Here is a 57671-nt window from a genome sequence, read left to right on the forward strand (position 1 = left end):
CTGCGCGCGTGAAGCGATACAGCCCAACCAGGTGATTCTGCATTCGGATAACGGCGGCCCGATGAAAGGCGCAACGATGCTCGCCACCCTCCAGGCGCTGGGTGTCATGCCGTCGTCGAGTCGCCCGGGCGTGAGCAACGACAACCCTTATTCCGAGTCGCTGTTCAAAACCCTGAAGTACCGGCCCGCTTACCCACTGAAGGCGTTCGATACCCTGTTCGCCGCGCGCACCTGGGTGAGCGCACTGGTGCGCTGGTACAACCATGAACATCGTCACAGCGCGATCCGTTGCGTGACGCCGGCGCAGCGTCATGAGAACCTCGACCAGGACATCCTGGACCGACGTGTGGCGCTCTACGAGACTGCACGGCAGCGTAATCCGCTGCGCTGGAAAGGCCGCACGCGCAACTGGCAGCGAGTACGTGCTGTGCACCTGAACCCGGATCGAAAATTTCCGTCACTGTGTCCTGCCTAACCGCGTGCGTTGCGGAAGCGATCGAGGTACAGACGATTCAGCCGGATAGCTTTGGGTTGTCCGCACTAAAGGAACTTCCGGATCGACGCCAGATTGCGCTTCAGACGACCCGCTACAACAGCCTCATGGATCTTCGCGACCATTAAGTCGTCTTCCGACATGGCAGAACCAGGGCTCACGTCGTTAGCGACCGACTCACCCTCGGCAATGGTCGCGGCGTGAATGGCAGTCTGCTCAATACAACCAACCGGTGTCGCCTTCGGTATCGGCGCGACCGCTTCCGGTTGCGACGAAGTCGCATTTCGGTCGGACGCAACTGCCTTCCGACCGAGAGCGGCCGCGCCGAGTCCTGCGAAATACCAGGCGAAGCAGGCTGTGCCTTCGAGCACGACCACATACGCGAAATCCAGCAGCAGACTCAGTCGCGCTTCGGTCGTACCGAGCCAGTTTGCGACCAGCGAGGTCACAGGATTGGCCCGGCGCGACTCCCGCAGCTCTTCCGCGCGACTGGCCTGGGCGCGCAACCAGTCTTGCTTGGTCTCGCGACGCTTCGCCTCATTCGCCTCGGCATTCAACGCTCCAAGCTGGGCCGAAAGATCCGGGCACGCAAGCCTCGGCGATCGCCCATGCAGCGACGCGCGTCAACATGCGCCAGATCTATACTGACCGTCGCGATGTCCTGCGCGATAGTCGTGTGAGGCTACGACCCGGTAGCGCGTCCACGACCGAAGGCGCCGCGACTACCGGAACGGTTTGCGTCCGCTGATCTGCGGCGTGCTGATGCGCAAACGCGAGAACGTCCACCTGACCCCACAGTACCACGGAGAGTGCGACGAGCCACAGAGCGACCAAAACGATTCGTGCGGACAACGGCACGTACCGCCAGAGCATCGGCGCCAGATGCGCGCAGAGCACCGTCCCCAGGGATGGCGCAACTCTCCAGGCCTGCTCCGGTACTGTACCGGCACGCTTGAGGCCATTCGAACACGGTGATCGGCATAGATAGCAGAGGTAAACAACGCCACCGCCAACGCGATCTTTTGCATTGTGCCCGGCGTAACGACTGCTGAAGTTTCGGTAGTGGTGGTCGGATTACCAACCGGCGAGTTGAGACTGATGTCGCTCATCGTTCAGATCCTTCTCGTGCCAGAATCGCGCGACGAACACGTTTTGTTGAGTCAAATTGCATCCGCAGTGTATCTGCAGCAACCCGTTGAAGATTCCACGCTGACGCCGTTTCGCCCCTACTTCCAACAGCGTGTCGAACGTAGGCACGCACGCGGAACCTGCGCCGCATTCGAATGGCCGCCACGAGCCGATTACAGCCCCCCTGGCGACCTTTGCTCAGCCGTCGCCCACACCAATTGCATCAAAGCCATCACGGCCCTGTTTAACCGTGCTGATCCGCATCAGAGCCGTCACATCTGTACCCGTGTTCTCAAGCGGATCCGCCTGCGTGCGGACCGTCGGATCACCATCGAGCTTCGGCTTCAAACTACGCGGACGCCCTAGCTTTCTTTTCTCCCTAACCTGACTGGTGCCGAACAGATGGCTGCCACCAAGCCGCACTTTCAGGAACTGGTCAGCCTTGGCCATGTAGCAGATGTTGATGCGCAGTGCTTTACGTTTGGCGTCATCATCCCAGCCGATCTCGCCCGTACCGATGCCATGGCCGTACTTCTCATGAAACGCTTTTTCCGCATTGCTGTTCCAGTACTTCCCCTTACCGCCCGTCACCTTCACCCAGTATTTGCCGATCTGTTTTGCGATATACACGTCCCGACACGAATCTGTCGAATAGAAGATCAGCACATGCAAGTGCAGACCAGAATCGTCACCTTGCTCGATCTTCCAAATGTAGTCGACGATGCCCCGCAGCAAGTTGTTCGTACGGCAGTTATTAAAGAACTTCTTGCGATGCTGCTGGATCTCCTCCAGCGCGATGCTGGATCGATATTGCAGTTCATAGCCAAAATGCAGCATCAAAACAAGCTGACGCGCCCTGTTCGCGAATACCTTCTGCTCAATCGCCAGCCCCTTTGCTTCATTACGCTCAGCGTTGCGTCTACGTATCCGGAGCCGCTCACGGAACTGCGGCGACCCGACGATCTCGGCAGCCTTGGCGAGCACGTCATCGAACAGTTGCTGGGGCAGCCTGCCTGTGACGGGATGAGGCACATTGCCATGGAACGGAGCATGGTCAGGATGCAGAGCTTTCACTATTAGCGCCTCACGCAACGCCTCCACATGCGGGCTATAGACGTACCGCTCATCAAAGGCGTAGTGTTGAAAGAAAAAATATACGTCGAAAAAGTACCGCTTGCCTAAGGGCGTCGCAACCGGTACCAGTCTATTCTTGCTGTCACGTTCCCATGTGAAGCCCACCCCGCCCTTGCAGAACTCAACTTCACGCATAAGCGCGTCCATATCAGCCAGCACTGGACCCATCAGATCAAAATCAGGATGCTTCACGACGCCTTCCTTTCCTTCCATTTCCTCCCCCTCGGTATTCCTCACCGAATCGCTGTATTCGCATATCTTGCTGAAATCATCTTCTTCGTACGACATGATTGATCACCTGTTCAAGCTAGTGCAGAGAGCGCAACCGAGTGCTGCTCACTGCTGGTTTGTTCGATTAGTTCATGGTGAGCGCATCACCTTCTCATTGTTTTTCGGTACAACATCACTACTGATGTTCGTTCCTTATTTAAGGGACTTGGAACAACGCATCTGTTGCTCCATGGGAGAATTAAATAGTCGACCAACAAGAAAGCGATCTCTTGCATGCAAATCAACATTCATCAATGACACAAAGCATCTATACCAAAACACCGACCGCACTACTCATTAACAAAAAACGTCTATCGATCTGAACATCTGTCATTGCATTGTTTATTGGTTGTATACCCCCCTACCATCACATCCTCTTTAGTCTATTATTATTTTTAACCCTCCATTTCATAAGACCCATAAATCTTACCCCTCAATATCTCAGCGATTAACGCAATTTCTTCGAATTAAAGTACTGGTCACATCGTAAATTCAACCTCTTTCTTCATATACATACTTGTGACCGGATAAAATAGTCGATATAAACCCTGCCGACCACCAAGCGAACTTGGCGCGGTCAGCATCCGAAAGGTGTTCCCACAACCGGCCTAGACGTGAGATGAAAGCCCGTTATGGTCGTAGATTGTGTTTATCGATCTAACTTGTGTACATTCGATGCAGCTTCTGTCGCCCCCTCTTTCCAATCCTGCTTTGACGCTCTCCGGGTGCACCTTACGCCATGGCGACATGTTTATTCTGGCAGTTGCACTGCTTCGTCAAACCTCCTCTTTTCATTTAATCGCTTCGTTTTCCAATTGCCATACTACCGATGAGCTACGCATCCACCACCGCAATTCAGGCATCTCCCATAACAGATTCACCGTGTCCTGCTTAATTATTCCCGTCAATCCTGCTTTGTTGATTTATAAAAATCCTCCATATCACCGACATTTATTTGACCAGAATTTCGCAATCTTTCGCTTAAATTACCCATTCGGCAATTTCCCGAGATTGACATCCACCGCCTTTTTCGCGCAATAATCGATCATAAAAACGACATTTAAAACTCTGGGGCCAGAAACGAACTATAGAGAAAGAACGAGAATGATCAAGGGCATGAACAAGGCGTTTCTCGACGATCTCCATCTAAACGAATCTCAATCCATCTCGATCCAGTGAATATATTTTTCCTGACTCACGAAAATACAACGGTGTGCGACGACGGATACTTGATCCATTTCCAGAAATCAAAAAACCAAGACGCAATGCCTTGGCTTTTTAGTTAGGTGAGCGAGTACCGTGAATTAAGACGGGGAAAGGAGCTGCGTTATGCTCCACTACTGATCAACTGTTCGAGCGCGTCCGCCTGCCACAGTAACCGGCGGTTCAGTAACTTGATGGGGCGTAACCCAAAGTAGCTACCCGTTTGTGAGTAGCGCTTTCGGATGGACTGCGCGCTCATCGCGAGCGCCATGGCAAGTTCCTCTGTTGTGAGAAACCCACGATCGTCTGCGGCGTCCGCACGTGGATCATTATTCATGTCGACTCCGGTATGTATGGAAATTTAGGTCCGCGCCGCACAAATCCACGCCTCTTACTGAGGATCAATCTTGCGGCACGACACAGAGTCTTAATCAACGTGCGAACGTCCCGCCCTCCCGCCGTATCTGATTTCCAGTCTTTAAGCGGGTTCCCGGGAGACGACACCGGAAGTGGACCGGACGTTGCCGCGGCAACTACCCGTTGGACACAAGCCATGAAAACGAAAATGGAAGAAGGAATCTCGGCTGTCGGTAGCGCTAACCTCGTCATGGGTAGCTACGGCAATCACCAAAAGACCGAGCGTATGATCTGAGTTCAACTGCGGCAGGAGAAATATGCTTGATGCAAAGTCAGCGTCCTCCGCTAGCAGCAACAGGCCCTCCGGGGAAGGAAAGCATGAAGGCTGCGCCATTACCAATAGCTACACGGAAAAAAGTACGTTAGCCGGTAAAATCCGGTCGATTGCGCAACCTTTCAGCCTCCCGCTCCCAGATCGTTCGCCAAGCCTTGAGGGACGCCTGTCTCTCAAATACAGCGTCGAGTAGCACGAGCGAAATGTTCCCTTTGACATGCAGCCAACTCGCAACCACCACGGGGTCCCACATAGCCCCCATCCCCTGAGAACTTTTTCCGACCCGGGCCGATTTGAGACCCGCCGGTGGATCGGACAAAGTTTTTTTCCACCTTTCCTCTCCGCCCTCGGATGCTCCGCGGTGGCGGAATTTATAAAACAAAAGAGCAATTAATTTTGTACCAACGGGCGGCGGATCTGCGGCCTCAACCTTTATTCGAACGTCTTCAGTCGAGACAGGCACGGACGGTTCGACGACGCTTTCGGATGGCGGAGCTGACAATGGCCCACGAGGAATGCCTACGCGATCGAGGAACGCAACCATATCCGTTAGATCGAATCCAACGTCCACAACAAGATGCAAATATCGCGGCGTGTTAACCGGCTGCTGCGGGCATTCTCTTGCGTAATCAGCTGCTGTGAGACCTTGAGTACGCCATCGGTTCCCAAGGCTAATCATTCGAAGGCCCCCACCATTCAAACTAGGAATTTCGGGCTCTGCAGCCATCCTTCGGACATGAAAACTCTTGTCGAATTCTTCCCACTGCCAATACCACTTGGCCTGTTCCCTCAAAAACTCCATGCCATCCTCACGCGCGGCACCAGTAGGAAGCGGATATCCTGTGCCGCCCCGATAATCTAGCCATTGTGGACGTAACGGAGCGCTCGTCATCTGTAGATCGCGATTTAGCAGTGATGCAGCTTTGCTATATCGGGCAGCTTTTTCGCACGGATCTCGCAGCGCGCCAAGATCATCTGGCGTCACCTGCCTCATTCCATCCGGCGTCACTAGCCTTACCCGATCTGGGAGGTTCGTATGATCAGCAATCTCGCACAAGACACGATCTAACGAAACAAACTGCGTGTGCCGATGCACCATTCTTACTCCGGGAAAGCATTAGGTTCGACCACTTCGAGCACAGGAAGTCTTTTACGGACACGGCAGGCAGTCACGTTCGGTCCTCGCTCAAACTAACGCCTGCTTGCTCCAGCATCCATGCTTCGATTTTATCGTGCCACATCCGAAGGAGGTCAAGCGGACGACGTCGATAGTGTTTCACTGCGATCGCAGACGGTTTGTGACCCTGTATCTGGGCCACTACACCGACCGGCACCTCGCACCACTCCGACAATGTGCCGAACGAGCGGCGTAACCCGTGCAGAGTGACATGAGCTAGGTCCTGCGGAAAGTGCCTGGTTATGCGCGATCCGAGGCGCTGCGATCTTGCCCTCCGCGGCGGTCTTGCTTGGGCGAAGGCGACCACTGCTCGCCCTTTTCTGCGAGCCTCGCCGCCTGCCGCTTGTTCGTTGGAGTCTCGTTGAGTCGCTTCAGATTTAACAACAAGCTTGCCAGATAAGGTGTCAGCGAGATAGTCCGGCCACCGGTTCCCTCTACCTTGTCATCGAGGACAAGACTACGCCATCGAAAATCAACATCATCCCATCGGAGCGCCGCCAATTCTTCGCGCTGCGCGCCGGTAATCAGCAGGCCCTGCAAATAAGCGCCAATAACCTGATTGGCGATCGCACGTACACCCGCAAACCATACTTTCAATCGTCCGCATGGCTCGCAGTTCAGCCGCCTCGCGGAGGTCGCAGCAGAATCTGGATGCCGCGGTCCAATGCGTTTCGCCGCTGCGGACCCTGACCCGCGGTGATGTGATCGTTCGGGATGATCTGAACGGTGGCGGGAACCCGAACACTCGACGCACGGATTATGAGTCGGATTCATCTTGCCGTGGCGGTCGCGACCATTGCGCGTATGGCCTATGTAAACGTCCCGGTGCGCTAGGGAAACGCTAATCAATGAGCCTGTCGTCCGCATAACGGACGAGGCAGGTTGCGATTTTCAGATTGGCGAAGGAATTTGACGACACTCGACGTGAGTTTCGCGCGTATTCGGGCCTCACGTCCCGTGTTTTTCACACACATGACGGACTGCTCCCATGAGTCGAGCGCAGCTGATTTTTCGCGATCACCAGGTTCGCCAGCGCGAACAGGCTGAATAGCTGCGCCGTGTTCTTGGCTAGACCCTTGTAGCGGACCTTGCGATGACGAAACAGGTTCTTCACGACATGAAACGGATGCTCAACCCGCGCGCGGATCTGCGCCTTGGTTCGCTCAACCGCGATCACCAGGTCCTTCAGCGGGCCTTCCTGCATCGCCTTGATCTTTCCGCGCTTGGCCGCCACACGCCACTTCACCGGCTTGCCCTTCATCTCGTCGCGTTTGTCCACGCCGAGGTAACCCGCGTCGCCAAAAGCTTCCTCTTTATGCCCGTGAAGCAGGACATGGGCCTGCGACACATCAGACACGTTGGCCGCGGTGCCCACCACGCTATGCACCAGGCCCGAATCGGCGTCGACTCCGATGTGGGCCTTCATCCCGAAGTGCCACTCGTTACCCTTCTTCGTCTGATGCATCTCCGGGTCTCGGCTCTTCTCAGCGTTCTTGGTCGACGGCGGCGCTTCGATGATCGTCGCGTCGACCAGCGTGCCTTCCTTCATCATCAGTCCGCGCTCACACAGCGAGATGCCGATCTCGTCGAACACCTTCCGCGTAAGCTCACGCTCGACCGGCAGACGCCGGAACTTCAACAGCGTGGTCGCATCCGGCGCGTTCTCGACGGCCAGATTGATGCCGGCGAAGGCGCGCATCGCCATGCTGTCGTACAGCGCGTCTTCCAGCCCTTCGTCCGACAAGCCGTACCACTGCTGCAGAAAGTAGATTCGCAGCATCCGTTCCAGGCCAATCGGCGGCCGGCCTCGCTCGCCCTTCGGGTAGTACGGCGCGATGACCGACAGCAGCCGCGACCACGGCACGACCTTCTCCATCTCGGCGAGAAAGCGTTGCCGCTTGGTCACGCGCTTCTTGCCCGCACTTTCCGCTTCCGCGAAACCCATCCGCCGCACAGGTAGCAAATTACATGAGGCAACAACCCCGGCTTGGTAACAAATAACCTGAGTCAATGCGCCGGCCAAGATAGTTGTCGCTGACCGGCCGTGCTTCTTGACGCTGTCTAACCGACACCTGGGATTTCAATCGTGGAAATGAAACAACACCCCAAGCGATGGCATCCAGCACTCGCCGAACTGCGCGCGAAGATCAATGAAGACGTAGTTGCTGTGAACCAGCTGAAGAAACAATACGGATGGGACCGGGCTCACCCCGATAAGATTTATCCACATCGCGTGAATCACGTCTCAGCGACATGGGAGCGTTTCTGCGACGCTGGACAGATTCTGATTGCGACCCACCGCAGGTCGGTTGCACGTTTGTCCTTGGGAAGCTACGAGCGAGGGCTCGCCCTGCTCAATGCCATCTGCCACGCGACAGAAAAACGCGGCTACGTCGTAAGCATGGTAGATAGCGAGGAAAGGTTGAGGTTGTCGCGGGATGGTGCTCATGTTGAGTTACGGATCGCCGAAAAAGTGACCCGAGGGCATCGCGCTCGTCCGAATAATCTTGGTCAGGCTTGGGACCCAGTGCGAACACTCACCCCGACTGGGCGGCTCGTATTGACCGTCGAACAGCAAGGTGCCGGGCAAGCGGAATTAGTGGATCAGCCGGGTAAGTGGCTGGAGGACCAACCCACGGAGATTCTGGCGGCTGTCGCCCGCCAGCACCAAAGGTCGCTAGCGCATGTTGCCGAGCGAGCGCAATGGAAGCGCGAAAGCGAGGAGACGGCAATCAGGAGGCGAGAACACGAGTTGAAGGCCCGAGAAGCCCAACGAAAAGGCGAAGTGGAAGCGCAACGCCGTCTTGCACTTATTTCTGAAGTCGAGGACTGGCATCGAGCTGTGCTGATCCGCGCCTACCTGTCCATGCTGGACAACCGGTTAGCTGATGGAAGCTATGCGATAGCCGGCTATGAGCAGTGGCGGGAGTGGGCTCGCAGGGTTGCCGATGACCTCGATCGAAGCAACCAACGGGTTAGCATGGGACAGGCAGCCCCGCCTTCGCCGGAAAACCCCACCCGCTAAGATTTGGATCGAGATGGTTTTAGACGGACCAAATCCGGTTACATGCCGGTTACATGGCACCCGAAAATGAAAAAGGTTGCACGAAAATTACCTGTAACCCTTTGATTTGATTGGTGGAGAGGAGGAGGATCGAACTCCCGACCTTCGCATTGCGAACGCGACGCTCTCCCAGCTGAGCTACCCCCCCAACGAGTCAAGATTCTAGCACAGCCAAATCCCCCTCCCGCAAGAGGCTGGCGTCACTTCGCCGGTGCACCCGCGAGGATCCAGGTGACCACCGTCCGGATGTCGGCATCGCTCATGCCAGGATGTGAAGGCATCGGAATCGGCCCCCAAACGCCCGAACCGCCATTCTTGACGACCTTCTCGAGCCGTGCGCCCGCGCCCGGGTCGTTCTTGTACTTGGCAGCGATGTCCGCATAAGCCGGCCCGATCAGCTTCTGAGTGGCCGAATGGCAACTCGCGCACGCATTGGCTTTGTAAATCGCCTGCGCAGCGGCCGCATTAACGGCCGCCTGCGCACTTTGCATCGGTACTACCGCGCCGCCCACGGCAAACATCGCCGCAATCATCAAAGCGCGAACCCCGTATTTCTTTTCCTTCGTCATCTAATCTCTCACAGACTCTCTATTGATCTCTTACACAAACAAGCTATTGCACTGCCTTATTTGGATTACCCGGCTGGACCGGCGATGCGTTCTTCACAGGCGCCGGTGCCTGACTGTCGATCGACTGCGACGTCACGCCGCTGTCCGGCACGGCCCCGGTCGTCACGCCATCGTCAGCCGCCGGCACTGTAGCAGGTGCGCCGTCCGTCGGTGCAGCAGTGGCGGGCGCGCCGCTCGCCGCGGCGTTCTGATCTCCGCCCAGCGACAGACGCTGCGCATCGGCCGGCGAGATGTACTGGAATACCTTGACCACCTGCACGACACCAGTCACGCGGCTCGCGGCATCGGCACCCTTGTCGCCCTCGGACTGGGTCACGAGCCCCATCAAATAGACCTTGCCCCCCTCAGTCACGACCTTGAAATAGTTCGAACCCAGATCCTTCTCGGTAAACAACGCAGCCTTCACCTTGCTCGTGATGTAAGCATCCGACGAACGCCCGCTGAAAGAACTCGGCGGTCCGATGGTCAGTTCGTTGATGATGCCGTGCACGTTATCGATGTTGCGCACGATCGCTTCGGCCTTGCGTTTGTCCCCTTCGGTCGGCACTTCACCGGTCAACAGCACGCGACGGTTGAATACGGTCACGTCCATATGGGCGTCGTCGGGCATGTCGCCGATAAACGTGGACTGGGTCTTGGCCTGGATCTCGCGATCCTCGGTCTGCGAGCCGACTGAACGCCGGTCGGTCGCGACCAACGCGCCACCGCCCGCCGCGCCGACGACGAGTAACGGGCATCCCTGCAGGCAGGCGCACAAACTGGCGGTGAGCGCGGCGGTGCAGAGCGCTTTGGTCAAGCGGGTAGCGGTCATCGGGTCGCTCTCCTCGAAAGGATCATGTAAAAGGTCATTCTTCGCCAAGCAGCATCGCATCGATGCCGTCGCACAGACAATGAAGGATCAACAGATGGACTTCCTGGATGCGCGCGGTCCGCTCGGACGGCACGCAGATATGAATGTCCGTGTCGTACAGTTCGTCGTTCATCTTGCCGCCACCCTTGCCAGTCATCGCGACAACGGTCATCTCGCGCTCATGAGCCTCGCGGATCGCAGCGAGCACGTTCGCGGAATTGCCCGATGTCGTGATCGCGAGCAGCGCGTCGCCGGGCTGGCCCAGGCCACGCACTTGGCGCGCGAAGATTTCGTCGAAGTGATAGTCGTTGCCGACAGCGGTCAGGATGGAGGTATCGGTGGTCAACGCAATCGCACCAAGACTCGGGCGCTCGCGTTCGAAACGGCCGATCAGTTCGGCCGCAAAATGCTGGGCATCGGCCGCGGAGCCGCCATTGCCGCAGGCAAGCACTTTGCCATTGTTGGCAAGCGAGCCAAACAGCACGTCGATCGCTGCGGCAATCGGCACGGCGAGGGTCTCGACGGCTTCGAGCTTGACTGCGATGCTATCCCTGAAATGCTGCTGAATTCGTTCAATCGACATCGGTTTCACCCACTTCCGACGCGGCTCGCACCGCGCCGAACGGCCCGCTTTCTCGCCGCAAGACGAAGGTCGACAAAGGGACGCAGAGCTCTATAAGAAGAAGTTGCGAGTGTACCGCACTCGTTGCTGCATTCGATGCGCGAGACGCACAAGGGTTCCATCGGCAAACGCCGCGGAGCAATAGGCTCGCCTGGTCTCCGACCGGGCTCATCACCCGACTACAACGTCGCATCGAACGCGTTGGGCACCCACTCGATGCGTCCGTCCTCGAATGCAACAACATCGAAGCGGCATCGCGGCGGACGATTCTGATAACGCAACAGAAAGCTTCGCGCGGCAAGCTGGACGCGTGCCCGCTTGTGGGCGTCGATCGATCCAAGCGCGCCACCAAATCGCGAACTGCGTCGCGCACGAACCTCGACGAAGATCAGCATCCCAGCCTCGTCACGCATCACGAGGTCAATCTCGCCAAAGCGGTAGCGGACATTGCGCGCAATACAATGCAGTCCGCGTGCTTCGAGATACTCGCAAGCGGTGTCTTCATAACGGCGGCCTGCATCGATCGACATCTTCGTTCTCCATGGCCTGCGATGCGCGTGGCACAATTCCATGGGCCGCGACGCGGCCCCAGCCTCCAGGACCCCGCCGTGCCCGACCTGTTCGACCTCGCCCGCCAGCAGCATTACCCCGAAGCCGCGCTCTTCGTCGTTGCGACGCCGATCGGCAATCTTGCCGACATCACGCTGCGCGCCCTGCACGTGCTGACGATCGTCGACCGTATCGCCGCGGAAGACACACGCAACACCCAGCAGATGCTCACGCGTTACGGCATCGAAAAGCCCACGCTCGCGGTCCATGAACACAACGAACGCGAGGCCGCCGAGCGGGTGATCGAATACCTGCGCGCAGGCGAACGCCTTGCCTATGTGTCGGATGCCGGGACGCCCGGCGTCTCCGATCCAGGCTCGCGGCTCGTCGAAGCCGTGCGCGCGGCCGGACTTGTAGTGGTACCGATCCCGGGCGCAAGTGCGCTCGTCACGGCGCTCTCGGTCGCGGGTGCGTGGGCCAGCAGCTTTACGTTTATTGGCTTTCTGCCTGCGAAAGCCCGACAACGAAGCGATGCACTGCAGGCACTTGCGGCTTCGCCCCATGCGCTCGTGTTCTATGAGGCACCACACCGGGTCGTCGATACCGTCGCTGCGCTCGCCGAAACGCTCGGCGGCGATCGCAAGCTCCTGATTGCACGGGAGCTTACGAAGTTACATGAGGCGCTTCACGTATGCACCCTGGCCGAAGGGCCAATCTTTCTGAGAGCCGATCCGAACCGTCAGCGCGGTGAATTTGTATTGGTCGTTGAAGGACACACGGTCTCGGATGACGGCGCAACAAACGCGCACGATGCAACGCTCAAGGCGCTGCTCGATGCCCTGCCGGTCAGCGCCGCCGTCAAGCTTGCGGTCACGCTGACCGGCGCGCCGCGCAACGAGTTGTATGCGCGCGCCCTGGTGCTCAAAGGCGAGTCAAACGAAGACGGCGAACAAGCCGACGGTTGATTGGCCTTTACCGATACGGATGGCAAGTCGGTATTCCAACGCAAAAAGGCCGCTGCCCGGGAGGGCAGCGGCCTTTGGAATTCATCGCCAGAAGTCCGAAAGGCGCTCGCAACGAGCGCCCGATCACCCTATCGCGAAGCCAGCGACTCGGTCTGCGCAGCGAGCGCTTCGGTGCCTTCGGTGTTTGACAAGCCTTGCAGCTTCACCGCGCCAGTACCGGCGCGCTGCATGCCGAGAGCCAGTGCCGCGGCACGCGACAAGTCGATGATCCGGCCACGAAAGTACGGGCCGCGGTCGTTGATCTTGACCACGACCGATTTGCCATTCTTGACGTTGGTAACGCGAACGTAAGACGACATCGGCAAGGTCCGGTGAGCGGCCGTCATGGCGTCCATGTCATAGCGCTCGCCGCTCGCGGTCTTGCGGCCGTTGAAGCGTGGACCGTACCAGGAAGCGCGGCCATTCTGGGCAAAGGTCGAAACATCCGGGGAGGCACTCAGCGGCTTGCCATCAAGCGTGCTCGGCGGATCGTTCGCAGGGGGCAACGCCTCGGCAACAGAAGTGAAGGTCGATCCGATGTCCGCACTGGGCACATTGCTTGCCCGCGCGTTCGACGTGGCGAACATGACGGGGTGGTCGTGGGTCGCGCTGGCCTGGTCGATGCCGTTGGGCGGGGTTACGCAAGCCACCAGGGCGAAGGAACCCGTGAGGGCCAGCAGACGCCAGCGCAGACGTGCCCGGAGGCGCGACGTGGCGGCGCGCAACTGCTCCAGACGGCGATGCTTGAAGTGAAGCTTCATAGACGTGTCAATCAACGATAGGCGAGCCTCTGCAACAGCAACGTCGTTCGCAGGGACTCAAAGGCGCACGAAAACGGTGACCCCGGCCCGGCTCACGCCGTGCTTCAAGGTGCCTGTAGAGCACTCACCGACAATCGTCGACGGCCTTCCGGCCGAGCTTTGCCTAATTAATTTCACGTCTGGCAGCCACTCTCCTAGCGGCACAACCAGACACCCATACGTTGTCGCCTGACATCGCCGTACCGCAATGGGGCACGCACGACCGAGCAGTCCTGGTCACCACACGGCGACCGAAGATGCGACAACTTTTAGGCTCCGACCGGTTGTTCTTTGGCGAACGCGGCAATTGGGCCGCCCGGAAGGAACGTGTTACATCGAAAATCGATGCTTGGTATTGCCTTGCCCGAGGATTCTGAGTCCCGCGTGACACGACAAAATTTTGAAAAGCCATAAGGCTTTTGAAGGGCCGCCCCGAACATGCGACCTATGGTCGACTGTTGGGCCCAGCAGACTTGCTCAATTAGTGTGCAAGTGAGACGCCATTATACCCAATAACAAAAAACGTGCTGCGTACGCAAAATTGCCGCAGCCGGTAACAGTTTCGAGCATGTCCTGCTCAACGGTCGATGAATCGCTTCCACCTCAGCACGCTTCGAGTACACCGGCCCCCGCTCGAAACGCTCGGGAAATTGCTGCCCGAGGATCGAACCGCCGGTTGACGGCACGCAAATGCGCGGGCATTCCCGTCAGGTAGCAGCGGCCGATCCAGTCGCCACGCGCCTCGACATAGAGGATCGCGACGATCTCGCACTCGTGGATGAGGGCAATGCCACAACGGCCGTTGAATGCCATCAATTCGGCCCCTAAGTTGCGGTCGCTCGCTGCGGCGAGGCGGTCGGCAAGCATCGCACATGAGGTGCGGATGCCGAACTCGTCCGCCGTATGCTCATCCGGCAAGGCCATCACCGCTTGCGCATCCTTGGCCATGAGCCTGATGCAGGCCCCGGCCGCCACATGCTCATCCGGCAAGGCCATCACCACCTGCGCGTCCTCGGCCATGAGCCCGATGAAAGCCTCCTTGTCCTGGCTTTCGATCGCATCACGCAGGCGTTCGAGGAGATGTTGCGGGACATCCGCCCGACCCGACCGAGGCTGTCGTCCCGCATCGATGCCGCGCAGGCGCGCTTTCGCGCGATGGACAATCTGCCGACATCCCGGGGCGGTCTTCGCAAGCACGAGGCCGATTTCGGAATACCCGCAGTCAAACGCCTCATGCAAGACAAGTGCTGCGCGCTCCTCGGGCGATAACCGTTCAAGCAACAACAGCAGGCCGTATGAAAGCTCGGACGTCCGCGATACAACTGCCTCGGCCGAGGGCGCAAATTCCTCCAGCCAGGGCTCCGGCCAAAATGTTGCAGCCTGACCTACACTTTCGAGCTGGAGGCGTCGCAAGCGATCGATCGACAAACGCGTGGCCACGGTCGTCAGCCACGCAGCCGGTATTCGAACCTCGGACAGATCGGCCGCGTGCCACTTCAGATACGTTTCCTGCACGACATCTTCAGCTTCGGCCCGGCTGCCCAGCATTCGGTATGCGATCGACAGCAGGCGCCGTCTCGAATCTTCAAACGCTGCCTGCTTCGTGTCATCAAGGTTGGCTTCAACGCCACCGTCCTCGCCACCGTCAGTTGCACCTTCCTTGTTGCTATGAGCCTCGCCACCTTTGGCGACCGTCTTGTTGTTAAGTCCTTCCGACATAGGTGCTCTCCGGGACCATTGATTTCACAGTAGACGAACCAAAACGGCCAGGTGTGACAGTTTGTGCCAGATTCTTTCAGGCCTTGACATTCATGCGGATACGGCGTCCGGCTGGCATAGCCCAATGCTGGAACGTCGACTCGCCGTTCCAAATGTCACGCCAGAGCGTCTTCGTTCGTCAAGCTCGCAGGTTCACGAAAGACAACGTGATCCCAAGCAACGCTCGACACGAAACGCCCATACGAGACACCCATGCGACCCACCCTGCACTCACCCGCCTATCCCTTCCCATACGGGTCGGACACCGCACCCCGTTTATCATCGCCAGACAACCTCGGCCTCATTCCCACCGTCATCGAGCAATCGGGTCGCGGCGAGCGAGCCTATGACATCTACTCTCGCCTGCTACGCGAACGCATCATCTTCCTGGTCGGGCCGGTCACCGAGCAGACGGCGAATGTGATCGTCGCCCAGTTGCTATTCCTCGAATCGGAGAATCCCGAGAAGGATATCTCGCTCTACATCAACTCGCCGGGCGGCTCGGTCTACGACGGGCTCGCAATCTACGACACGATGCAGTTCATCAAGCCGAACGTCTCGACGCTCTGCACGGGTTTCGCCGCAAGCATGGGCAGCTTCCTGCTAGCGGCCGGGCATAAGGGCAAGCGCTTCGCGCTGCCGAATGCGCGGATCATGATTCATCAGCCATCAGGCGGCTCGCAGGGGCCCGCCGCGGATGTCGAGATCCAGGCGCGCGAAGTCCTGTTTCTGCGCGAACGCCTCAACACGATGCTGGCCGAACGCACGAGCAAAACGGTCGCGCAGATCGAACTGGACACCGATCGCGACAACTTCATGTCGGCGGCAGGGGCCAAGGAATATGGATTGATCGACGACGTGCTGACAGTGCGCGCGTGAAGCTTTTCGGTCCGCGCCGCTACAATGCCGCTTTGCATACCGAGCTGTCAGGCCCGTCGCGATCCTCGCGTGCGCGGCTTGCCGGCTCCTGTCATGGCGGTGGATATCCGGATGAGTGTCGAGATCTATGTCAGCACCGATGTCGAAGCGGATGGCCCGATTCCGGGTCCGCACTCGATGCTGAGCTTCGCGTCGGCCGCGTACACGGCCGACAAACAGTTGATCGCCACCTTCAGCGCGAATCTCGAAACGCTGCCCGGGGCGAGCGCCCATCCGATCCAGGAAGCCTGGTGGAAGACGCAGCCCGACGCGTGGGCGGCCTGCCGGCTCAATCTCCAGGCGCCCGAGACGGCGTTGCCGGCCTATGTCGCCTGGGTCGAAAAGCTGCCGGGCAAGCCGGTGTTCGTCGCCTATCCGGCCGGATTCGATTTCACGTATATGTTCTGGTACATGATGCGCTTTGCGCAGCGCTGCCCGTTCTCGTGGTCGGCGCTCGACATCAAGACGCTCGCGTTCGCGATGACGGGGCTGCCCTATCGCAAGAGCATCAAGCCGCGCCTGCCCGCAAGCTGGTTCGATCCGCATCCGCACACGCATGTCGCCCTCGACGATGCGATCGAACAGGGGGCGTTGTTCTGCAATATGCTGGCCGAACTCCGCAAACGCGAAGCCCGTCTTGCCGCGTTCGACGCTCAATCGCCGCCGGCAGCCGACGAGCAATCCGCCTAGGTTCAACTCAAACCTGTTCAGGCACGGCCGACGCTTTCCCGGATGCGCTCTCGAGCGCACGGCCGATCGCGGTATCCACCACATCGAGATAAGCCGTCTCGCTAAAGCGCGATCTCGCGACTTCTCGGCCCTGCAGCGCGAGCTCGCGTGCCATCTCCGGATCGCGGCGCAGGTTCTCGAGCGCCCGGCTCAACGCGGGTGCATCGCCGGGTGGTGTCAGCAAACCCGTCATATGGTCGTCGATGATCTCCGTCACGCCACCCGCCCGCGCGGCGATCACGGGTTTGCCGGCGAGCATGCCCTCGACCACGACTCGTCCGAACGGCTCGGGCGCGACGGAGGCATGCACGATCACGTCCATCGCCGCCATCCAGCCGGGGATGTCGTGCTGGAATCCCACAAAATGCACACGAGACTGCAATCCATGCCGCGCGACCCACTCGCGCAGCTCGGCCTCATAGGCATCCTCGCCGAACAGCGCCGCGCCGACCAGCACGACATGCACCTCGGGCAGCCGGGTCGGCCGTTCCGTCGATCGGTTGCCGCGGTCGCCCACGCCGCCGAACGCGCGCCGCTGGAGTGCACCGTGTTCGCCAAGCAGCAATTGCGCGACCGCCTCGAGCAGCACGTGCTGGCCTTTCCAGTGTGCGAGCCGACTGAACTGTCCGACACACCACGCATCCGTCGGTACACCGATCGCCGCGCGCAGGGCCCGGCGTTGCGTATTGACGGTCAAGTCGAAAGGTACTGGGTCGATGCCGTTATAAGCGAGTTCGAGCGGCAGGTTGTGTCTCGCGGTCAGCGTCCGCAGCGCATCGGCGACGGCCTCCGAGTTGACGATCGTCACGTTTGCGAGCGGCGTCAGCATGCGTACGACGTGCAACTGAAAGGGTCCGAAATGATCGCGGCTCAGGATGTCGTGGAGAAACCAGACCACGGGTCTGCGCACGAAAAGCTTCGCTAGCGTACCGAGTACAAAGGCCTTCTGCGTGTTCAGATAGATCAGGTCGTAACCGCGCGCGAGCCTTGCGAGCGCACGGATCTGCCTGAGAACCGGAAAGCTCGCGCGAAGCGCCAAGATCACGGCACCGGTCTTGCGCACGCTGGACACACGCGCATCGGCAAGCAAATGGACTGTGACGCCCGCGGCTTCGAGTTTCTCGCGAAAGGGGCCGTCCTGAAGCAGGACGACCGCACTGCGCTCCCGGTGCCGAACCGCGACGGGCAGCAATGCGAGTTCGCCCCCACCCAGTTCGCCGCTTTGATCGACAAACAGGATTCGCGCACGTGTCATCGTGATTGGCATTCGTGCAGGCTCCTATCTTCCCGACGATTCGAATGAAGGGTCCGCGCGCTGACTCGCGCGTGCGGCCAGCGATGCTCGATAAATGTCGAGGTATTCATGGTGCATGCGCTCGACGCTGAGCCGTTCGATGCCGACGCGCGCCCGCTGGCGCCAGGTCTCTCGCAGCACCGCATCGTCGAGCAGCGAAACCAGAGCCTCGGCCAGCGCGGCCGGATTGTCCGGGGCGACGAGCTGGCCGGCCTTGCCTCCATCGAGCGCCGCGAACGAACCGCCCGAGCGGACCGCGACGATTGCGCAGCCGGCCTCGCGCGCCTCGTTGAGCACCACGGGCCATGCGTCATGAGCCGCCGCAAGCGCGAACACATCGGCCTCGGCGAAATACCCACGCGGATCCGGCACGAAGCCCTCGAAATGCACACGCCCGGCGATGCGCAGTGAAGCGGCCAGCTCTTCGAGCCGGGCGCGATCCGATCCATCGCCGATCAGGTAGAGATGGGCATCAGGATGCGTGGCGAGCGTCAACGCAAACGCCGGCATGAGTTCGAAGGCGCCTTTACGTTCGACGAGTCCCGCGACTGTCACGACGTTCGGATGTTCGAGCACGACAGGTGCCGGGGGCGCTGCGAAACGCCGCGAGCCGGCTGTGCCGCTTGCGACCACACGGATCCGATCGGCCGGTATGCCACGGCGAATCAGGGGTGCGATGTCCTCGAGATTCATCACGACCACCACATCGCCAGCGCCCATTGCGCGTGACGACTTCTGATATTCGTCCTGCACGGTGACGATCAATGCATAGTCGCCCCCCATCGCGGCCAGCCGCGCCACCACGGCGCCCGTGAGCATGTGAGCGTGCACGATCTCGGGCTGCGCGCGCGCGAGCACGGTCCTGAAGCGCGCCAGCATGGCCGGTAGCGCAAACACGTTCTTGCGCTGAACCAGCCGGATATGGACAACCCGGTGCGCTGCGAGCAGTGACTCGTAATGTCCGCCGCTCGAAGCGACGGCCACGTGATGACCTTCGTCGGCCTGCACGCAGGCGAGATCGACCATCGCGTTGACAGCGCCCGAGCCGATCGTGTCAGCGTGGTTCGCGAGGTGGAGGATTTTCACTTGGTCTGACCCGCCCATTTGAGCAGAGTCGGCGCGACACGCTCGAGACCGAGGTGCGCGAGCATGCGGACGCCGGGCGACGAATGCCACGACCAGACCGCGCTCGCCAGTGTCAGCGCCGCGCCCATCGAAAGTACTGTGGCAAGGCCGACGCGATCGGCAAACGATTCAGCAAGCACGACCGACACCAGAAGGAAGCCGAGATGCACCACCGTCTCGAACAGCATGGTCTGCGCGCGAATCTTTGCCATCCGCGACAGCACGAGGTATTCGATCGCCGAGCGCAGGGTGACCACGACGGCAGCGCCGAAAATTCCGAAAAAATGAATACCCAGCCAGAGGGCGCCAGCGACGAGCGGCAGGGTCGCGAGTGAAACGCGCGTCGACGAGGCCGGATGGCCCTGTGCCTGGATCAGGATCCGTGCAAGCGCGGCCTGTCCGACAAACCAGACTCCGACGATCAGGATGCGACCGAGCGGCAGCGAAGCCGTGGCAAGCGCCGAGCCGACCCACATGTGCAGGAACGGCCCGAGCAGAAACATGACCGCAACGCAAAGCGGCGTGAGCACGCCGTTCATGAATGAGAGGCTTTCGCGCGCAACCTTGTCCGCGCCTTCCCGCTCGAGCGCGGAGAAACGCGGAAACAGTGTCCGGTGCAGCGCGACCTGGAGCAGTTGGAGTTTGCTCACGAGGTTCTGCGGCACCGTGTAGTAGGTAACAAAACGCGCGCCAAGCATGGCGCCGACCATCGCGCGGTCGAGCGAGTCGGCAATGCCGTTCGCGGCGCCGCCGACTATCACCCAGCTGCCGTAGCCGAGCAGGCTTTTGACGAGGGTCCATTCAGGCCGAAGCACGCGGCGCAGATCCAGGATGCGGATCACGGCGATGCCGAGCATCGTCCCGGCGATCAGGCGTGCGATCACCGCGGTGCCGACCACCGTCGGCAAGTCAGCGCCGAACAGCAAGGCCGCACCGATCGGCAACAGCTGGAACATGAACGTACCGATGGTCTGGTTCGTATTGAATACGCCAAAGCGTTCGGCACCGTTGATCGCGCCCGCGCAGACCCACGAGACGTTGGCAATCGGCACGGCCAGCGCGAGCCAGGGTACCGTGCGCATGACTTCGAGCTTGAGCGGGGTGTCCGCATGGCCGAGATGCGCATACAGCGCTCCTGCGGCGAGTACGAAAGCGCCGCCCACCACCCCGGTCAGCAGGTTCAGCCAGAAGGCGCTCCAGAACAGACGGCCGCGCAGCGCGGTGTCGCCGCTCGCGCAGGCTTTCGAAATCTGGTTCTCGGTGGCGACGCTCATGCCGAAGTCGACCACGCTGAAATAGCCGATGACGGTCCAGACAAGCGCGACAACGCCGTACCGCTCGACACCCAGTAAATGGATATAGGTCGGTACGGTCGCGAGCGAAATAAACGTCGGCAGGATGAGTCCCGCAAAATTGATCGCGACGTTCTTGAGTATCGCCTTTTCCATGTAGTCGCGTGCCTAGTGTGCCTTGGGGGACTAATGTGGAGGGCCGCCGGGAGTCCAGCGGTACAAGATGACTTTGCCCAGGGAGTCTTCCTCGACGAACACGAGGTACTCGCCATTGGCTCGGCGATAGGCTGTCATTGCCATCGGCACGTCGATATAGCCGCTGTGGCCACCGACTTCGGGTCCGGGGCGCATCGCGCCGACCGGACCACCATGGTTTGCATCGTAGACCCTAACCTGGGCAGTCGCCCGTTCGACAACGAACAGATAGTCACCTTCTTGTGCGATTCCCTCGACCGGCTCCGCTTTTGTCCCCCAGCTGTCGACCCGGATCTGGAAACGCAGAGTCCGTTTCGTGCTCCACTGGTCGTAGCGCGCGATCACCTTGCCCGATTCGTTCCAGTCGAGCTTGTTCCAGGGATATTCGGCGGTCGAGCCGCTCAGGAACATCGTATCGGTCTCGGGCACGTAGACGATCCGCTGGATCCTGGTGAACGGCGCGGGCATCGGAAATGTTTCGGCATGCGCATAGTCGTAGCGCGGATTGCCGATTCGATCGAGGCCCTGTACCCGGTAGCGACGCACACCGCGGTCGATAAAACCTTCCCAGACGTCGCCGTGCAGGTCGACATACCAGCAGGTCGCATCGTCGGCAGGCACACCGGTGCCCTGTACTTCGTTCCGGTTGACGCGGCCATTGCCGTTGGCATCGCGCCACATCCATTCGCCTCGGTCCGGTCGCTCGGGCGGCCAGGCGATCGTGCGGGCACCGATCAGCCCCGCCGGAATCGCTGTTTCGCCCTCGCGTGCGGGATCGAAACGGTAGATCTTGAGCATGTCCGAGAACATGTCGGTAAAAAACACGAAGGGCTTGCCCTCGATGCGACGAACCATCGGCATGCCACGCTGGCTGCGGCTCGCGTGAAAGATCGCATCGTCCGGATAGCGGAAGCGGTTGACCGTAAAGCCGGCCGTACGCCATTCGCTACCCGGCGCCGATTTGCTCAGGTCAAGCGTGAAATGCCAGTTGCCCGTATAGACGGACAGCGTGTTGCCATCCTTCGACACGCTGCCGCGATCGACATCGGCGCCGTCGACGAACAACAGGCCATCGAGGCGGAACAGTCGACGTCCATCGGGTGCGTAGCCCTCGATTACCGCGCCATCACCGACGCCACCGTTGTCCTTGCCGATCGTCCGCGGACCGCGGCCGTTCATCGCGACGTAGATATTGCCGCGCGCATCCGCGGCGACGCCGGTCAGGCCGTTGAAGCGCAAGGGTCCGGGCGTACCGGGTGGGAACGATCGACCCCGCGTGCCTCGCAATGGGTCAATAGCGTTCGGTGTGCTCGCTGACTTCGGTTCGCTTGTTGACTTCGGTTCGCTCGTTGACTTCGATGCACTCGTTGACTTCGGTGTACTTGATGATTCCGATGCACGCGGCGCAAGGTCGGTACCGGCCGCTCCGGACGCAGCCGGCCCACGCGACGCGTCGCCGTAGATGCCCCCCTCCTCGCCGAGTGTGCCGTCTGCGTGCAAGCCGCTCGCCCCTCCACTACCCGGAGCGAAGATCAGTATCTGCTGGCGCGGTCCGTTGTCGGCCACGAGCAGGCGATTCCGCGAATCGAATGCAAGCGACACGGCAACCGTATCCGCGGGCAGCGTCACCGTGTCGGGCAATAGCGCACCGGTCGCGGAGAAATGAGCGAGACGCGGCTTCGCGGACTGAAAGTCGACGATCGCCCACAAGCTGCCGTCGGGTGCAAGCGCCAGCGCCCCGGGCCCTTCGACCGCCCAGCTCGGGCCAGGCCGCATGGTCATCGCGTCATAGCTGCGGATCTGATGGCCGAACTGATCGGCCACATAAAGTGTGCGCTCGTTGACCGCGAGTCCTCGAATCGAAGCATCGTCCTTCTCCCCGACATCCCCAACGAGCAGGAAGCTGCGTTGGGTCGGGGTCGTCAGATTGCCGCGTCCGCCAGCAAACGGCGCACCTGCTGCGATGTCGCTGCGGCGTCGGCGCGTCACGCCGAACCATTGACGCCCCTTGTCGGGATAGTCGCCGCGGCCGACCAGCCCTCCACCTTCATTGCCGATGCTCATGCCCGCATAGACATATTTGTCGTTCACGGCGATCGCGTCGCCGCCGGAATTGCCCCAGCCATGCGTCGCCCAGCCGTAGATTGCACGGCCGTTACGCCAGGCGGCAAGCTCGCCGCCGCCCTCATCCCATGGCGTATTGCTCGGCAGCGTGCCATCGGGCGTGGCCGTAATTGCCTCGACAGCGATCGGCACCCACTGACGATTGCCGCCACTATCTGCCGCACCCCCATAGGTATTGCCGATCCAGGTGGTCCGGTAGTTGAGCACGCTCGCACCATCAGCGGTCAATACCGAGAATGCGACGGCTGCGACCAGCATCACGCGAAGGCGCGGCCAGACATGTCGGCATCGAGCGGGAGCGTCAAGCAGGGGAAACCTCATCAGAATGCATGCACGGGCGATTGAACATTATCGAATGGCTGCCGGCCCACGTTCTGTGCGGCTGCGAACCGAGTCCGAGGGTGTGAACGACTAGCATCGGGTCTGGATCAGGATGGCGTGTTGCCACGGACGTGTCACACAGAGCTTTGAGGCGACAGGTCTGCCATGGATGTGTAACCAAGCGTCTTACGACTTGTAATTTCCGGCTCGTGTTTGACAAGCCTTTGTCGAAGCCCCCCCCACCCGACACTCCGGCCTGCGGATGACTTCGACGCAACCGCTGCTTCGCCTGAGCCCTTCTCTGCAGGAACGCGCAGGTACCGCCCCCGCGGCGCCAAGGGAGTCGCCCCTTTGAAAATTGCAATCGTTCATGACTGGCTGGTCACCTATGCGGGCGCGGAGCGCGTGCTCGAGCAGATCCTCACCTGCTATCCCGATGCGGATCTGTTCAGTGTCGTGGACTTCCTTGGCGACCGGGGCTTCGTGCGCGGCAAGACGGCGAAGACGACGTTCATCCAGCGCCTGCCCTTCGCCAAGACACGCTATCGCGGCTACCTGCCGCTGATGCCGCTCGCGATCGAGCAGCTCGACCTGTCGTCGTACGATCTCATCATCTCGAGCTCGCATGCGGTCGCCAAGGGCGTGCTCACGGGACCCGACCAGCTGCATATCAGCTATGTGCATTCGCCGATCCGCTATGCGTGGGATCTTCAGCATCAGTATCTGCGCGAAGCGAATCTCCTGCACGGACCCAAGGCATGGATCGCGCGTGCAATCCTGCATTACATGCGCAACTGGGATGCACGCACCGGCAACGGTGTCGACCACTTTCTCTGCAATTCGCATTTCATCGCGCGCCGCATCAACAAGATCTATCGTCGCACCGCGACCGTGATTCCGCCGTCGGTCGACTTCGAAGGATTCACACTGTGCAACGACAAGGAATCGTTTTACCTGACGGCGTCGCGCATGGTTCCGTACAAGCGGATAGACCTGCTTGTGCAAGCCTTCGCGACGATGCCCGACAAGCGCCTGATCCTGATCGGGGACGGTCCGGAGATGCCACGCATCCGCGCCCTTGCAACGCCGAACGTGACCTTGCTCGGCTACCAGCCTTTCGAAGTCCTCCGTGATCATCTGCAGCGCGCACGCGCGTTCCTGTTCGCTGCGAAGGAGGACTTCGGCATCGCGCCGCTCGAGGCGCAAGCCTGCGGCACGCCGGTGATCGCCTATGGCATGGGCGGTGCACTCGAGACGGTCCGCAGCGGCGCGGTGCGGCCGACGGGTCTGTTCTTCGAAGAGCAGACCGTCGAGTCGATCGTCGATGCCGTGCAGCGCTTTGAAGCCGTGCAGCTTGGCGACACGCCTCGCTTCCTGCCGGCCGATTGCCGAGCACAGGCAGAGCGTTATTCGCCAAGCGCGTTTCGCGCCGCATTCAAGGCCTTTGTCGGCGAGAAGATCGCCAGCCGCCGGATGCAGATCGAACGCGAGGAATTCGGCATGCCCGAACCGGTGATGGCTGTCGAACACAAAAGCACGGCCAACGTGCCGGGCTGAATCCAAAAGATGCTTCGCTAGATACACTCATGCACCGCTCTTGCCGGGCATTGTGCTTTTTGCTACCTACTTTTCGAGCAGACACTGAGGCGCTAGCGCGTCCTTCTCGCAATATCCCGCCGTACGATCTCGGCCTCATCCGGCTTCGTCCGCGTACGCACGCCCGGCAAACGCTCGCCGAACACGCGCACCGCCTCGCGATACACCTTCGCGGTACTCGCTGCCTTGACGGATATATCGAATCCGCTGCGGGCATACGCGTGGCAAGCCTCCGCCGAAGGCAAGCGCAAATGCCCGCGCAATGCGTCGATGATGCCGGCCGCCAATGCGTTCGCACCGAAATTCGGCAACACGAGATCGGGTGACAGGCCGCAAACCGCTTCGGGCAGCCCGCCAACCGGCGTCACGAGCACGGGCGTACCGGTTGCGAGCGATTCGATGGTCGTCAGTCCGAACCCTTCGAGCGCAACGGTCGGTACGATCGAGAGATCCGCCGCGCGATAGACGAGCGGCAGCTTGTCATCCTCGATACGCCCAAGCAGCTTCACATGATCGCCTAAGCCAAGATCGTCGATACGCTTGTGCAACGCGCCGGAAAGCGCGCCGCCGCCGACGATCACCAGCATTGCGTCGGGTACCGTATGCCGGACCTGACGAAAGCTGTCGATCAGATCCTCGATCCCCATGCGCCGTGCAAGCCGCCGGACCGTCACGACGATCGGCCGGTCCGTCGGCAGATCGAATACCGCACGCGCCGCATCGCGCGTTGCCCTGATCTCGAAGCGGGAGACGTCGACACAGCCCGGAATCAAGCGAATCACTTCGTCCGGAATGCCGAAACGCGCCTGCAGCACATCGCGAAACGCACTCGAGAGCACGATGATCCGCGTCGAGCGCCGATACACGGCACCCTCGAGCACCGTCTTCGCGAGCGCGCTGAAGCTCGAACCCGCACTGCCCCGCTCGACCTCTGTCTCCGCCGACCACGGGCCTTGGAAATGCGAGACAAGCGGCCGCCCCTTGTACAGGTCGAGGCCCGGCGCTCCATAGAGCGCGAAATGCGAGACGACCAGATCGGGATCCGTTTCCTTCAGCGAACGCCGGACTTCGCGACGCACGCTGCGCAGCCGGGTCAGCAGCGACGCTTCGGGCGGCGCGAACGCGCGCACGACACCGTTCGAGGCCGCCTCGACCCGCGAACTGCCCGCGACAAGGCCATGCACATCGACCCCCACGGCCGGCAGCGCGTCGATCAGGTTCTGGTAGATCCGGTCGAGGCCGCCCGGCCGCTCCGCAAACCAGTGCAAGCCCAACTGCAATGTCGTGATACGTTGCTCTTTCATCAGATCGATCCCGTATTTCGTTGCGTCACCTTGGCATCGCCCGGCAACGTCCGATAGTCAGGTCTGGCGGCAAGGCGTCGATACAGCGCAAGGTATCGTTCGCCCATGGAATCCCAACCGAGGGTCAGCGCGATGCGTCGCGCGGCCTCACCCATTGCGCGGGTTCGCGCAGGTTCGGCCACGAGGTGTTCGATCGCGGCCGCCAGGCCCGCCGCATCATTCGGATCGTCGAGGACGACGCCGCACGACGGATCGATCACCTCGGCGCCGCCCGCCGATTTCGCTGTCACGACCGGCAAGCCGGAGGACAGCGCTTCGAGCAGGACGAGGCTCATCGCCTCGTAGCGAGACGGGAAGACAAACGCATCGACCGACCGCATCACGACAGGCATCGTCTTGATCATCCCGAGAAAATGCACGCGCGACACCAGCCCGCGTTCGGCAACCGTCGCCGCGTACGGGTTCTCACCCGAGATATCGGCCGCGACCGCGACATGAACGTTCGCGGGCAGGCGTTCGAGCGCATCGAGCACCGTATCGAGATTCTTGCGGCTCACGCGCAAGTCGCCGGCGAACAGCAGCATGAACACATCGACGGGCAACGCAAAACGCGCGCGTTCCGACTCGCCAGGCCGGAATTCGCCTGTGTCGACACCGTTGTGAATCACATGCATCGCCTCGGTGTCGATGCCATGCGCGGCGACTTCGCTTGCAACCTTGTGCGAGACGGGCACGACCACGCGCGTATGCCGGAATGCCCAGCGTTCGAGCTGCGCATTCAAGTGGTTGAACATGACCTGATAGGCCTGGCTCATCGAGCCGAACAGCTTGAATGGATAGAAGCCGCTGCGCAGGAAACCCTGGTGGACGAAATGAACCGTGTTCACATCGCCCCTCGCCCACGCGATAAAGCCGTTCAGATGAACGATGTCGAACTCGCGGCGATGGCGCGCGAGCCACCGGCCGGCGCGCACCGCGAAGCTCTGGTACTGGAGCAGACGCGTCGGCAGACGGCCGACCGGTATCTCGATCCAGCGCACGCGCGGATTATCGAGCAGCGCGGGTTCGACGCGCGAGGCAACGAGTGTGATGTCGTAGCCCGCGGCGAGCGCGGCCTCGACGATCTCGAGATTGACTCGCCCCTGGCCGTCATTGCGCGCAACGGCATGCGTGACAATCGCGATTATCATTTGGACTCCACTGGAGCCGCCAGGCCTTGCCGGATCGCGCGTCGGCCGATCACGGGCAGGATCACGCTGATATAAAAGAACATGCCCGTCAGGCCCGTCAGCATATTCGCGGAGATCAGCATGGCGAGCAGCCCGATGCCGATGCCGACACCGGAAGAGGCCATGCGGTCCTTGCGGATCCGGCAGGCGCAGACGAACGCACGCGCGAGGAGCCAGAGTACACCGCCGCTGAACAGCAGCGAGCCCGGCCAGCCGAGCACGAACGGAATTTCCATGAGGCCGCTATCGAACACGCTCATTTGACTGCCCCGCGGACCCGAATCGAGTTTGGTCGCCGCACCGGTCGAGCCAAGCCCCTGACCCGCGATATCGGTCAACGCCGTATCGAGGAAGTTCGCATAGAACGCGCTGCGATCGGCGAAGCTGCTGTCGTTTCCCAAGTCTCCGATCGACTGAACGCGCTTGAGCACCGGTTCGGCGATCTTGTCGATCGACATCAGCGGCAAGGTCAGCACGGCGAGTGCCAGCGCGCTACCGATCAGGCGCACGCGCATGCGCAGCTTCAGGCCGAGGAGTGGGAACATCAGGCCGATCACCAGACCGCCCCAGGCAGTCCGTACCGACGTCAGCAACAGACTGGTCAGCACCGCACAGGCAGCGATCGCGCGAAGCTTGCCGCTGTCGGCCATCAGGAACAGCAGGCAGACCATCGCCGTGACTGCATAAGGTCCGCTCGAATTCATCGTGCTTGCCACGCGGATGCCGAATGGCACCGGGTCGCCCTCGGACTTCATCTGCGAACTGATGAGCCAGAACACATCCCATGGAGGCATCACCACGAACTCGATGACGCCGTAGGTGCCCATCACCAGCGCACCGAATTTGAAAGTCCTCATCAATACGCGCCGGAACTCGCCATAGCGCCACCAGTGAATCAGCAGGTGGAAGCCGATGAGCGGCGGTAGCAACCACTGCGTCATCGCGTACGTGGCAGGCAGTGGGCCGGCTCGCACCACGCCAACCGCGTAACCGTAAAGCACACCCAGGATCGCCAGCATCAGGGGCATCGCGCGGCGCTGGGCGAGCACGCGATGGTAGCGAAGCACGCCGAGGCAGCTCAGCGCCGCGACCATCAGCGGCGCCACGATGATCGGGCTGGACTGGGTGAACGTGCCGTTGAAGTAGTCGGCCAGACGGCGCACCTCCGGCGACAGGAACATGAGCCAGCAGACGAAGGCGAGCCAGTGCACGGGATGAGTCCGGTAGAGCAGGACGCCGACGAGCAGCGAGGCGATTGGATAGAACAGCTGGAGCAGGCGGCCCTGGTGTGCGGCGATCAGCAACAGCGTCACGCCGAACAGGAGTGCAGCGGGGAAAGCCGGACTGGCGACCACTACGCGCCAGCCGCGCAGCCGCCGGGGTTCCTCGACGTGCTGCGGCGCCCACGCCCGCTGCGCGAGCAGCGCACCCGGAAAGCGGCGGCCCCATGCGTCGTGTGGTGTCACATGAGTGGACTGCGCCTCGATCTCGTGCTGGACCGAAAGCGTGCCAGAGCCGGCATAACGCGCGCGAGCCGGGTCATGCACCCGCATCATCTCGGTCCCGCGTGGTATTGATAGGTGTACGCGTATTCATAGCCATGCTGGCCGCGATTGCCCGGTACCGCATTGAACACACCGCCGAGCACGCGTGCGCCCGCGCGGTCGAGGCGCTTGAGTGACTCGGCGATCTCGCGTTCGGTATGCGCGCCCGAACGCAGCACCATGACGGTCATGCCCGCGATGTGCGCGATCAGCGACGCATCGGTCACGGCGAGTACCGGCGGCGTATCGATCAGGATGATGTCGTAGTCGGTCTCGAGTTCTTCGAGGCACTGCCGCAGCCGCGGCGTCATCAGCAGTTCGGACGGGTTCGGCGGATGCGCGCCGCTGCCGATGAAGTGCAGGTTTTGCATGCCGGTCGTCACGAGCGCCTCGTGCGGATCGATTTGTCCGGACAGCAGTTCGGAGAGACCCCGGCCGCCGCGGCGGCCGAAGTAGTCGCCAAGGTGACCGCGGCGCAGATCAGCATCGACGAGCAGCACGCGCTTGCCGGCTTCGGCCATCAGCACCGCGAGGTTGACGGCCAGGAAGCTCTTGCCGACCGATGGCCCGGGCCCGGTCAGCGCGACCACGCGGTTTGGCGCATCGGCGAGGCCGAACTGAAGCGCCGTGCGGAAATTGCGCAGGGCCTCGACGGTCATGTCATGCGGGAACTGACGGGTCAGCAGCGGTAGGCCGATGCCATCGCGCGTGCGATCATCGGCCTCACGCACCACCATGCCGCGCACATTGAAGCGCGGCGTGCCATTGGTCAGCAGCGGCCGCGGCGGGGTGCGCGGCAACGCACTCGCGCCGTCAAAACGAGCCTGCTCGACGCTGTACGAGATCGAGCCGAAGATGGGCAGATGCAGGCTGCGCTCGACCTGATCAGGATCGTCGACACCGCTGAAAAAGTTCTGACGGACAAAGGCGAACAGGCAGCCGACGATCAGCCCGAACATGACCGCGCCGCTGATGATCAGCGCGCGATTCGGCTTGATCGGCACCGACGGGCGCAGGGCCTCGTCGACGACGTGCACATTGCCGATCGTGCCCGCGCGGTTGACCGAGAGCTCCTGCGTCTTGTTCACGAGCTGGACGTAGACTTCCTCGGCGACCTTCGCATTGCGTTCGAGCGCGACGGCCGCCCGCTGATCGGCCGGCATGCCATTGAAGCGGGCATCGAGACGTGCCTTTTCTCCACCGAGCTGGGCAAGCTGGGTGTCGATCGAACGCACGACGTCGGAATTCTCGGTGAAACGCTGAAGCAGCTGCGTGCGTTGCAGGCGCAGCTGGGACATCTGCTGCTCGTACTGGATACCGCCTGCGAGGTAGGTCTGCGCCTCGTTCGTCGGCGCCATCGATCCGGACTCTGCACGGTATTCCGCGAGCGCCGCCTCGGCCTTCTCGAGATCGGCCTTGAACTTCGGCACTTCGCCGTTCAGGAACGTCAGCATGCGACTCGACTCTTCCTGTTTGCGCGACAGATGCTCGGCGACGAACGAGGCGGTCGCCGCATTGATGATGTCGGTGATCTGCTGCGGGTCGGCGCCGTCGAGCGAGATCTGCAGCACACCGGTGTCCTTGCCGCGTTCGACGACGCGCAGGCTGTCGGCGAGCCCGGTGACCGCGGTGAGCTCGTTCTGCTTGACCACGGTGAAATACGTGCCGGGCCGCCCGACGAGCGTGCTCACGTGCAGCGACACCCCGTTGCCGTGTTCGAACTGGCCGACGGCACCGTCGAGCAACACACGGCCGGACGGATCAGAGAGTTCGTAGCGCTCGCCTGGCAGCGCCTTGAGTTTGAGCAGCGCGCCCTCGAGCGCACGCGGTACGTCGATCGAATCGACATGGATTTCTTCGCCACCCCAGGCGTATTGATTGAGCCCGAACCAAGGCCGCGCGAGTCCCGTGCCGCGGTAGAGCTTGTCCGTGATCGTGCCGATCAGCGGCGGCGAATCCGGCCATGCGCCGAAGTTGAGCTGGAATTGATTGACAACCTGGCCGAGCACCGAGCGGCTCTTGAGCAACTCGATCTGCGCATCGGTGGTGAGCGGTTGGGTGGGGGTGGCCTGGCCCGTCGGGTTGGTCAGGCCGACCATGTTCTGCGCGGCCGGTTCGACTTGCAACAAGGCGTCGGCCGAATAGATCTTCGTCTGCAGGATTGCAAAGAGGGTCGCAAGCAGCGTAATGACGAGCGTAATCGCAAGAATCCACCAGACCTGGCGGCGCAGGATGCCGAAGAGGTCGCCGAGCACGAATTCGTCATCGTCATCACGCTGGGTCGCGAAATGTGCGTACTGAGGCGGCGCCTGGGGCGGGACGCTTGACGGCGGTGCGTGCAAAAGATAGGGCCTGTTCACGTTCATCACCTCTGTTTCATCTACTGCATCGGCTCGCGCAGCCCGCGCGCCTCGTCGCGCGCGGGGGCCGCTGTCGTCGTTACGCAATACGCCATGCGCCACATCGAGCCGAATACTCAGACTACAAACGGCTCAGTAGTTGCCCGGGAAAACCAGCGCCTTCGTATAGAAGAGCGTGGCCAGTGACGGCGTAATCTGCTCGAGTACCCGGTTGAAACGCACCGCACTCGACGTGCCGACATAAACGACGTCGAGCGGCTGCAGCGCGAACTGCGTCTGCAGCAACAGGGCGTCGATCTGCGTCATGTCGAGACGATAGACCGTCGGTTTCTGGAGATTCTCGGCGGCACCGCGGATCACGTAGATCTGGCGCGGATCGGCCGCGCGCACGTCGATGCTGTTGACGCTCGCCAGCGCATCGGCAAGCGTGAGACCCGCGCGGGCGATCTGCACGGTCTGTGGCTTGGTGACTTCGCCGAGCACGAACACACGTGCGTCGCTGCGGTCAGGTACGTTGACCACATCGCCGGCCTTGAGCAGCACGTTCTCTTTCATGCGGCCGTGCTCGAGGATGGACTGGGCGTCGATCGTCATGGTCTTGCCGTCGCGCGTCAGGTGCAGGCGCGAAAGATCGGCATTGGTCGTTTCGCCACCCGCCCGCGCGATCGCGTCGACAAGCGTCAGCGGCACATCGGTGACCGACATGGTGCCCGGATTCTTGACCTCGCCGGTCATCTGCACACGCTGGCTCCGGTAGGCGAGCACGCGGACATCGACCTGCGGATCTCGGATGTTCTTGCCGAGCAGCTTGACGAATTTCTCGCGCACGGTCTCGATCGACATGCCCTCGACCTTCACGCGGCCAAGTGTCGGGAAGAAAATCGCACCGTCGGAACCGACGCGATGGCCATTGCTGTCGGCCGGCACGATATTCGAGGTCGGCAGCGGCGGTGCGCCGACGACGCTCTCGGGAACCGAGGTTGGCGAGGTTGAAGACAGTTCGGGGTGGTCCCAGACCGTCACGCCGAGGATGTCGTCCGTGCCGATCTTGTAGTCCCACTTGGTCATGTCGCTCGGCAGGCTGCTCGCCTGTTCGACCGCGACCTTGCGGACCTGCTGCATGATCACGTCGGCCGTGATCTGCTGGACCGGATAGACCTCGGTCGTCGGCCTTGCGTCGAGGTCATCCTGGAGCCGTGCCTTGTCGAGCCACGGACCCGGCGCGCAGGCGGCCAGCAGAGTGGCCAGGCACGTTACCGCAACGGTTGTTCTGATCAACATAGTCTGCCCGCCCTGAACTTTATGGTTGTATAAGTGGAAAGTCGACTGCGTGCCCTCTTTATCGACCTGCCTGCCTCCCATACCGCGAACTCCGGTGCCGCGCGTTGCGCAAGCCGTTTCCACCCGTTCCTCAGGCGCCGTCAGCTTCACTGCTCTGTTCGCGCCGATTGCGCCTGCCTGTCTTTCACTGCCGCCTTTTGCATCACGGTCGTTCAGGCCGTGCTTTGCGCCGGCCCCCGCCGGCGATCCGGCGTGCGGCAGGCCGCGCGCATCGCGCGCGCGCCGATTCTCATTTTGAGGAAGGGCTCGCGCCAGCCCGCGCCGCTCAGCGCAAGCAGCGTCGCGCGTAGCACACCGGGGTCGGCGCGGTTACCGAGCGCGAGCGAATACACCATGAACGCGATGCGGCCCGCCGGCGAAAGATGCTCGCAAAGCGTGAACCGCAAATTGAACGACGCGTTGAAATAGGCGGCTTCGTTGAGCACGAACCGCTGGTCGTCATCGCCGCGTACCGCTGGAAAATGGTCGACCTGCACCGCCGGGTCGTACACCAGCTTCCATCCGCGCCGCCGTACCGCGAGCGAGAACGCCAGGTCGTTGTGAACCTGGGCGCCGCTGCCGAGCAGACGTGTATCGAAACGCAGCCCCTCGATCGCATTGCGCCGCCAAGCCATGTTTACGCCCTTGAGGATCGAGACTTCGCGCGGCGCGCCACTGCCGAGATGGTGGTTGCCCACGACGCGCCCATACCAGCTCAGGAGGCCCACCTCGCGCACCTCTCCAGCAAGCACCGTGCCGCGTTCGTGGATGAAATCGCGGCCGCCGACGCCGCCGAGTTGCATATCATCCATGAAATGCGCGCGGATGCGTTCGACCCAGTCGCGATGCGGCGCGGCATCGTCGTCCGTGATCAGGATCAGCTCGTGGCTTGCTTCGCGCAGCCCGCAATTATTCGCCGCGACCTGGCCGGGCTCGCCGACCCATGCCACGCGCAGGCCGTTCACGGCGCGTACCCCAAGCCAGCGATCGAGTACCGCGCATGTCGGCGCGTCTTCGCGGCGTGCGATCACCACCACTTCGTCAGCGGGATGAGACTGCGCAGCGAGCGCCGCCAGACACCGTTCGAGATCGTCCGGACGGCGAAAGGTCGGTACCAGAACCGAGGTTTTCATCGACTTTCTCTTTTCCTAGTGCGCATATGCCGTACACAATGGCGCGAACTACCCACTGCGTCGGTTCGGTCTCGTACGCAAACTCTGGGGATTCCGGGACAGAAATGACACGGGACGGGGTAAAACCCGCTCCCGGCGCGATCATCAGTAGGCGTTGCTGCCCGTGAAGCCTTTGAGCAGGGTGATCAGCACAATCTTGATGTCGAACCAGAACGACCAGTACTGGATATAGAACAAATCGAACTTCACCCGCGCTTCCATCTTCTCGACACGCGTCGTTTCGCCACGATAGCCATTGACCTGCGCCCAGCCGGTGATGCCGGGTTTGATCCGGTAGCGGAACATATACCCGTCGACCAGATTCTTGTAGAGATCGTCGTGCTCGAGCGCATGGGGCCGCGGTCCGACAACCGACATCTGGCCGAGCAGCACGTTGAAGAACTGCGGCAATTCGTCGAGGCTCGTGCGGCGCAGGAAAGCACCGACGCGCGTGATGCGCTTGTCTTGGCGGCCGGCCTGGGTGAGCTGGCCCGGCGCTTCCTCATGCACGCGCATCGTACGGAACTTGAAGATCTCGAACTGATGACCGTCGATACCCTTGCGCCGCTGGCGGAACAACACCGGGCCCGGCGATGAGCATTTGACCGCGATCGCGATCGCGAGCAACACGGGGGTAAGCAGCAGCAATACGCCGAACGCGAACAGGCTGTCGAACACACGCTTGGGCCACATCTCGAGTTCGGTCACCGGCGCGGCCGCGAGGTTGATCGTCGGGATGCCCAGGATATCGACCAGTGAATGGTTGTACAGCGACAGGCTGCGTGTGTCCGGCATGAAACGCAAGTTCACGAAGTCGTTACGAAACTCGTGCATGAAACGCAGTAGCAAACGTTCGTTTGAAAGCGGCACTGCCAGCCAGATCTCGCCGATGCGCGCTTCGCGGACCTTGCTCACCAGGCGAGAAAACTCGCGCAGCACAGGTACGCCGTCGATCGTCTGTGTATCGCTGCGCGGCAGGTCGGTCAGCGTTTCGTCGTCTTCCGGCTCATAGACCATCGCCGGCTGGAATCCTGCCTGGGACTGAGCACGCAAATGATTCAGAATCGAACGGCTGTGGCTTTCGGCGCCGACCACCACCACGCGCTTCTGGTTCAGGCCGCTGCGGCGCACGCGCCGGAGCACCAGATGGACCGTGACTTTCACGAAGACCAGCAAGGCGAGCGCGAGCAGGGTCGTGCCGCCGAACCACAGGCGCGAGACGACATCGGAGCGGTGCAGCGAAAAGATCAGCATCAGCGCGATGCAACTCGCCGCGAGCCACGCACCGGCCACACGCCAGGCGAGGCCGGACAGCGGCTTGCCGCGCCACGACTGATAGACCCCGAACGCGGGGAAGATCAGCAGCACGAGGGCACAGTCGAACGCGATCAGAAGGGTGTCAGCATCGCTCCAGGCCGACTCGACGTGATAGCCGAAACGCAGCCAATGGACGAAGATCGCGGAGAATGCGACGATCAGCACGTCGCTCACGCGTGCGATAAGTCCAAACATGAAGTTTCCTTGTCAGAGGTCGCGCGACTTTAGGCGGCATGCGACCGTATGGCCCCGAGAAGGCTTCAGTTCATGTATTGAGGGCGTGCGTAACGCGGCAGCAGGCGGTCGAATTCCCGCTTGACGATGCCGTAGCATTCACATGCCTTTTCTTCGAGTCCAGGACGATCAAGTACCGTGATGTGACCGCGGCTGTGATGGATCAGACCGGCTTCCTGAAGCTTGCCAGCGGCCTCGGTCACACCTTCTCGGCGTACCCCGAGCATATTGGCAATCGTTTCTTGCGTGACTGTGAGTTCGTTGGTCGAGAGGCGGTCCACCGTCAGCAGCAGCCAGCGGCAGAGTTGGCGCTGGAGCGCGTGGTGGCGGTTGCAGGCGGCGGTCTGCGCGATCTGTGTCATAAGCGCTTGCATATACAACAACATCAGCCGATGCATGAACGGCGACTGCTGGAATTGCTGCTTGAAAGCGATGGCGCTGATCCGATAGCCGAAGCCCGCGCTATGCACTTGCGCACGGCTGGGCATCGTTTCGCCGCCAGTAAGCACTGGCACTCCGACTACACCTTCGTTGCCGACCGCCGCGATCTCGACCGATCCGCCGTTTTCCATCGTATACATCAGGGACACGATGGCCGTCGTTGGGAAATAGAGGTGAGTGATCTTTTCGCCGTGATCCGAAAGGACCTGTCCGCGTTGCAGGCGCACGATTTCGAGCTGATTGGCAAACTTTTGCCATTCATCCGTGGGTAAAGCAGCGAGCAAGTGATTCTCGCGGACATCGCCTCGTAGTTGGATCATCGCAGTTCCCGAATTGGCCATTGAATATTGCGTTCGGTATGTCGTCCCTCTCGAGGGGCCGCTTCACCGATACGCTTGTAATTGGCCTACCTTAGCGATTCCTATGCCATGCGGCGGAAACCCGCGCCCGGCGTGAACGCCCTGCCCTGCACTATGCGATTGATCCGGGAACTTCAAAAAAATGTTTCAAAAGTGAATCATGACGTCTGCGAGGCTGCAGAACCACAATGGGTAAGGACGCCCGGAAACGGTCCGAACGACCATTTGAATCCGTGTAAGAAATATGTGGATAGGAGCTGGCATTGCAGCGAAATGTGAATTCAGGCGGGTTTTTCGGAAAAACTGGCGATTCGATCTCCAGGAGACTGGTAATAAAATCTCCTCTTCGAAAGTCCAAAAAACGATGCAATTCTGTTCCACGGCTAGGAGACAAAGAACATATCGCTCAGAATGTTCGGAGCCGTACAGAACAAATGAATCGCCTACTGAGAAACCCAAGGGCCCGTGAATCCGTTCGAAACCGTCGCTCCACTTCGAAGCCGTTCAGCCGTGCTCGGCGCGCGCGCGTGCGGATAGGGTGAAGTTCAGCTGCTCGTTGAGCGTCCCGGTCTCCTGTGCGCCGCTGGAAGGCGCCGCACCGTCGAAATCCGCGAAATACTTTTCGGCCTGCTCGAACACACGCTCGCGTGCGGTTCGCGCGACCAGCGAATGGTCGATCTTGTCGAGCGCCTCGACGCGGATATGGCTATAGCGGCGCAAACGGCTGCCACCACGACCGAAAAACGTATGCAGTTCTTCGAGCCCGCGGTTGAATCTGCCGTAGATGAGCCGCACTTCGACGCCCTTGCGGTCCAGCTGAGCGGCAAGCGACTGGGCGCGCCCGGTTGTGCCGAACTGCACTTTCACCACATCGTGAGCGAGATTCGCTACCGCGATGCCGGCCCGTTTCGCCAGCCGGCCGCCGACTATGCGCAGCTTGGCCCGGACATGGCTGCGTCCTCGCAGCACATTGAGCCATTTCTCGATGCTGCGCGCCGAGCGCATATAAAGCTGCATTGACTGGCCCTGCTTTCCCAGCATCTGTTCGAGCGTTTGATTGTCGGCCCAGATAAAGCGCTGGAGGTTCACGGCCATCACGCAGTCGATATGCGGCGAGACAGCGGCCGCGTGGATGCCGAGATAAGCGCCCGAACAGATGCCGAACAGCGCGACGCTCGGATAACCGTAGCCGGCAAGCCAGTCGGCGGCGTGCGCGACGTCTTCGATCGCGCGGCTGCTGTAAAGCGGCGTCTTGGTGTCGACCCAGTTCGCCGATGGCGTCTCGCCGACGCCGCTGACGTCGAGCCGCACGGATGTGATGCCCTGCGTCGCGAGGCGCCGCGCAAACACGACCGCGAGCCGTCCATCGCCGACATGGTAGTTCGCACCGGTATTGAGGATCACCACGAGTGGTCCGCGCCGGCTGCCCGACACAGGCTCGCAGAGCACGCCATACAGCTCGCGCTCAGGCGAACCGTCGACGCCGTCGATGCGCAATGGCATCTCGCGTGTCTCACCCGACAGGATGCGGGCGGGCAACGGTTCGACACGCGCGGCGAAGCGGCGCTCGGGCATGCCGACCTGGACCCACAGGACCAGATGGTCGAAGGCGGTGCGCGGATCGCACGCATAGATCGATTCGACCATCAGGTCCATATATTCGGCGAACGGCCGGAGTTCGACCTCCGAGCCAAGTTCGAGATAGCGGGCCGCAAGGCGTTCGCCCTCGCGACCGAACGGATCGAGGATCAGGATCCGCGGCGCGGGACGCTCGTTCGTCCCGACGAGGTTGATCGAATGAATCTGATCGAGCGTCTCGCGATAAAGTCGATGGCCCAGGGTGTCCTGAAAGTCCTCGCCTTCGCCCGGCTCGGTCTCGACGTCGACTTCGGCACGCCAGTTCTTGTGCAGGACCTTGAGTTCGCGTAAATAAGACCGGCCGCCCACGACCGGGGCGAGCAGCACGAGTCCGGCAAGCGCCTCGTCATCCTTGAGCACCTGGCTCGCGAGCGCAGCGAGGGTCGCGCCGAAGCGCAATCCGACGAGCACGATCTCGCGCACACCCGTGATCTCGCGGAGCTTGCGGGTCGCGGCGATCACATTGCCGACCCACATCTCGAGTCGCGCGGGGTCGTCGTCGCTGCCGGCCGAATCTCCCGTGCCGTGATAGTCGAAGCGCAGGGTCGGCATGCCATTGCGCGCGAGCTGGCTCGCGAGGCGGAGCATCGACTTGTGCGACCACATCGCCTCGTGGCCCAGCGCTTGGCAAAGCACCACACCGCGCGTCCCTGGCGCATCGTGCAGCCATCCCATACAACCATCGAACACGATCGGATTCATCACAGCCCTCGGTACTCGAGCCCTTGCAAGCCATTGAGCGCGCGAATCTCGCCGGCCGGCGCGCGGGCGGCCGGATCGCGAGCCTTCAGGCGGACGCGCCTGGCGCGGCCCGGCGTCAGGTGAAAGAAGTTGTCTTCCGCGGTGTAGTGCCGATCGACGATCTGGACAAAGCGCGCAAAACGGCGCGTCCGCAGCACGAGGGTCCAGCCGTCCTCGGGCGTACGCTCGAGTTCGGCACTCATCCCGAGTTCGACCGGCGCGCCGAGCGCGCGCTCCGGCAGATGGCTCGCCTCGTCGATCAGCATGCCCGTGGCCACATCGTGCAGCGTGACCACTGTCACATCGTGCTCGCGCGGTCCGAAACGGTAGGCGTAGGTGAAATCGAAGAAGCGTCCGAGCACCGCGGCAGCGCTGAGGTGCACGCTCGAATGTGGCTCGACCACGACTTCCGTGTGCGCGTGCACGAGCGTCGTCTCGCCGTTGCGCAGGCTGCTCAGTCCGAGGCGCGCCTTGAGCGGCGTCGGCCGGTCGTTGACGATGTGCAGGTGCAGCCCGTTCAATCCTTCATCGGTGATCAGCAGCTGCACCGGCTTGAAAACCGACTTCATCGCATACCAGGCGGCCTTCGGCCGTCCGTCGACACTGATCACGCCCCAGCCCGCACCCGCCCTGAGATCCTGCAGTTGCCAGACGAGCCCGCCCGCACATGAAGAACCATGACGGCGCCATTCGCTGAAGACTTCGGTAACAAGCTCGACGCTGACGGCACGCGAGGCGTGCAGATAGCGGCGCGTGTCGGTGAGGCGCTCGACAACGGGATCCAGGCCATAGAGGGTCTGCAGATAGTAGTCGCGGACTTCCTCAAAATCCCAGTCGGCGCCGTTGTCGCGCGGCACGCCGGTCTTCCATTGCGGGGATCCCGGCACCACGCCCGGCATCAGCACGGCAAGGGACTCTTGCGCCGGCACGTTCGACAGGGCCAGGCACTCCGAGGCAAAACGTACGTGCGACCGGCGCACATCGTCGAAGCCGCGGCGGTAGGCGCCGACGCCGTAGTAGTGCGCGACCGAGGTATCGGGCTGGAACGGCAGTGCGCCGCCGCTCGGCGAATTCGGTACGTAGACGAGATCGGGCCGATAGCGCGCCACGAGCGCGGACAGGCGTTCGGTGAAGAAGTCTGGCAATGCGGCACGCGTCTCGACACCGAACATCGCCGCCTGCTGGGCGATCTCGCTGCCGCCGCAGATCACCGCGAGCGATGGATTGGCCTGTGTGCGCAGCAGCAGTTGCTCGACTTCGGCGCTGACGTCCGCTGCGAACAGCGGATCCTCGGCCGGGTAGTCGAAGTTCGCGAACATCATGTCTTGCCAGACCAGGATGCCGAGTTCATCGCAGAGTTCGAAGAAGGGGTTTGCCTCGTAGGTCATCACGCCCGCGATGCGCACCATGTTCATATGCGCGTCTCGGGCGGCGCGCAGCCAGGGCTCGTAGGCTTCGCGCGTGGAAGGCAGCGCGACGAGGTCGGCGGCACTCCAGCAGGCGCCGCGGCAGAACACGCGTACGCCGTTGACGATCAGCGCGAAGTCCGCCTCGTCTTCGCCACGGTCGACTTCGATCGTTCGGAAACCGACCCGTCCGAGGTCGAAACGGCCGCCGCCGATCTCGACCGACAGATCGTGCAGCGTCGATTCGCCATGGGTATGCGGCCACCAGAGCCGGACCTCCGGCATGTGCAACTCGCCTTCGAACACATTCGAGTCGACGCGATGCATTGCGTCCTGCCGATCGCCGCAGATCATCGAGACAAAGGTCGCGCCGTTCTGTCGCCTACCGCCCGAGCAGGTCTGCAGGGCGAGGCGCGAGGCGCGCAACTCGACGCGCAGGTTCACGATGCCAACACCGTCGACGACACGCGTCTCGATATCGACGTGCGAGATCCATTGTTGCTGAAGATCGACCAGTGCAACCTGGCGCCATGGGCCAACTGCCGGCACGGGTGCACACCAGCCGGGCATCCGGCCGAGCGCGGTGCTGCGCAAGCTGCGCAGCGCGGGCGCCGTGATCAGACGCTGGCGCCAGCGCTGGCGCCGCAGGGGCGGGGCACTCAGCGCTCTGAACACCATGTGAATCGTATGCTCGTGCTGCGCGTCATCGCCGAGATCGAGTTCGAGTTCATGCGCGGCGAACATATTGCGCGCCTGGAGACGCTGAACGCCGTCCACCCAGATCTCCGCAAGGGTCGCAAGGCCGTCGCAACGAAGCATATGGACGCCCGTGCCCGCGAAGCGGCAGACATACCACCAGTCGCGGCCGTCAAGGTCGTCGCACGCGAGCGGACCTTCGCCGTCCCAGCGGCCCGCGTCACGCAAGGCTTGGGCGACCGTACCGGGCACCGGCGCCGGAATCCAGTCGTCGTCGGCGCGCAGCATCTGCGGGGTCGCACACGCGCCGGCGGGGGTGCCGAGCAATTGCCAGCCGCGCTCGAGCGGCACGATGATGTCGACAGGGCGTGGGCGAGGAAGACGCGCCAGTGCGGACAGGGGCAACTCAGCGGTGCGGGGAACATCCGATCGATCCGGCGCCGGCGCGTCTGACTCGCCTGGCATTTCCGAGGAAGGGTCAGCCGGCTTCCCAATGGCGCTGGCAACACTCGTGACGCCGGAGATCTCCTGCCTCAGGCTCGGGGACTTGCTGCTATCGGGTTGAATGCCCCACTGAGCGCTCACGGCAGGCCCCAGATGAAGGTCGGTCTGAATGATTCTTGAAGGCACGGCCGGTTCATTCAGCAAAACACTAGCCGACTGCCGCATGACGGCACGCGCCGCGACACGCACACGCGCGCGCCAGCGCTTTGAAGCCCCGTCGTGATTGGCGACTGTCATCCGCCCTTTCTCCCTGCAAAAACAGGCCAGTCGCGGCCCTTTATCCGTGCGATATGTCGAATTCGGCAGCCAGTGCCGGGACCGATGCATCGTAGGCTTGTTCAAGTAAGTCAAAACTGTCATTGCACAGGTCGGAACGGCGACGGGCGATGGCCCGCGCAATCCGGAACTGCAGCACTTTCGCTTCGCCGGCGATGGTCTTGCAGGCCGCCTCGATGGTCGGCGGCGTCTCGATACGGAGTGCGCCAAGCCATGCGACGTACTGCCCAAGCAACTCGAAGTTCGCGCCGAGCTGACGCACCGTGTTGAATGCGTACAGATGGAAGTACTTTTCGCCGCGTGCGATCAAAGTCTCGATATGCGCGGGGAATGCCGCGCGAAACGCCGTTATCGGATTGTCGCGAGGACGGGCCGCCAGATGTTCGCGCAGGCGTAGGACCGAGGCACCTGCCAATGCCTTGCCAGTGAGCGCGGGTCGTGCCTGCTTGACGAATTCGACGTACGGGAAGAGCACACCGGGGTCCGTGCGCAGCGATTCAATTTTGCGGAATACCCCTGCATAGTCGTCTCCGTCCAGCGTGAAATAGCCGGCATTGTGGTAATAGCCAAGCCGGCTGCCTGCCCGATCGATCCGGTCGATGCCGATCGTCGTCTTCGTATGTTCGCGGCGGTACGAAGTCGCGCGGGTATCCGGCAGGTAAAAGCTGTCCATTTCGACGAGCACGGCATTGCCGCGGGTGATCTGATGTTCGACGTGTTCGTCGAGCTGGTCGAAGATCGATAGTTCCTGCACGGTCAGCCCGTAGAGACGGTCGAGATCGTGCAGCGGAAATTTGAAGAAGGTGAACTGGTCACCCTCGAAGTCTTGCGTGACCGTGAAGCCGAGTGCCGCACGCGCATCGTAGTTGCGCGAGGCGAGCAGGCTCAGCCAGAGGTCGACATAGCAATTGGTCTCCTGCCAGCCGCGTTCGACCGCGTGCAGGCCGGCGGGTGCCCGACTCGCCGGCCAAGGCAGACCGTTCGGGCTGACCAGGACTGAACTCATTGCTTGCCCCAGAGCGCTTCGCGCACGCTGGCAGGCCAGTTTTCGACGTCGAGCCCGTGGTTGCCGAACAGGGCAAGCGTGGTGCGCTCCATGCCGAAGCCGACGCAACCCGTGTGGGCCACCGCGCCGTCGGCCGTATAGAACTTCCAGATTTCGCCGAAGTGATCCATGTGATAGTTGAAGCTCAGGCAGGCGGTCGGCTTTTCTTCGCTTTCGATCGGGATCAGCAACTCGAACTTGAGCTCCTGTGCGCGCTGGCTATCGGCGACGATCTTGCCGCCGCGGCCAAAGAACGGGTCGTTGGCCAGTTCGATCGAGTGCGGCAAGCCGAGGGTTTCGATCAGCGCCTTGCCGCGTTCGATCCACATCGCGCGGAATTGGACGATCTGGTCCGGCGTGCCCATACGCACGTACTCGCGCATGCGGAACATCTGCATGCGGGCCGGATCGAGTGAGGGCTCGTGGCGGAAACAGTACGAGAATACGTCGATCGTGCGCCCCTCAGGGGGCAATGGGCCGCGCTTCGCGACGACCGGGTAGCACGGATAGCAGGCGGCCGGCGTGAGCACCACGCGCGTCGGCTTCTGGTTGTCCATCCAGTCTTCACCGTCCTCGAGGCACTTGAGCAGGCGATGGTGTTCACGCTCGCCGCCGCAGAAGCTGTGCACCGTGCCAGCGAGATTCGGGAAGCTCTTCAGGTATTCGCTGTCTTCGAAATCGGCGCGGTTCATCGCCGGCGGGAAGCGCATGACTTCCGCCCCCTGGTCCGCACCGCGTTGCGTGACGAGACGATTGATCGCCTCGACGACATTCTCGAATACTTCGCTGCGCCCATAGAGACCGTCGACACCGGTCGGGATCAACAGACCTGCATCGATGAGGTCATCGCGAAAAGTCCGCGCGGCCACCCGATCCAGCACTTCGGCAAGGGCCGCGGCGGTATCCAGGGGCTGCGCTTCGTCGACAGAAGGTTTGTATTCAGACATTTAGAACCTCGTCGTCGTGGAGCGTTGCGCAAGCAGCAGGCTGGCTGTGTTCGCGGCAATACGGTCGTTGTTGATCATCAGTGGGGCGGAGTGCAGGTCGCGCAGGTGACGGCCGACGCTAAACGGTGTGCCATTCTTGTAGCCTGCCATCCCGCAGATCATCAGCACCTGGCCGACCACGGCGAGGGCCGTGGTCGAAACGCTGGTCTTGAGCAGATTCATGTCGGAAGCGAAGGACATCGTTTCCGACAGCGATTCGCCCTGGCGCGCCTGCTTATAGCTGTCGAGTGCCATCGTTAATCGCGCGTGCATCAGCTGGAGCATGCCGACCGCTTCGGCCAGGCGTGTGCCACCCGGCGGCAGCGTGCCCGGCTTCGTGCGGGCCTGGACACGGAAGAACTGTTTGGCGCGATCGACCGCATTGGACGCGATGCCAATCCAGACCGCGGCCCACAACACATGCGAGACGGGCAGCATGGTGTGATCGGCGATATCGGCGAACGGCGTCGGCAGTACCTGTTCGATACCGCCGCGTGCAACGAGCTTGAAGGCGTCGCTGCAGGTCCCGCGCATGCCGAGCGAATCCCAGCCGCTACGCCGTTCGAGTTCGTAGTCCGACTTGAGCACGGTGATCAGTACCTGGTCGGACGACTGCGCGTCGGCACTGCGGCGGGCCGTGACAAGGATCCCGTCGGCGTAGGCACCGTAGGAAATCGTCGAGGCCAGTTTCTCGAGCGAGAACTGCTCGCCTTCGAGCTGGATTGCGCAGGCGCTGTTGCGCAGATTGCCGCCGACGGCGTCTTCCGAAGTCGCCGAGGCGAGCAGCAACTGTTCGCCCGTCAGGCGTTCGAGCAGGTGGCAATGCCATGCATCGCTGGGCGCGTGTTCGAGCAGACAGGCGACCTGGATCTGATGCATCGCGTAGACCATCGCGGTCGTCGAGCATGCTTCGCCGAGCGTCTTGCAGATCTGGGCGACGCAGCGCAGCGAGGCGCCATGGCCGCCGAAGGCCTGGGGCACCATCGCGCCGAGCAGACCCTGGGCGCGCAGGGCATCGATGGCTTCGCACGGAAAACGTGCCGAACGGTCGACATCGTCGGCATGCACCGCGGCGACTTCGGCCACGGCATGCGTCGCGACTTCGAGCGCGGCGAATTCGACGGCGCCCTCGTCCATGTGGCGACTCAGCGCCGCGAGTACAGGCGGAAACTCCGCGGCGGTATCGGTCTGTACCGTGACTGCGGGGAGCGTGCTCATACTTCCGCCTTGTTTACGGCAAGGCTGAGCACCGCCGCAGCGAGTGAATCGATCGACTGGAACAGCCTGCGCGTGAGCATGGCGTCGGGAATTTCAATGTCGAACGCGTCTTCGACAGCCAACATGATTTGCACCGTCGCCAGCGACGACAGGCCGTGGTCATAGAGGTCGGTAGCGTCTTCGATCTGATCGACCGGCACGTCCAGCCGTGCGGATTCGGAAAGGATTCGCCGCAGGGCGATGTAGCGAGGCGCGGTGTTCATCAGGTTCCCCAATTTCAAGCTAAGCCCCAAAAAACGTACCGACTTGACCGCGCGGGTGACGACAAAAACCTGGATGGGTTGTCTCGTGATCGCGCGTTACACGGCTCCTTTCACCAGATACCCCTCGTTTAGTTTTGGCGGGGATAGGTGAGTGGAGTGAATTAGACGGGATCGCGAGTTTTGAATCGGTGCGATGGCTCACACAAACTGCGGATCTCGCGCGAGTGCGGCACTTCCGGGAGCCGGCAAGCTTCCCGCAGGCGCTTATATTGCATCGCAGCATTTGAATGCCGCTGACTAATTGAATGCCGCTGACTTTCTCGTCACGGACTTTCTCGTGATTGCTTGCTTAGTTGTTCCGAGTATCGGGATACCAGCCGGAAACGGCCTCGGACAGGGTCGTGCGAAGGAAGCTCGGCCCGCTCAAGGGACTTGCCAGCTGTCGAGCGCATTTGAAACTGCCGCGATCACAGATTTCCAGTCCTGCGGGCCGGGCTGCCGGAACAGGGTCGCGCTCGGGTACCAGGGAGTGTCGCTGCGCTCGCGCAGCCAGCGCCAGTCGCCGTGGAAGGGGAGCAGAAGCCAGACGGGGCGGCCCATCGCACCGGCGAGATGCGCGACGCTTGAATCGACGCTGATCACAAGATCGAGCGTGGCCAGCAGCGCGGCCGTGTCGTCGAAGTCGCGCAGTTCGCCGCCGCAGAGCCAGACGGCCGGGTGCGCATCGAGGGTCGGCTGGTCGCGTGCGCGCAGCTCCGGCTGGACGATGACCCATTGGATATCGGGGAAGCGGAGCAGCGGCGCTGCCTCCGCCAGCGGCATCGACCGGTCTGCGTCGCTGCGGAACAGCGGGTTGCCTGACGTGACAAGGCCGACGCGCAGACGCGGGCGCGCAGGTAGGGATAGGCCCTCGAACGGGGTCACGACAGCGCTTGTGTCTCGGCTTGTGTCTCGGCTTGCGTCTCGGCTCGCGCCTTTGCTTTCGCCCTTGTCCGCAGCCAGGCCTGAGCCCGCACCGGCCTGCCCTGAACCCGCACTGGCCTGCCAACGCGCATCGAGCTTCGCACGCCATGCCGGGATGCGGTCGCCGCGCGCGCTCAGGTAAGGGACGTCGCTGCCGTAGCTTTCGCCCTCGGCTCGCAATGCATGAGGCATGCTCACGAGCGAATTCTGCCGGGTGAATGCGGGTTGCGGATCGCCCCGCGCGATAACTTGCATGCTTTCGATCCCGGCCACGCTGCGCGCGAGCAGCCCTTTGAGGGGTTGCTGGACTTCGACGGTCACCTGTGCGCCGAGCGCCGCAACGTGGCGCGCGAAACGGAAGAACTGGATCGTGTCGCCGAGCCCTTGTTCCGCGATCAACAGGAGTGACTCGCCGGCAATGCTGTCGTCGCCGTTCCAGACAGACGGCGTGATGGTCGCAAGACGCTGGGCGAACTCACGGTTTTCATAGGCCCGCCATCCGGCCCGATAGTCGCCCCGGCGCAGCAGGAGGCCGGCCTCGTCCATCCAGGTGTCGGGCCAATCGCCGCCGCGCAGCTGGCGCGCGGCACGGATACAGCTGAGCGCTTCGTTATCGAGACTCAGTGCCGCAAGAGTGCGGCCCAGGTGCCGGAATGCCTCGGCACAAGTCGGCTCGATCTCGATCGCGCGGTTGAACCATGGCAGCGCCTGGGCCAGCTTGCCGAGCCGCACATGCGCCTGCGCAAACGCGACGGCCGGCGCGCCGCGACCGGTGTCGAGCGCAAGCGCCTTTTGGAGCGGAACGAGCGCGGCAGCCGAGCGACCGACCTCGATCAGCGCCTCCCCCAATGCGGTGTGCGCACGGCCATGGGCGGGATCGATCACGATGGCGCGGTTCAGTGCCGCAAAGGCCTGCGGATAGTGTTTAGCGTGAGCAAGCGCTTCGCCGAGCCAGGTCAGCGCCACCGCACTATCAGGTGCGGCCGCGACAGCACGTTCGAATTCGGGAATCGCCTCGGCCGCGCGCGAACTTTGGGACAGTGCGCGCCCGAGCGCGATGCGCGCATCGCTCTCGCTCAGGGGATCCAGAGACGATGTCGGAGCCGGATCGATTGAACTGTCAGCGGCCAGTGCACCGCGCAGCACGTCGACTGCATCCGAATATTCTCCAAGTTCGACAAGCGCACGACCCAGCAGCAGGCTCGGCGCGGCATGCTCGGGAGCAAGGAATTGCGCCGTGCGCGCGAAGGCCGCTGCATTGCGCGCATCGCCGCATGCGAGGCGTCCCGCACCGATCGTGACGAGCGCGTCGATCCCGCCACGGCCGGCGTGAAACGCTTCGATCAGCGACACCGAGGACGCATCGATGTCATCCGAGCTCACATCACGAACTCCAGCGTTGCGGCGGAGCCGAGCTCGCTAGCCGCCTTGCCTCGGGCGAATTCGATCAAGGCCTGCTGCACATTGTCGACAAGCCCCTCCCAATCACCAAGCGCGGGCTGCCGGAACAGGCGTGCGCTCGGATACCACGGCGAGTCGGTACGATCGTGGAACCAGCGCCATTCCGCGGCCCACGGCAGCATCAGCCATATGGGCTTGCCGAGCGCACCGGCGATGTGGGCCACCGACGTGTCGACCGACACCACAACGTCGAGTATTTCGATCAAGGCAGCGGTATCCGCAAAGTCCGTCAGATGATTGCCAGCGTTGAAAACATGCGGCACGGACGTCAGCGACAACTGGTCGAAGGGCGACAGACCCGGCTGGATGACACACCAGTCGACCGAAGCGTCGCCAAGGAGCGGTGCAAGGTGGGCGATCGGCATCGAACGATTGTGATCGTTCACATGGGCGGCATTGCCGGACCAGGCAATGCCGATGCGCAGCTTGCCATTGGCCGGCAACGCACTGCGCCACTTTTCACGGTAGCTCTGAGGAACCGACAAGTATTTCCGCGCGCTCGGAATCGTCTCCACACGCGTTCCGAAAATCAGAGGCAGGCTCATCAACGGTACGTGGAAATCGCAATGCGGAAGTTCGCCGAGGTGGCTTGCCAGTGTGAGATTGCCCGCGGGTGCCCACGCTGCCACGCTGGGTGCAAGCAATGGCTGCACCGCGGCCTGCACGGCGAACACGACCCTCCCGTTGACCGATCGGGCGAGCATAGGCATATATCGCGAGAACTGCACCGTATCGCCATGCCCTTGCTCCGCTGTCACCAGCAGCGTCGCTCCGTTGAGATCTTCACCGTTCCAGCGCTTTGCACCCGCATACTTTTCCGGGGCGATGATCGGATGCCTGGCGACGCTGAAGCGCGTCTCATAGCCGCGCCAGCCTTCGGCATAGTTGCCGAGCCGCAAACGGCAGGTCGCCGCGGTGAGACGTGAATCCAGCGGAGAATCGGCCTCCAGTTCGTGCACACGATCGAACATGACGATGGCATCCGCGTCGGCCTTCAGCGCGGCCATCACGTGCCCAAGGTTATTGAAGGCCGCCGTGCCCCTCGGGTTCACGCCCAGGGCCGCCTGCAGAAAACTGAGCGCCTCCTCATTGCGCCCCATTCTCCAGAGGGTCGCGCCCATGCCGACCAGCGCATCGTAGTCGCCGGGCTTCGACTCGAGCGCACGCGCAAGTACGCTGACCGCCTCGGCGTTGCGCCCCAGTTTGAATAACGCGTTGCCCTTCTGAGACAGGCAGAAGGCGTCGGATGGAGTAAGCGCCAGCGCCAGTTCGTAGGCTGCGACGGATTCTTCATAGCGTTCCGCAAAATACAGCGCGGTCGCATATTTGATCTGTGTGACCGGGTCGTTGTGCTTGATCCGAAGCGCTCGGACGAAGAAACGCAATGCGTCGGCATGGCGGTCCAGCCGGGCCAACATATCGCCCACGCAGACCTGCAGGACGAATGAGTCAGGGTGTGCATCGGCGGCGTGACTCAGGCGCTCGAGTGCATCACCGCCGCGACCGAGTCCATCGAACACACGATGCAGTCCGACCCAGGCCCGCTCACACGCAACGTCGACGGCAAGCGCTTCTTCGTAGCAGGCGATGGCTTCTTCCGAGCGTTTGAGTGCGAAGAACATTTCAGCCAGTTGCAGACGGGCATCCGCGTCGGTCGGACGAATCTCCAGCGCACGGCGCAGCAGCTTTTCCGCATCGGCGAAGCGCCCCTGGTGTAAACGAACCACTCCGAGATCGCGCATCGCCTGCCAGTGGCCAGGTGCCTTTTTGAGGATCGCACTGAAACCACGGTCAGCTGCATTCAGCTGCTTTTTTTCAAGGGCGGCACGCGCCAGTTCGTACGGATTCATCGTCATTCACCTATATTGACGGCTGGAATGGCAACAGCGGCAACCTCAGCTGCACATCTCCCTGCGCGCCGGCACCATTGTCCTGCCATGCTTAACGGCCGAATCCATGCGAAGTTTAGGTCTGAGAGGGGGTGTTTAGGTTGAGCCTCAGGAGAATCGCACCTCGCCTGCACCTGCTTTTCCAGGGTTCCGCGGCAGCGATCCGAATACCTGCGCTCGCACATCGGCAACCCTTACCGCGCTTTCCTCATGAGCCGTGGGCCGTGCGTCTGTCGGACCCGAACATGCAATGCCCCTGTCCGGCAGAGGCCGCAAACAGCAACGATTCGCAACTCCGGTAGAATGCAGGGCTGCCCTTGCTCGAAACGACCCATACGTAATACGAGCACGTGCGCCGAAATACGATACGGTCGTCCCGCACCGTCCGGCGCCCGATTGACTGACTGAGCCGAAGATATGAGCAACCTCAACGAACAAACCGTTCTCAGCGTGCATCACTGGACCGACACGCTGTTCAGCTTTACCTGCACGCGTGACGCGTCGTTCCGTTTCGAAAACGGCCAGTTTACGATGGTCGGCCTTCAAGTCGACGGCAAGCCGCTGTTGCGCGCCTACAGCCTGGCGAGCGCCAACTACGAAGAGAACCTCGAATTTCTGTCGATCAAGGTGCCCGACGGCCCCCTGACCTCGCGGCTCCAGCATCTGAAAGAAGGCGACAAGGTCTTTATCGGCAAGAAGCCCGTCGGCACGCTGGTCGTCGACAACCTGCTGCCGGGCAAGAACCTGTGGCTACTCTCGACCGGTACGGGACTCGCGCCGTTCATGAGCATCATCAAGGATCCGGACGTCTACGATCGCTACGAACGCGTGATCCTGACGCACACCTGCCGCTTCGTCGACGAGCTGGCCTACAAGGAGTTCATCACTGAGCACCTGCCGGCGCACGAACATCTCGGCGACCTGATCCGCGAGAAGCTCGTCTACTACCCGACCGTCACGCGCGAGAACTTCCAGACGCGCGGCCGCATCACCGACCTGATCCAGACCGGCAAGGTGTTCGAGGATCTGGGCCTGAGCTCGTTTTCGCTCGAGAACGACCGCATGATGCTGTGCGGCAGCCCCCACATGCTCAAGGACACGCGCGAACTGCTGACGTCGCTCGGTTTTGCCGAAGGCAGCAATTCGGAGCCGGGTCACTACGTGGTCGAGAAGGCATTCGTCGGCTGAACGTTTGCGGGGCGCGGTGGTGGCGGATCCGTCGCCCCCGTGGTCTCCGCGCTTGGCCCTGACTGACAAAGTCTCGTCGATCCCCTGTCGCCGTATGGGCGCAGGGGATTTTTTCTGGGCGACGAATCCAGCTCTTTGGGATACCGCACGGCACAGATGACACCCATGTGAATAGCCGTCCGGCGAATTTAGTGGGGTTTACCTAAATCCCCATTTAGCGGGGTCGCGCTTAAATTTTGAGCACGAACACACCAGAATCTCGATGTTGCCGACCGCGAAATAAGTTCCCTCCCCTCCAACAAGTTGTTACAGCATTTGTCAGATTTTTTTACCCACATGTAGGTGTTTTCGCTACTTAAGACCGAGTTTTGCTCCCCGTCAGACCTTCACCCCAGAATAGTCCGACACGCCCAGGCCCTTTCCCAACATGCGTTTTGGCCTATTATGCGAACGCGTTCCAAAGTCTCGTCACTTCCCCGCGACGACCATTTGTCAAGTTGTTACCGAATGTAAATTAAGTTACATTGGGGGTCACCGATCTGCGCAAGGCTTCGTTCTTGAAACCTTTCATTCCTACTGGTAAACCGAACATGCAGTTTCCTGCAGACACCTTGTCAATGCTGGCTTCGCGGCCCACCGGACATGTTTACATGCCCGAACGCGAGGCTCAGCTCGACACGACGACTTCGGTTCCGGCGCTCGACGCACGGGCTGACGCCGGCTGGAACAGTGGTGCGACGGCCGCCCAGGAACTTGCGCAGGCGCGCATCGAAATCGAGCGCCTCAACGCACGGGTGCGTGAACTCGCGATGGAACTGGTCGCCACGCGGGAAGCCGAACGAGCCCGGCTCGCGCGCGAACTGCATGACGGCCTCGGCGCCCAGCTCACGGCGTCGCGCTATGCGCTCGCGCGCATCGAGACATGGCTACCGATGAACGCCGCCGAAGCGTGCCATGAAGCGCTCGCCACCGCGAACACCGCACTCGACAATCTCTGCGAAACCAGCCACCGCCTGGTTGAAGAAGGCCATGCACCGGCGCTCGAGGGTGGGCTCGTGAACGCATTGACGCGCTGGATCGACGATTTCAGCGCCGCCACGCGGCTGCAGACTTCATTCGAAACGATCGCCGACGCCCCCTCGATGCGTGCGCGAATCGCACAAATACAAAACGACGGGGCCAATACCGTCTTCCGGATCGTTCAGGAATCGCTGAACAACACCGCCAAGCACGCGGCTGCGCAAAGCGTGGAAGTCACGATCGCCGCCGAGCGGCGCTTTCTGACGCTCACGATCAAGGACGACGGCCGCGGACTCGCCCGCGGCGCACGCGCCAAGGCAAACCGTTTCGGCTTGTCCGGAATGCGCGCGCGCTGCGAGGCGCTCGGCGGTTCATTGAAAATCAGTTCGCAGGCCGGCCAGGGCATGCAGGTCCGTGCCCGGCTCCCGTGGGACGTGTTGTGCACATCGCGTTGATACGCGGCGTCCGACCCGACTACCCAACCCGTTACCGACTGCGATCACCGACCTAACATGACGCTACGAATCTTGCTCGCCGACGATCACGCGATCGTGCGCCAAGGTGTCAGGCAACTGCTACTCGACAAGGGTGTCGCAACCGAAGTGTCGGAAGCCGAGACCGGCGCGGATGCCCTCGCGCAGATCGACCGGTCTTTCTGGGATATCGTGCTGCTCGATATCTCGCTGCCCGACATGAACGGCATCGAAGTGCTCAAGCGCCTGCGACGCAAGGCGCCGCGCGTGCCGGTGCTGATGTTCAGCATGTACCGCGAAGACCAGTATGCCGTGCGTGCGCTCAAGGCCGGCGCCGCGGGTTATCTGAGCAAGACGTCGAACGCGGCGGAAATGATGAACGCGGTACGCCAGGTCGCCGCGGGCCGCAAATATGTATCGGCTCAAATGGCCGAGGCGCTGGCCGACTATGTTTCGCTTGACGGCGACCAATTGCCGCACGAACGCCTGTCGGACCGCGAGTATCAGACTTTATGCATGCTGGGATCGGGTAAGCGCCTCACCGATATTGCCCATGCGCTCTCCTTGTCGGTCAAGACGGTCAGCGTCTACCGCTCGCGCCTGCTCGAAAAGATGGGCCTGTCGAACAACGCCGAACTCACGTACTACGTGATGAGTAACAATCTGATCGACGTCGGCGGTGCCGCGGCCTAACCGTTTGCGACGGACCGCACCCCGCCTGACAGCGGTCCTGTTACACGTTGAAACTATTTTTTTCATCTCCCGGCCGTGTTTCCTGAGCGGCCGCAACGCTGCGCCTCCCATCCGCTGAAATACCCCGGAAAGCCCCGTCTCATCGCGGCATAGACGCCTCACGCGGCGGGCTATCCTGTTTTCCGGTCGTCCTGGATGCGGCGCGCCACCCGGCCCTCGCCGGTTCACCTGCGCAGTCGCACCCTAAAGCTTTGCGGCAACGCTCCGATAACCCAAACAACGGTGGCTATTTCGGTTCGTCTGCAAGACAGCCTCGTTACGGTAGGTGTGCCGAAATGCACCGACTCTTGGAAAATGGAGCAGCTTCATGTCATCAGTCATCAACACGAATATTCTGTCGCAGATCGCTCAGAATAACCTCTCGAACTCGCAGGCAAGCCTGACCTCGGCTGTTACGCGTCTGTCCTCTGGCCTGCAGATCAACAGCGCCGCTGACAATGCAGCGGGCTTGGCGATTTCGGACCGTATGACGGCGCAGATCAACGGCCTCACGGCTGCCCAGCAAAATGCGACGAACGGCATCTCGCTCGCGCAAACGGCGGGTTCGGCCCTGTCGCAGATCACCTCGAACCTCCAGCGTATCCGCGAACTGGCCGTGCAGGCGTCGAACTCGACGTACTCCGCCACCGACCGCCAGTCGATGGACCAAGAAGTTCAGCAACGCCTGTCGGAAATCAACCGTATCGCATCGCAAACGCAGTACAATGGCCTGAACCTTCTTGACGGCTCGTTCGGTGTCGCGAACTTCCAGGTCGGTGCAAACGCCGGCCAGACCATCAGCGTCGACTTGTCGAGCAGCGTCAAGACCTCGCAAATCGGCCAAACGTCGTCGACCACCCTGCAAATGGGTGCGGCTAGCGGCAACAACCTGTCGGCGGGCTCGCTGGCCATCCAGCTGGGGAACGGCCAGACCTACGCAATCGGTTCGGCCCAGGCCGGCACTGCAGCAGGTCAATCGGCAGACAGTGCCTACGCCGCTGCCGCCGCTATCACCGCTGGTAACATCACCGGCCTGAGCGCAACCGCAACGAACACGCAGAACGTCTCGGTGGCCACCTCGGTTGCCACGGCAACGACGCTGAACATCAACGGCACGGACGTGTACACCGCCGGCGCCGGCGCCCAGTTGTCGATGGGTGACGTGATCAGCGGCATCAACGCTCATTCGTCGAACACCGGTGTGACGGCATCGCAAAACGCCGACGGCTCGCTCCAGCTGACCGCAGCTGACGGCCGCAACATTGTCCTCTCGGACTCGTCGGGTTCGGGCAGCGTCCTAACCAACACCAAGTCGGGTGCGGGCCTCCAGGGTTCGACGCTGTACGGTACGGTCTCCCTGTCGTCGAGCAGCACGATCGGTCTCTCGGGTTCGGACGCAACGTCGCTCTCCACCAGCGCGACGAACCTTGCCGCCACCGGCAAGGCAGTCGACTCGTCGGCATCGCTCGGCGGCACGAGCGCGGCAAGCGTCACGATCAACGGCACGGTCGTCACGACTGGCTCGAGCTGGAACGCATCGGATCTGGCCGCAGCGATCAATGCCGCCCATATCACCAACGTCGTCGCCTCGGCGGATTCGAGCGGTCACCTCCAGCTCGAATCGTATTCGAACGCTGGCATTTCCGTCTCGGGTACCGGTTCGATCGGCACCGACTCCGGCCTGACGGGTGCAGGCCAGACGATCTACACGGCAGGGACGTCCAGCACCAGCCTCGCCACCGCTGACGTGCTGACGGTGGCAGACGCGCAAAAAACGCTGCAAGCAGTCGACTCGGCCCTCAATGAAGTCGACAGCCTGCAAGGCGAGCTGGGCGCCGTGCAGAACCGCTTCACCTCGACGATCACAAACTTGCAATCGGCAACGCAGAACGCACAAAGCGCGCAATCGTCAATCCAGGATACGAACTACGCGGCCGAAGCATCGAACCTGTCGCGCGCGCAAGTGCTCCAGAGCGCCGGTACGGCCATGGTCGCGCAAGCGAACCAGATGCCGCAAACAGTCCTGAAGCTTCTGCAGTAAGACGTACGGTTTCTGGCGGCGGCAAGCAGCAGCGCCACCGCCAGAAACGTTGGAAAACTCGCCCGGTCGGATCCCGCCCAAAGCGGACGGCCAGCCGGGCGCGGGTGCGAAGGCCGCCAGGATCGGGGCGTCGCCATACGCTGGAACAAAAGCAGAAAACAAGAAGCAAGCTGTGTTTGGAACTGTCGGCTTCGCGCTCAGCGCGCGAACGCCGACCGTTTTTTTCAGACAGAGTGAGTCCGCATCGAAATGATTGAATCCATCCAGACGTCATTTCGATTCGATCTCTGAGGAGAAGGGATATGGACGTATCGGCATCCAACACGAACGCCAGCGGTCTCGTCGCGGCCACGCTCTACGGAAGCGGTACCGGTTCGCTGCAGGCGTATCAAAATCAGGAAAAGAAGTCGCAGGACGATGCGGTCAACCTGTCGGGCGCGGCCGCCGCATTGAATGCGCAGGGCCTGTATCAAGCGCCGCCGGTCAGTGAGGGCAACGCCGCGCAGCAGGCGGTCAGCTCGATCAACTCGGCACTCAAGCGTTTTTCGACCACGCTCGAGTTCACATTCGACCCCGAAACGCTTACGCGCGTCGTCAAGGTGGTGGATTCCGAAACGGGCAAGACGGTCCGGCAGATGCCGTCCGAAGATGCGATCAAGGCGGCCCACGCGCTCGAACAGAGCAAAGGCCTGCTGATCGGCCAGAAAGCCTGAGCAGCCCGCGCTGGAATAGCGGTGAACACGACGGTAGGCGATGAAGTCCGGGGCCAGCCGAAGGACTGAACGAACATCAGAAGAGGTAGATTCAATGACAAGCAGCGTCAGTTCGTCCAGCGGCGGTACCACGTCCACGCCGACCGCCGCGGAGATTCTCGCCCAGGCACAGGCCAATGCGAAGGCAGCCGCGCAGTCCATCATTTCGGGCTCGGGTATCGGCTCGTCGATGAATCTCTCGCAACTGATGTCTGGCTTGATGTCGGTTGAAAGTGTGCCGCTGCTGAACTTGCAGGCGCAGCAAGCGGGTGTACAGACTGAAGTGTCCGCATTCGGGACGATTTCCTCGGCGTTCTCGACATTCGAGAGCACGCTCTCCAATCTCACGTTCGCGTCGAATTTCCAGTCGCTTGCGGCTGCCTCCAGCGATGAAACGGTCGCGTCGGTTGCGCTCAACACGGGCGCCGTGGCCGGCTCATACGATCTCAACGTGACCGCCCTGGCGTCGGCCGAATCGCTGCTCGCCCCCGGGCAGGCGAGCACCACGACATCGATCGGCTCGGGCACCCCGACCACGCTGAATATCCAGCTCGGCACGACGACACCGGCCATTCCGGCCAGCGCGGGTCCCCCACCGGTCTCGGCAGTACCGGCGAGCTTCACGCCGAATAGCGGCCAGACCGTCGTACCGATCACGATCAATTCGTCCAACAACACGCTTCAGGGCATCGCCCAGGCAATCAATTCGGCGAACGTTGGCGTCACGGCATCGATCGTCAACGATGGCAGCGGTACGCCCTATCGCCTCCAGATCAGTTCAACCGCAACCGGCGCCACGCAGTCGATTCAGATCAACGTCGCGGGGGCGGGCGGCACCGGCGCGGGCGACACCGCCATCACGAGCCTGCTTCAGTACGACCCCGCCGGCACCATGAACATGACGCAAACCACGGCGGCAGGCAACGCCGAGATGACCGTCAACGGCACGCCGATCTCGAGTCCGTCGAACACCGTCGATGGTTCGTTTCCGGGTCTCGCAATCGGGCTGGTCGGCACGGGCGCCACGACGATCACCGTCGGCAACGCGACCTCGAATCTGTCCACGCTCGTGCAGAATTTCGTCACGGCATACAACACGATGCAGACGACGATTCAGCCGCTGACCAACTTCAATGCGAGCGACAGCACGCAGAACGGACCGTTGCTCGGCGACGGCACAACGCAGCAGTTGATGACGCAAATCCAGTCGATCGTCTCGAGCATCGTCGCAGGTATGCCGCAGAACATGAGCGGCCTCTCCGACGTCGGCATCACGCTCGACCCGTCGAATCCGGCCGACAACCAGCTTGTGCTCGACTCGTCCACGCTCAGCTCGGCGCTCGCCGCCAATCCAAACGCCTTGCAAGGTCTGTTCGCCACCCAGACGACCGCAACCGATGCGCTGGTGACGGCCTTCGCCGACGCCAATACGACGCCGCAATCCGGCACGTATGGGATCACGGTCACTCAGGCCGCGACGCAGGGCTCGCTCACGGGCTCGGCGCCGGCCGTTCTTCCTCCCGATACCGCCGCGGGTGCGACGGCCGGTGAAACGGCCGCGACCCAGCTGTCGATCAATCTGAATGGCACGTTCGCGAGCGTGACGGTACCGGCCGGCAACTACGCAACGCTCGGCGCCTATGCAACCGCCTTGCAGTCCGCGATCAACGGCAACTCGACGTTCTCGGCGGGGGGCTCCGCGGTGAATGTGATCGCGAATGCGAACGGCACGCTCAGCGTGACCTCGACCGCGTTCGGATCGAACTCGACCGTCGAGATCACGGGCACCGACGCCGCTGGGCTGTTCGGCCAGGCTTCGAATGTCGGCACCACGGGTGTCGACATCGAGGGTTCGATCGGCGGCCAGCCCGCGACAGGCTCGGGCCAAACTCTGACCGCGAGCGGCAACAACCCGGCAGCGGGCCTGGCCGTTACGGTCCAGGGCTCCCAGACCGGCTCGCGCGGCAGCGTCAGCTATTCGTCCGGTATCGCGACCCAGCTCATGGCGGTCATGACCCAGGCCGTGCAGGTCAGCGGCCAGGCGGGTGCGACCTCCGACGGTGCGATCACGAGCGCCCTCAGCACGCTCAACAGCCAGATCACGGCGATCGAAGCGCAGGAGACCCAGACACA

Annotated in this window: 42 protein-coding genes, 1 tRNA gene and 2 pseudogenes (1 of these 45 running past the window's edge); 12 read left to right on the forward strand and 33 right to left on the reverse strand. The window is 61.9% G+C overall.

Translation table 11 applies throughout. From position 1 onward, the window contains the following. On the forward strand, positions 1–475 hold a 475-nt coding region (locus tag HV670_RS02185; RefSeq protein ID WP_217478351.1), incomplete at its 5' end, for an integrase core domain-containing protein. A 65-nt stretch (positions 476–540) separates the two neighbouring features. On the opposite strand, the gene HV670_RS02190 is transcribed toward HV670_RS02185, so the two are convergent. The 6 genes and pseudogenes from HV670_RS02190 to HV670_RS02215 all read right to left on the reverse strand — a co-directional run bounded on the left by HV670_RS02190 (position 541) and on the right by HV670_RS02215 (position 8041). Beyond that, positions 541–1050, reverse strand: coding sequence for a hypothetical protein (locus HV670_RS02190; RefSeq protein ID WP_175103014.1), 510 nt, complete (start codon positions 1048–1050; stop codon positions 541–543). 769 nt (positions 1051–1819) lie between these two features. Next, entirely contained in the window at positions 1820–3043 is a 1224-nt protein-coding gene (locus tag HV670_RS02195; protein ID WP_175103015.1) for an inovirus-type Gp2 protein, read from the reverse strand. A 1309-nt stretch (positions 3044–4352) separates the two neighbouring features. After that, positions 4353–4565: a DNA-binding protein gene (locus HV670_RS02200; protein WP_175103016.1), complete on the reverse strand. Its 213-nt coding sequence runs from the start codon at positions 4563–4565 to the stop codon at positions 4353–4355. A gap of 442 nt (positions 4566–5007) precedes the next feature. Next, on the reverse strand, positions 5008–6018 hold the full coding sequence (locus tag HV670_RS02205; protein WP_175103017.1) for a hypothetical protein: 1011 nt from the start codon (positions 6016–6018) through the stop codon (positions 5008–5010). Positions 6019–6088: 70 nt separating this feature from the next. Continuing rightward, positions 6089–6696, reverse strand: a pseudogene (locus HV670_RS02210) (site-specific integrase); the annotation flags it as partial. A gap of 364 nt (positions 6697–7060) precedes the next feature. Then, complete coding sequence (locus tag HV670_RS02215; RefSeq protein WP_175103018.1) at positions 7061–8041, reverse strand: IS5 family transposase; 981 nt, start codon at positions 8039–8041, stop codon at positions 7061–7063. A gap of 141 nt (positions 8042–8182) precedes the next feature. Between HV670_RS02215 and HV670_RS02220 the strand changes: the two genes are divergently transcribed. Next, positions 8183–9121: a hypothetical protein gene (locus HV670_RS02220; protein ID WP_175103019.1), complete on the forward strand. Its 939-nt coding sequence runs from the start codon at positions 8183–8185 to the stop codon at positions 9119–9121. Between the two features lie 111 nt (positions 9122–9232). Here the strand turns inward: HV670_RS02220 and HV670_RS02225 are convergent. The 5 genes from HV670_RS02225 to HV670_RS02245 form a co-directional block, all read right to left on the reverse strand. Continuing rightward, a tRNA-Ala gene (locus HV670_RS02225) sits at positions 9233–9308 on the reverse strand. A 52-nt stretch (positions 9309–9360) separates the two neighbouring features. Next, entirely contained in the window at positions 9361–9729 is a 369-nt protein-coding gene (locus HV670_RS02230) for a c-type cytochrome (protein ID WP_175103020.1), read from the reverse strand. A gap of 43 nt (positions 9730–9772) precedes the next feature. Continuing rightward, the gene (locus tag HV670_RS02235) at positions 9773–10600 is read right to left on the reverse strand and encodes a BON domain-containing protein (protein ID WP_175103021.1); all 828 of its coding nucleotides are present in this window, start codon (positions 10598–10600) and stop codon (positions 9773–9775) included. Between the two features lie 34 nt (positions 10601–10634). After that, entirely contained in the window at positions 10635–11222 is a 588-nt protein-coding gene (locus HV670_RS02240; RefSeq protein WP_175103022.1) for a phosphoheptose isomerase, read from the reverse strand. A 218-nt stretch (positions 11223–11440) separates the two neighbouring features. After that, entirely contained in the window at positions 11441–11791 is a 351-nt protein-coding gene (locus tag HV670_RS02245; protein ID WP_175103023.1) for a YraN family protein, read from the reverse strand. Positions 11792–11869: 78 nt separating this feature from the next. Between HV670_RS02245 and rsmI the strand changes: the two genes are divergently transcribed. Next, positions 11870–12775, forward strand: a complete 906-nt coding sequence (rsmI, locus tag HV670_RS02250) for a 16S rRNA (cytidine(1402)-2'-O)-methyltransferase (protein WP_175103024.1) — start codon at positions 11870–11872, stop codon at positions 12773–12775. Between the two features lie 128 nt (positions 12776–12903). Here rsmI and HV670_RS02255 read toward each other — a convergent pair whose 3' ends face one another. Continuing rightward, positions 12904–13575, reverse strand: coding sequence for a septal ring lytic transglycosylase RlpA family protein (locus HV670_RS02255; protein ID WP_246256926.1), 672 nt, complete (start codon positions 13573–13575; stop codon positions 12904–12906). A gap of 642 nt (positions 13576–14217) precedes the next feature. Next, positions 14218–15333 (reverse strand): sigma-70 family RNA polymerase sigma factor, encoded by a 1116-nt coding sequence (locus HV670_RS02260; RefSeq protein ID WP_175103025.1) that lies wholly within the window; start codon positions 15331–15333, stop codon positions 14218–14220. A 252-nt stretch (positions 15334–15585) separates the two neighbouring features. On the opposite strand from HV670_RS02260, the gene clpP reads away from it, so the two are divergent. After that, on the forward strand, positions 15586–16251 hold the full coding sequence (clpP, locus tag HV670_RS02265) for an ATP-dependent Clp endopeptidase proteolytic subunit ClpP (RefSeq protein ID WP_175103026.1): 666 nt from the start codon (positions 15586–15588) through the stop codon (positions 16249–16251). A gap of 111 nt (positions 16252–16362) precedes the next feature. Then, the gene (locus HV670_RS02270; protein WP_175103027.1) at positions 16363–16980 is read left to right on the forward strand and encodes a 3'-5' exonuclease family protein; all 618 of its coding nucleotides are present in this window, start codon (positions 16363–16365) and stop codon (positions 16978–16980) included. Between the two features lie 7 nt (positions 16981–16987). Here HV670_RS02270 and HV670_RS02275 read toward each other — a convergent pair whose 3' ends face one another. From HV670_RS02275 to HV670_RS02290, 4 genes are read right to left on the reverse strand one after another with little or no spacing between them, the layout of a single operon-like run. Then, positions 16988–18286 carry a glycosyltransferase family 4 protein gene (locus tag HV670_RS02275; RefSeq protein WP_175103028.1) on the reverse strand — a complete coding sequence of 433 codons (1299 nt, stop codon included), beginning with the start codon at positions 18284–18286 and terminating at the stop codon, positions 16988–16990. A 12-nt stretch (positions 18287–18298) separates the two neighbouring features. Then, positions 18299–19399, reverse strand: a complete 1101-nt coding sequence (locus HV670_RS02280; RefSeq protein WP_175103029.1) for a glycosyltransferase — start codon at positions 19397–19399, stop codon at positions 18299–18301. Continuing rightward, a complete protein-coding gene (locus HV670_RS02285; protein WP_175103030.1) occupies positions 19396–20886 on the reverse strand; it encodes a flippase in 1491 nt (496 codons plus the stop codon). Before HV670_RS02285 ends, HV670_RS02280 begins: the two co-directional genes overlap by 4 nt. 30 nt (positions 20887–20916) lie before the next feature. Beyond that, on the reverse strand, positions 20917–23310 hold the full coding sequence (locus tag HV670_RS02290; RefSeq protein ID WP_175103031.1) for an NHL repeat-containing protein: 2394 nt from the start codon (positions 23308–23310) through the stop codon (positions 20917–20919). 273 nt (positions 23311–23583) lie between these two features. Between HV670_RS02290 and HV670_RS02295 the strand changes: the two are divergent. Beyond that, positions 23584–24813 (forward strand): annotated as a pseudogene (locus tag HV670_RS02295) (glycosyltransferase family 4 protein); the annotation flags it as partial. A gap of 206 nt (positions 24814–25019) precedes the next feature. On the opposite strand, the gene HV670_RS02300 reads toward HV670_RS02295, so the two are convergent. The 16 genes from HV670_RS02300 to HV670_RS02375 all read right to left on the reverse strand — a co-directional run bounded on the left by HV670_RS02300 (position 25020) and on the right by HV670_RS02375 (position 49293). After that, on the reverse strand, positions 25020–26270 hold the full coding sequence (locus HV670_RS02300) for a glycosyltransferase family 4 protein (RefSeq protein WP_175103033.1): 1251 nt from the start codon (positions 26268–26270) through the stop codon (positions 25020–25022). Next, entirely contained in the window at positions 26270–27460 is a 1191-nt protein-coding gene (locus HV670_RS02305) for a glycosyltransferase family 4 protein (protein WP_175103034.1), read from the reverse strand. The genes HV670_RS02300 and HV670_RS02305 overlap by 1 nt, the downstream gene beginning before the upstream one ends. Continuing rightward, positions 27457–29055 (reverse strand): O-antigen ligase family protein, encoded by a 1599-nt coding sequence (locus HV670_RS02310; RefSeq protein ID WP_175103035.1) that lies wholly within the window; start codon positions 29053–29055, stop codon positions 27457–27459. Before HV670_RS02310 ends, HV670_RS02305 begins: the two co-directional genes overlap by 4 nt. Beyond that, positions 29052–31409: a polysaccharide biosynthesis tyrosine autokinase gene (locus tag HV670_RS02315; protein ID WP_175103036.1), complete on the reverse strand. Its 2358-nt coding sequence runs from the start codon at positions 31407–31409 to the stop codon at positions 29052–29054. Before HV670_RS02315 ends, HV670_RS02310 begins: the two co-directional genes overlap by 4 nt. Positions 31410–31535: 126 nt before the next feature. After that, a complete protein-coding gene (locus tag HV670_RS02320) occupies positions 31536–32684 on the reverse strand; it encodes a polysaccharide biosynthesis/export family protein (protein WP_175103037.1) in 1149 nt (382 codons plus the stop codon). Between the two features lie 212 nt (positions 32685–32896). After that, complete coding sequence (locus tag HV670_RS02325; RefSeq protein ID WP_175103038.1) at positions 32897–33856, reverse strand: glycosyltransferase family 2 protein; 960 nt, start codon at positions 33854–33856, stop codon at positions 32897–32899. Positions 33857–34000: 144 nt separating this feature from the next. Next, a complete protein-coding gene (locus HV670_RS02330; protein ID WP_175103039.1) occupies positions 34001–35407 on the reverse strand; it encodes an undecaprenyl-phosphate glucose phosphotransferase in 1407 nt (468 codons plus the stop codon). A gap of 65 nt (positions 35408–35472) precedes the next feature. Continuing rightward, positions 35473–36207 (reverse strand): Crp/Fnr family transcriptional regulator, encoded by a 735-nt coding sequence (locus tag HV670_RS02335; RefSeq protein ID WP_175103040.1) that lies wholly within the window; start codon positions 36205–36207, stop codon positions 35473–35475. Between the two features lie 543 nt (positions 36208–36750). Beyond that, positions 36751–38586, reverse strand: coding sequence for an alpha/beta hydrolase family protein (locus tag HV670_RS02340; protein WP_175103041.1), 1836 nt, complete (start codon positions 38584–38586; stop codon positions 36751–36753). After that, positions 38586–41468 (reverse strand): glycoside hydrolase family 2 protein, encoded by a 2883-nt coding sequence (locus HV670_RS02345; RefSeq protein ID WP_175103042.1) that lies wholly within the window; start codon positions 41466–41468, stop codon positions 38586–38588. Before HV670_RS02345 ends, HV670_RS02340 begins: the two co-directional genes overlap by 1 nt. A gap of 40 nt (positions 41469–41508) precedes the next feature. After that, the gene (locus tag HV670_RS02350; RefSeq protein WP_175103043.1) at positions 41509–42513 is read right to left on the reverse strand and encodes a DUF1839 family protein; all 1005 of its coding nucleotides are present in this window, start codon (positions 42511–42513) and stop codon (positions 41509–41511) included. After that, positions 42510–43499: an amino acid--[acyl-carrier-protein] ligase gene (locus tag HV670_RS02355; RefSeq protein ID WP_175103044.1), complete on the reverse strand. Its 990-nt coding sequence runs from the start codon at positions 43497–43499 to the stop codon at positions 42510–42512. Before HV670_RS02355 ends, HV670_RS02350 begins: the two co-directional genes overlap by 4 nt. Next, on the reverse strand, positions 43500–44675 hold the full coding sequence (locus HV670_RS02360) for an acyl-CoA dehydrogenase family protein (protein WP_175103337.1): 1176 nt from the start codon (positions 44673–44675) through the stop codon (positions 43500–43502). A 77-nt stretch (positions 44676–44752) separates the two neighbouring features. Further along, positions 44753–45019: an acyl carrier protein gene (locus HV670_RS02365; RefSeq protein WP_175103338.1), complete on the reverse strand. Its 267-nt coding sequence runs from the start codon at positions 45017–45019 to the stop codon at positions 44753–44755. 423 nt (positions 45020–45442) lie between these two features. After that, positions 45443–47365, reverse strand: a complete 1923-nt coding sequence (locus HV670_RS02370) for a tetratricopeptide repeat protein (protein WP_175103045.1) — start codon at positions 47363–47365, stop codon at positions 45443–45445. Then, complete coding sequence (locus HV670_RS02375; protein WP_175103046.1) at positions 47362–49293, reverse strand: tetratricopeptide repeat protein; 1932 nt, start codon at positions 49291–49293, stop codon at positions 47362–47364. Before HV670_RS02375 ends, HV670_RS02370 begins: the two co-directional genes overlap by 4 nt. Before the next feature lie 456 nt (positions 49294–49749). Between HV670_RS02375 and HV670_RS02380 the strand changes: the two genes are divergently transcribed. From HV670_RS02380 to fliD, 6 genes are all read left to right on the forward strand, one after another. Then, positions 49750–50520 (forward strand): ferredoxin--NADP reductase, encoded by a 771-nt coding sequence (locus HV670_RS02380; RefSeq protein ID WP_175103047.1) that lies wholly within the window; start codon positions 49750–49752, stop codon positions 50518–50520. Positions 50521–51170: 650 nt separating this feature from the next. Continuing rightward, on the forward strand, positions 51171–51995 hold the full coding sequence (locus HV670_RS02385) for a sensor histidine kinase (RefSeq protein ID WP_175103048.1): 825 nt from the start codon (positions 51171–51173) through the stop codon (positions 51993–51995). Between the two features lie 57 nt (positions 51996–52052). Then, on the forward strand, positions 52053–52706 hold the full coding sequence (gene rqpR / locus HV670_RS02390) for a response regulator transcription factor RqpR (protein ID WP_175103049.1): 654 nt from the start codon (positions 52053–52055) through the stop codon (positions 52704–52706). Between the two features lie 367 nt (positions 52707–53073). Further along, positions 53074–54786, forward strand: a complete 1713-nt coding sequence (locus HV670_RS02395; protein WP_175103050.1) for a flagellin N-terminal helical domain-containing protein — start codon at positions 53074–53076, stop codon at positions 54784–54786. A 302-nt stretch (positions 54787–55088) separates the two neighbouring features. Continuing rightward, positions 55089–55499: a flagellar protein FlaG gene (locus tag HV670_RS02400; protein ID WP_175103051.1), complete on the forward strand. Its 411-nt coding sequence runs from the start codon at positions 55089–55091 to the stop codon at positions 55497–55499. Between the two features lie 94 nt (positions 55500–55593). Then, positions 55594–57671: the 5' portion of a flagellar filament capping protein FliD gene (gene fliD, locus HV670_RS02405; RefSeq protein WP_175103052.1), read on the forward strand. 127 nt of this gene lie beyond the right edge of the window; only the first 2078 of its 2205 coding nucleotides appear in the window; it begins with the start codon at positions 55594–55596; its stop codon lies off the right edge, out of view.

This window comes from Pararobbsia alpina (assembly GCF_902859895.1).
GTDB lineage: Bacteria > Pseudomonadota > Gammaproteobacteria > Burkholderiales > Burkholderiaceae > Pararobbsia > Pararobbsia alpina.

Coding starts and splice junctions, on each gene's coding strand:
- HV670_RS02365 (WP_175103338.1), bottom strand. CDS start 45,019: ATGAACACCGCGCCTCGCTACATCGCCCTGCGGCGAATCCTTTCCGAA.
- HV670_RS02300 (WP_175103033.1), bottom strand. CDS start 26,270: ATGAAAGAGCAACGTATCACGACATTGCAGTTGGGCTTGCACTGGTTT.
- HV670_RS02345 (WP_175103042.1), bottom strand. CDS start 41,468: ATGACAGTCGCCAATCACGACGGGGCTTCAAAGCGCTGGCGCGCGCGT.
- HV670_RS02270 (WP_175103027.1), top strand. CDS start 16,363: ATGAGTGTCGAGATCTATGTCAGCACCGATGTCGAAGCGGATGGCCCG.
- HV670_RS02275 (WP_175103028.1), bottom strand. CDS start 18,286: ATGCCAATCACGATGACACGTGCGCGAATCCTGTTTGTCGATCAAAGC.
- HV670_RS02320 (WP_175103037.1), bottom strand. CDS start 32,684: ATGTTGATCAGAACAACCGTTGCGGTAACGTGCCTGGCCACTCTGCTG.
- HV670_RS02255 (WP_246256926.1), bottom strand. CDS start 13,575: ATGAAGCTTCACTTCAAGCATCGCCGTCTGGAGCAGTTGCGCGCCGCC.
- HV670_RS02355 (WP_175103044.1), bottom strand. CDS start 43,499: ATGTCTGAATACAAACCTTCTGTCGACGAAGCGCAGCCCCTGGATACC.
- HV670_RS02395 (WP_175103050.1), top strand. CDS start 53,074: ATGTCATCAGTCATCAACACGAATATTCTGTCGCAGATCGCTCAGAAT.
- HV670_RS02315 (WP_175103036.1), bottom strand. CDS start 31,409: ATGAACGTGAACAGGCCCTATCTTTTGCACGCACCGCCGTCAAGCGTC.
- HV670_RS02400 (WP_175103051.1), top strand. CDS start 55,089: ATGGACGTATCGGCATCCAACACGAACGCCAGCGGTCTCGTCGCGGCC.
- HV670_RS02330 (WP_175103039.1), bottom strand. CDS start 35,407: ATGTTTGGACTTATCGCACGCGTGAGCGACGTGCTGATCGTCGCATTC.
- HV670_RS02325 (WP_175103038.1), bottom strand. CDS start 33,856: ATGAAAACCTCGGTTCTGGTACCGACCTTTCGCCGTCCGGACGATCTC.
- HV670_RS02240 (WP_175103022.1), bottom strand. CDS start 11,222: ATGTCGATTGAACGAATTCAGCAGCATTTCAGGGATAGCATCGCAGTC.
- HV670_RS02285 (WP_175103030.1), bottom strand. CDS start 20,886: ATGGAAAAGGCGATACTCAAGAACGTCGCGATCAATTTTGCGGGACTC.
- HV670_RS02350 (WP_175103043.1), bottom strand. CDS start 42,513: ATGAGTTCAGTCCTGGTCAGCCCGAACGGTCTGCCTTGGCCGGCGAGT.
- HV670_RS02215 (WP_175103018.1), bottom strand. CDS start 8,041: ATGGGTTTCGCGGAAGCGGAAAGTGCGGGCAAGAAGCGCGTGACCAAG.
- HV670_RS02245 (WP_175103023.1), bottom strand. CDS start 11,791: ATGTCGATCGATGCAGGCCGCCGTTATGAAGACACCGCTTGCGAGTAT.
- HV670_RS02385 (WP_175103048.1), top strand. CDS start 51,171: ATGCCCGAACGCGAGGCTCAGCTCGACACGACGACTTCGGTTCCGGCG.
- HV670_RS02335 (WP_175103040.1), bottom strand. CDS start 36,207: ATGATCCAACTACGAGGCGATGTCCGCGAGAATCACTTGCTCGCTGCT.
- HV670_RS02375 (WP_175103046.1), bottom strand. CDS start 49,293: ATGAATCCGTACGAACTGGCGCGTGCCGCCCTTGAAAAAAAGCAGCTG.
- HV670_RS02380 (WP_175103047.1), top strand. CDS start 49,750: ATGAGCAACCTCAACGAACAAACCGTTCTCAGCGTGCATCACTGGACC.
- HV670_RS02235 (WP_175103021.1), bottom strand. CDS start 10,600: ATGACCGCTACCCGCTTGACCAAAGCGCTCTGCACCGCCGCGCTCACC.
- HV670_RS02305 (WP_175103034.1), bottom strand. CDS start 27,460: ATGATAATCGCGATTGTCACGCATGCCGTTGCGCGCAATGACGGCCAG.
- HV670_RS02360 (WP_175103337.1), bottom strand. CDS start 44,675: ATGGACGAGGGCGCCGTCGAATTCGCCGCGCTCGAAGTCGCGACGCAT.
- HV670_RS02195 (WP_175103015.1), bottom strand. CDS start 3,043: ATGTCGTACGAAGAAGATGATTTCAGCAAGATATGCGAATACAGCGAT.
- rqpR (WP_175103049.1), top strand. CDS start 52,053: ATGACGCTACGAATCTTGCTCGCCGACGATCACGCGATCGTGCGCCAA.
- HV670_RS02260 (WP_175103025.1), bottom strand. CDS start 15,333: ATGTCGGAAGGACTTAACAACAAGACGGTCGCCAAAGGTGGCGAGGCT.
- HV670_RS02230 (WP_175103020.1), bottom strand. CDS start 9,729: ATGACGAAGGAAAAGAAATACGGGGTTCGCGCTTTGATGATTGCGGCG.
- HV670_RS02310 (WP_175103035.1), bottom strand. CDS start 29,055: ATGATGCGGGTGCATGACCCGGCTCGCGCGCGTTATGCCGGCTCTGGC.
- HV670_RS02200 (WP_175103016.1), bottom strand. CDS start 4,565: ATGAATAATGATCCACGTGCGGACGCCGCAGACGATCGTGGGTTTCTC.
- HV670_RS02340 (WP_175103041.1), bottom strand. CDS start 38,586: ATGAATCCGATCGTGTTCGATGGTTGTATGGGATGGCTGCACGATGCG.
- HV670_RS02205 (WP_175103017.1), bottom strand. CDS start 6,018: ATGGTGCATCGGCACACGCAGTTTGTTTCGTTAGATCGTGTCTTGTGC.
- clpP (WP_175103026.1), top strand. CDS start 15,586: ATGCGACCCACCCTGCACTCACCCGCCTATCCCTTCCCATACGGGTCG.